The organism is Phocaeicola salanitronis DSM 18170 (assembly GCF_000190575.1).
GTDB lineage: Bacteria > Bacteroidota > Bacteroidia > Bacteroidales > Bacteroidaceae > Phocaeicola > Phocaeicola salanitronis.
On record NC_015164.1, the window covers coordinates 1 to 57,671 of the forward strand.

Sequence of the window (57,671 nt, forward strand, 5' to 3'; positions counted from 1 at the left end):
AAAAACAAGAGAAAAAGCATTTGTTTTTATAGAAATTGATTCCGAAATTTGCTTTCCGAAAAAAGTATTGCTTAAAAATAAAAACTGAAATATGATTGAAAACAATCAGGCTATTGTATTATGGAAGCGTTGTCTGGCTTTCATTAAGGATAACGTGAATACGACAGCCTTTACTACATGGTTCGAGCCTATTGTCCCTATTAAATACGAAGGGAAGGCATTGACTATAGGGGTTCCGAGTCCTTTCTTTTACGAATATCTGGAAGAAAAGTACGTGGATCTCTTGCGGACCGCCCTATATAAAGAAATAGGTGAGGGTACGGAGTTGATGTATTCTATCGTAACTGATAATACCAACCACATAGACATCGAGATGAAAGGGACGGAGCGGTCGGTTGCTTTGCCCGAGGCAAAACCCGTCTATAATGGGAACAAAGCGCCAACCTTGTTGCAGGCGCCGGTAGTGCAGGATTTAGACCCGCATTTGAACCCGAACTATAATTTCGAAAACTTTATTAAGGGGACCAGTAACGAATTTTCGTTGACTGTGGCTGAGACTGTAGCTCAAAATCCTGCCCGTACTTTCAATCCGTTGTTTTTGTACGGACCATCGGGGGTAGGGAAGACCCATTTGATTAATGCTATCGGCACACGCATTAAGGAGCTGTATCCTGAAAAACGGGTGCTTTACATTTCGGCGCATTTGTTTCAGGTTCAATATACAGATTCAATACGGACTAATCATTTCAATGACTTTATTACTTTTTATCAGCAGATTGATGTCTTGATTATTGATGATATTCAGGAGTTTGCCGGTGTGACAAAAACCCAGAATACTTTTTTCCATATCTTCAATCATTTGCATCAGAATGGTAAACAGCTGATTTTGACTTCTGACCGTGCTCCGGTGATGTTGCAAGGGATAGAAGACCGTTTGTTGACCCGTTTCAAATGGGGGCTGATTGCTGAGCTGGAACGGCCCGATATTGATTTGCGTAAGAATATTTTGCGTAGTAAGATACGCCGGGACGGCTTGAATATTCCGGATGCTGTTATTAATTACATTGCCGAGAATGTAAATGAGAGTGTGCGCGAGTTGGAGGGTATTGTCAACTCTTTGCTGGTTTATTCCATTCAGCTGAAGCGTGAAATTAATTTGGATTTGGCACAGCATATTGTTCAGAAGGCGGTCCGTTGCTCCGAAATCAAACCGCTTACTGTTAATGATATCATTGAAAAGGTATGTAGCCATTACCAGCTCGATGTCTCGGTTATTCATACCAAGACTCGGAAACGCGAAGTGGTTCAGGTGCGTCAGATAGCCATGTATCTGGCTAAAAAACATACCGATGTGTCTTCCGGGAAAATTGGTCAGCTGATTGGCAATAAAGACCATGCCACGGTCTTGCATGCATGTAAAATTGTCAAGGACCAAGTGGAAGTGGACAAGGCTTTCAGGCAGGAATTGGAAAAGATTGAAGCTAGTTTGCACCAAGGATGAGTTTTTTACGAATATTTTAGTCTGAAAAAATTGCATATTTCCAAAGAAAAGCTTACTTTTGCACTCGCAATTGAGAAAAGGGGTTCCGTAGCTCAGCTGGATAGAGCAACGCCCTTCTAAGGCGTGGGTCGAGCGTTCGAATCGCTCCGGAATCACGAAGAGGGATACTTAGATACTGATATTACAGTATAAAGTATTCCTCTTTTGTTTTTGAGGATTTGAAGCTTGTTTTAAATTTTCCAATAAAGTAAGAGCCTGTTTAAATTTTCCAATAAAGTAATATTCTATCAGGTTCTTTTTCGTTTGTTTCCGGTCTGTTTTCCCGATTTTATTCGTCAGATAGCCCGCTATTCTCCTCATAAAATCAGAAAAACATCCTTGAAAGCAATTCGCAAAATAAGTTTGGGTAAAATTTAAACAGGCTCTTAAGGAAGTTAAAAGATTCTCTATGCTATATGCGCGGGCATCGGTCAGGAGGGTGTCGTATGAAATATAATAATGGTTAATGCTACATAAAAGACGGTTTATTTATGGGTTTTCGGAGGGTTTGATTTGTAAGAAACGGGAAAATGGTGTAATTTCGCTTCCGTTTTCGGTTTAGAATAAAGCGTATAAGATTTTGAAGATGGTGAAACAATTACTCCTTATTATATTAATAGGGTTTTCCAGTATCTTGAAGATGTCTGCCCAAATTTATGGGGTAGTCGTTGATGCGGGTACGGGTGAGCCTATTCCTTATTTGAATGTGTATTATGACGGGAAAGGAGTAGGTACCGTTACCAATATGGACGGGAAATACAAGATTTCTTATCATGCGGGATGGACAAAGCTGACTTTCTCTATGGTAGGGTATGAAACACAAGAGATTATCGTTTCGGCAAAGACGGGCGAACTGAATGTAAGCATGAGGGAGGTGGATCAAGTGCTGGACGAGGTAATCATACGCCCCAAGAAGGAAAAATATTCGCGCAAGAACAATCCGGCGGTGGAGATGATACGGAAAGTCATCGCATCAAAACGGAGGACAGACCTGAAACAGAAAGATTTTTATAGTTATAATAAATACCAGAAAATTACATTTGCCAAGAATAATATTACAGCCGATACTTTAGAGCAATCATGGCTGTTTAAGAAGTATCCTTTTTTCCGTGACCAGGTAGAAGAGTGCGATGTGACCGGAAAGCATATTCTTCCGCTTTCGGTAGATGAAACGGTATCCGAGCAAGTTTACCGGAAAGAGCCGCATTCGGAGAAAACGTATATCCGCGGAATGAACTCTTCGGGCGTGAATGAGCTGTTCAGCACAGGAGAGATGCTTTCTACGGTGTTGAAGGATGTGTTTCAGGATATCGATATTTATCAGGACCGCTTTCGCTTTTTGCAATATCCGTTTGACAGTCCTATATCGGAGGCTGGAATCCGTTTCTATAAATTCTATATCATGGATACCATTTATGTGGAACGGGACAAGTGTTTCCGCTTGTCGTTCGTGCCTAATAATTCGCAGGATTTCGGCTTTACGGGAAGTTTGTATATTCTGGCGGACTCTACCTATCGGGTAAAGCAGTGCCGGCTGAATCTTCCGAAGAAAACGGATATCAATTTTGTCGATAACATGATTATTGACCAAAAGTTCGGGGAGTTGTCTACAGGTGAATGGACATTGATGGAAGACGATATGCTGTGCGAGATGTCATACCTGCAGAAATTGCTAGGCTCTTTTCTGGTAAGGCGCACAACCCGGTATTTTGATTTTAACTTTGAGCCTTTGCCCGATGCCTTGTTTGATAAGAAAGGAAAGGAAATAAAGGATGTAAACGCAATGATGCGTGATAAGGAATTCTGGAGCAAGTACCGGCAAGAAGACTTAACCCAGTCGGAGAGCCGTATGGGGAATTTTGTGGATGATTTGGCAAAGATTAAGGGATTCAAGTACATCATGTTTGTGCTGAAGGCTTTTATCGAGAACTTTGTGGAGACCAGTACGCCGGACAGTAAGGTAGACATCGGGCCGATTAACACCATGATATCTTCGAATTATATTGACGGGTTGCGCTTGCGCGCTTCGGCGCAAACGACCGCCAATTTGCATCCGAACCTGTTCCTGAAAGGTTATTATGCTTATGGCTTCAAAGACCATCGGTCGAAATACATGGGTGAGGTGGAATATTCGTTTGACAAGAAAGAGTATCTGCCTCGTGAATTTCCGAAACATTCGTTGACATTCACTTATCAGTATGACAACATGCTGCCTTCGGATAAGTTTGTAAATACAGATAAAGACAATGTGTTTACCTCATTCAAAGTATGTACGGTAGACCAGTACAACTACGAGCGCAAGGCAACCATTAAGTATGAGCGTGAACGGGAATTCGGGTTCAAGACTACGGCTACTTTGCGGTATGCCAATTATGAGCCTTGCGGGAAGTTGTTTTACCGGACCATGGCAGGCGAATCCCAGTTGCAGTCTGCCTTGGAAAGCGGTGCCTTGTCGGGTATCGATTGGGTGCGTTCTCCGTTTAATACGCATGACATTACGGTGGCAGAAGCTTCGTTGGCATTCCGTTATGCTCCCGGTGAGACTTTTGTCAATACCAAGCAGCGCCGTATCCCTGTCAACTTGGATGCTCCGGTGTTTACCCTTCAGCATACGCTGGCATTGAAAGGGGTGTTGGGAGGAGATTATACATACAATGTGACCGAGGTCAGCGCGTACAAGCGTTTTTGGTTAAGCTCTTGGGGGAATATTGATGCGCATTTAAAAGGAGGCATCCAATGGAATAAAGTTCCTTTCCCTTTGCTGATTATGCCGGCCGCCAACTTATCGTATATCCTCGAAGACGAAACTTTCAACTTGATTAATAATATGGAGTTCCTGAACGACCGCTATGCTTCTCTTGAGTTGTCGTGGAATATGCAGGGCAAGTTGTTCAACCGGATTCCTTTGTTGAAGGAACTGAAATGGCGTGAGTTCTTCGGGGTAAAATGCCTGTGGGGGAAATTGACGGACAAGAACAATCCGTTTTTGGAACAGAATCGGAATGACGATGTACTGATGATGTTTCCGGGGCATTATAATGCGAACGGAGGCTATGATTATTCCAGCTATGTAATGGATCCTCATAAGCCGTACGTAGAGATTACGGTCGGCATCCATAACATCTTCAAGTTATTTCATGTGGAATACGTACGCCGGTTGACTTATAATGATTTGCCTACTGCGAACGAGTGGGGCATCCGCTTTATGATACGGACAGGATTCTAATAAAAAACGGGCAAAGTTGTTTGGATTCTAAGTTTTTTGTATTTTTGTCCTATCAGAATATTTCGAAATATGAATAAGACAGAGATTCAGAATGTGAAGTTGCGGTTTGGCATTATCGGAAATACCGAGGGGCTGAACCGTGCCATTGATATAGCCATGCAGGTCGCGCCTACAGACTTGTCGGTTTTGGTGACAGGCGAGAGCGGTGTGGGAAAAGAAAGTTTTCCTCAGATTATCCATCAGTTCAGCCGGCGGAAGCATGGACCGTATATTGCAGTGAATTGCGGTGCTATACCGGAAGGGACGATTGATTCCGAATTGTTCGGGCACGAAAAAGGAGCCTTTACCGGAGCCATCAGTGACCGGAACGGTTATTTTGCCGAAGCGGACGGAGGAACCATTTTCTTGGACGAAGTAGGAGAATTGCCTTTATCTACGCAAGCGCGTCTGTTGCGTGTATTGGAATCCGGAGAATATATAAAGGTAGGTTCATCGAAAGTGCAAAAGACCAATGTCCGTATTGTGGCTGCTACCAATGTGGACTTTTCGACGGCTATTGCTGACGGGCGTTTCCGCGAGGATTTGTATTACCGTCTGAATACGGTCCCTATCAAAGTATTGCCATTGCGCGAACGTCCGGATGATATTGTGCTGCTGTTCCGGAAATTCGCGTCAGATTTCGGCGAGAAATACCACATGCCGGCAATTCAATTGACCGAAGAGGCAAAACAGATGTTGGTGCATTATCCGTGGCCCGGAAATATCCGTCAGTTGAAAAACATTACGGAGCAGATTTCCATTTTGGAGACAAACCGTGACATTACTCCAGATATATTGCAGAACTATCTGCCTCCTCAGCCTGAATCCCGTTTGCCGGCACTGTTCGGCATGCGTCCGTCGGGCGACAAGAAAAGCTTTGAAAGCGAAAGGGAGATTTTATATCAGGTCTTGTTTGATATGCGCCGGGATGTGACGGAATTGAAGAAACTGGTTCATGATATTATGGCAGAGCGGTCGGGAACTCCGGTCAGTCATCCTTCGGATACAACGGTGCATTACTTGCAAAATATGGTGAATGTAGTTCCGGAATCTCCGGTAGTGGTTAATCCGGTGTCTGCGGTTAGTGCTCCTCCGGTACATGCCGCTTCTGTTGAAGAACCGGAAGTGCAGGAACCGGAAGAATATGTAGAAGAAAACTTGTCTTTGGACGAAGTGGAGAGGAATATGATTCGCAAAGCATTGGAACGTCATCATGGAAAGCGGAAAAATGCGGCTATTGATTTAAAGATATCTGAGCGTACGCTTTATCGAAAAATAAAAGAATATGGGCTTGAATAAGAAGTATTGTAAATTTATCAGTTTGTGTGCAGGTTTTGCGTGTGTGTTGGCGGCGTGTTCTATTTCATATAAATTTAATGGAGCGTCTATTAACTATGATAAGGTAAAGACCATTTCATTTGAGAATTTCCCGAACCGTTCGGCTGCTTTCGTGTGGGGCCCGATGGAGTCGATGTTCAATACTGCGTTGCAGGATATTTATATGCGGCAGACCCGTTTGAAACAAACTCGTCAGGGAGGAGACTTGGAACTGTCGGGTGAAATTACGAACTATGACGCATATAATAAAGGTGTAGGATCGGACGGTTATTCTACCATGGCAGAATTAAGAATGACGGTCAATGTGCGTTTTGTAAACAATACGAACCATGCGGAAGATTTCGAGCAGCAGTTTTCCGCGAGCCGTGAGTATGACGCCAGCCAGCAGCTTTCTTCGGTGCAGGAAGGGTTGGTCGATGAAATGATTGATGAAATCGTGGACCAAATTTTTAACGCGACCGTTGCAAATTGGTAATTGGGAATATGCAATGATAAAGTGTGTGTGCGGAATTAATTGATATTTCACCACAGAGGAAGCAGGGCATCACAGAGGAAAATTAAAAACTTTGTGTCCCTCTGTGCCCTCCGTGGTGAATCTTTGTTAGATAGATTAATTATGAGCAGTTACTTACAACAACGTTTACAACAATGGATTCAGTATCCTGAAGAATTATCGGCAGACAGCTTGTGCGACTTGCGGGAGTTGTTGGCGCGTTATCCTTATTTTCAGACTGCTCGTTTGCTTTACCTGAAGAATTTGTATGTGCTGGGTGATGCGTCTTTTAAATCGGAACTGCAGAAAAGTGCGCTTTACATCGCCGATTTGAGTGTGCTTTTTTATTTCATTGAAAGTGGACGCTTGGCAGTCGGCAAGCATCGTGAAGAGCAGCGGGAAGAAGCGGAGAAGGCAGGCGGTCCGGACAGGACGTTGGATTTGATAGACCGTTTCTTGTCGGAGCTGCCGGAACAATTGGGAGACGATTTGCCTTTACCTCTTGAAACGAATGTGGATTATGTATCTGTTTTGATGCGCGAAGAAGCAGAACTGGAAAAAACGGCTCCATTGAAAGGGCAGGAACTGATAGACCGGTTTATCGAACATTCGCACGAAGGGGGAGAAGAATGTTTGCAGGGCGGAGAGGAAAATACAGAAGATGTGGAGGAACAATCGGAAGCGTTAGAAGAACCGGACTCTGATGAGCAGTATTTCACTGAAACTTTGGCTAAAATTTATGTCAAGCAGCACCGTTATGAGAAGGCTCTTGAAATTATTAAAAAATTAAATTTGAAATATCCAAAAAAAAATGCTTACTTTGCAGACCAAATAAGATTTTTGGAAAAACTGATTATTAACGCTAAATCAAAATAAGGAAAAATGTTTTATTATTTATTAGTTGGATTGATTGTGTTGGCATCTGTATTGATGTGTTTTGTTGTATTGATACAGAATTCAAAAGGAGGCGGGCTTGCTTCCAGTTTTGCCGCTTCAAATCAGATTATGGGTGTGCGTAAGACTACCGATTTCATAGAGAAACTTACATGGGGATTGGCTGTGTTCATGGTAGTAGTCAGTATCGCTGCAGCTTACGTGATTCCGAGTGCAGTAGAAGGTTCTTCAGTGATTATGGATCAGGCTGTAGAAGAACAGAAGACGAATCCGCTGAATGCTCCGGAAGGCTTTGCCGCTCCCCAGCAGAATGCGGCTGAACAGGAAACGGTTCCTGCGGCAAGTGATTCGGCTGCCCGCTAAGAGTTATTTCTAAAGTCTTTAAGAGAGGCTTTTTGATAGAATGCATAAGAGGATGTGTCAGTTTTGGCATATCCTCTTATTTTTTCAGTTGCTTTCCAAGGTACACGCAACTATCAGCATCGGGCTACGCATATATGTCCGGGGGGGGAAATGCACATAAATGAGTATGCCCTCGGAAAGAGTTACGGCGTTACAATTGTAACGGGTAGCTGTCTTTTCCTGATGGCACAGGCACCTGTACTGAAAAGGTACTCTCTATCTTAATTTTTCTTAATGCATGCAGTATTCGGCTTTTTTCTTTCTTTATTAATTGAAACGATAAAAAGAAACGCTTATGAAAAAGATAATGAAATGCGGATTATGGGTCTGTGCTTTGGTATTGGGTCTGTTTCAGGCTTCGTGTGATGACGGAGACGGGTATTCAATCGGTGATATAGCATACGATTGGGTGACGGTGCATGTACAGAGCGACGGTGTGTATACATTTACAGGAGATACTTGGGGAACGATGTTTCCTGCGGCATCGGTTGTTTGGGGATACCGTTTGTCCGAAGGTACCCGTGGCTTATTGGTCTTCAATCCGTTGTATGATAACTATTATGGATACGATGTGGGCATCAAGCCGCAGCAGCTTCGTCCCTTCCTGACCAAGACCGTTGAAGAGCTGACTGACGCCAATGAAGCGGAGTTTGCCAACCATCCGGCGTATGTGCTTGATGCATGGGTAGCCGGAGGCTATATGAATATGCTGTTTAAAATGAAGTTGCCTATAGACAAAAAGCACCGTGTCAGTTTGGTGAAACGGGCGGATGAACCGGCAATCGGAGAGGACGGTTATATTCATTTGGAGTACCGGTATAATACCTATGGTGATACGACTGATGTATTCAATCCGTATGAAGAGGTGGTTTGTTATAACTTGAATACATTGCCTTTGGATGAAGCTGACGGCATCAAGATGAAAGTCAATTCAGCTATTTACGGAGAACAGACATGGGTGTTCGAAAATATGGAACAGCCAGTGCCTGAAGAGGCGAAAGACATAAGTATGTCATCAGAAGAAAGCGATATCGAATAAGGGCGAGGTTGTTGTTTGTTTTGCGCAGATAAATGTGTTTTGCACATTTGTCTGCGTTTTTATTTGTCGTTTTCTGCAGAAAGTCTATTTTTGTAAAAAAGAAGATGGCTTATGAAAATACTGATAGTAGAAGATGATCAAGACTTGCGGGAAATAACGACCCGTTCATTAGAGAAGGAGCGTTATGTGGTTTCGCAAGCTCCCGATTACCGGACCGCTTTGTTGAAAATAGAAGATTATGATTACGATTGCATACTGTTGGACATTATGCTTCCTGACGGAAACGGGCTGGACTTGTTGAAAGAACTTCAAGCCTTGGGCAAGCGTACCAATGTGATTATCTTGTCGGCGAAAGATTCTATAGAAGATAAGGTCGTTGGATTGGATTTGGGCGCGGATGACTATTTGCCGAAACCGTTTCATCTGGCAGAGCTGCATGCACGGCTGAAAAGCTTGTTCCGGCGGAGCCAGCGGGAGGGCGAGCACAAGATGCAAGTGGGTAACATTGAGGTCTATCCCGATCAGTTCCGTGTGATGATAAACGGGAAGCAGGTAGAGCTGAACCGGAAAGAATATGATATCCTGTATTATTTCATGTCGCGTCCGGGGAGGCTGGTTAATAAAAACACGCTTGCTGAATCGGTGTGGGGTGACCATATCGACCAGGTGGATAATTTTGACTTCATATATGCGCAAATCAAGAATTTAAGGAAGCGCCTGAAAGATGCGGGAGCTACGCCTGAGTTGAAATCGGTGTACGGTTTCGGATATAAATTTGTGGTCGAATGAAACTGTTTCATCTGGTATTATGGCGTTTGTCATTGGCTTTGGTTGTTGTCTTTACTGTGTGGGCAGGGCTTTTCTATATGGCTATTATAGAAGAAGTGAACGATGAAGTCGATGATTCGCTCGAAGATTACTCCGAGCAGCTCATTGTGCGTTCCTTGCTGGGAGAGAAAATGCCTGATACGAGTAATGGCTCGAATAACCAGTATTACTTGTATGAGGTGAGCAAGGAGTATGCGGCGGCGTATCCCCAAATTACTTACCGGGATGAGATGGTGTATATTACCGAGAAAAGAGAGGAAGAGCCTGCACGGGTGCTGATTACGATTTTCCGTGCGTCCAACGACCGTTATATGGAGTTGGTTGTATATACTCCGACGATAGAGAAAATGGATTTGCAACGTGCCATATTGGGTTGGATTGTATTTTTGTATGTCTTGCTTTTATTGGTCATATTATTGATTACGGCATGGGTGTACCGGCGTAACATGAAGCCTTTATACCGTTTGTTGGGGTGGCTGGACCGTTATCAGTTGGGACATCCGAACGAGCCGTTGGATAATCAGACTAAAATTACGGAATTCCACCATCTGAACGAGACGGTTTCGGAATTTGCGGAGCGGAATGAAAAGCTTTTCGAGCAGCAAAAGCAGTTTATCGGAAATGCCTCGCACGAAATGCAGACACCGTTGGCGATATGCCGCAACCGGCTGGAGATGTTGATGGAGGATGAAAGCTTGTCCGAACGGCAGTTGGGAGAATTGATAAAAACCCATCGTACACTTGAAAACCTGACTCGCATGAACCGTTCGTTGTTGCTCTTGTGCAAGATAGAGAACGGACAATACATGGACAGGCATCAGGTTTGCCTGAATGAATTGCTGAAGCATTACGTGGATGATTATCGGGAAGTATATGCCTATCGGAAGATTCGGGTGGAAATGGAACTGAAGGAATCGTTTTGTGTGGAAATGAACGATTCGCTGGCTACGGTTCTGGTCACAAACCTGCTGAAAAACGCTTTTGTGCATAATGTGGACGGAGGGGTTATCCGAATTGAAACCAGCAGGCAGGCTTTTGTAATCCGGAATACGGGTAGTGAGGCATTGGACGGCAAACGCATTTTCGAACGTTTCTATCAAGGAAAGAAGAAAGAAGGTTCTACCGGACTGGGGTTGGCTTTGGCGGACACCATTTGTAAGATGAGCCAATTGCAAATCCGTTATTTTTATGAAAAAGACTTGCATTGCTTCGAAATTTCAAAATCTTTTCAGAATCCCTCTTCATCTTTGTGATAGGCTCAGAGAAAAATAGTATTAACTTGTAAAAACGGATGGTATATGAAAAAATGGATTTTGATGTTGATTTGTGTGTTGGGAGTGCAGTCAATGGCGTGGGCGGATAATGACAAGCCGATTCAAATCGGACAGTTGCCTACGAAAGCGCAGACCTTTATTACAACGTATTTCAAGGAGCATAAAGTGGCATTGGCAAAGATGGAGTCCGGATTGTTCTATAAATCGTATGATGTGATTTTTACGAATGGCGAGAAATTGGAGTTCGATAAGTCGGGCGATTGGACGGAAATCCAATGTAAGGCTTCCGAAGTGCCTGTGCAGGCGATACCGGCGGAGATTCGTTCGTATGTGACTTCTACGTATCCCGATGCCAAAATCTTGCAAATCGAACGTGACGGGAAGGAGTATGAAATCAAACTTTCCAATCATTGGGAGATTACGTTTGATTATAAGTTCCGGGTAATTGACATTGATGATTGAAAACACGGCAGCCCGTGTAAACTTAAATGACCGCACGTTTTTATTAATTCGTGCGGTCATTTAAGTTTACACGGGCTGCCGTGTTTTATGAGTTCATGCTCATCAGGAATTCATCGTTGTCTTTCGTTTTTTCCAGATGTTCTTTTACCGAATTCATGGCTTCTATCGGATTCATGTCTGCCAAAAACTTGCGTAAAATCCACATGCGGTCGAGTGTGGTTTTATCAAGCAGCAGGTCGTCGCGGCGCGTGCTGGAAGCCGTAAGGTTTACTGCAGGGAAGATGCGTTTGTTGCTCAGGTTCCGGTCGAGCTGCAATTCCATATTACCTGTACCCTTGAATTCTTCAAAGATTACTTCATCCATTTTTGAGCCGGTATCTATCAATGCTGTAGCGATAATGGTCAGTGAACCTCCTCCTTCTATATTACGTGCGGCACCGAAGAAACGTTTGGGCTTGTGCAGTGCATTGGCGTCTACACCACCCGACAATACTTTGCCCGATGCAGGTGAAACCGTGTTGTATGCACGGGCCAAACGGGTGATGGAGTCAAGGAAGATGACGACATCGTGTCCGCATTCTACCATGCGTTTGGCTTTTTCCAATACAATTCCCGCAATCTTTACGTGACGTTCTGCCGGTTCATCGAAAGTAGAGGCTATGACTTCTGCGTTGACACTGCGTGACATGTCGGTTACTTCTTCCGGACGTTCATCGATAAGCAACATAATCATGTACACTTCCGGATGGTTGGCAGCTATGGCATTGGCAATGTCTTTCATCAAGATTGTTTTACCGGTTTTGGGTTGTGCTACAATTAATGCACGCTGTCCCTTGCCTATAGGAGCGAACAAGTCTACGATGCGTACGGAGAGGTTGTCGTCATATCCTTTGCAAAGTTTGAATTTCTCGTCAGGGAAGAGGGGTGTCAGATGATCGAACGGAACACGGTCGCGTACCAATTCAGGCGGCAGGCCGTTTATCTTTGACACCTTTACCAATGGGAAATATTTTTCGCCTTCTTTAGGCGGTCGGATTGTTCCGTCTACCACGTCTCCGGTTTTTAGTCCGAATAACTTGATTTGTGACTGGGAAACATAAATGTCATCGGGAGATGAAAGATAATTGTAGTCTGAAGAGCGGAGGAATCCGTATCCGTCCGGCATGATTTCCAACACGCCCGAGCCTTTAAGAATGTCATCAAATTCGTAAAGTTTTTCTGCTGGTTTGGCTGTTGCGGCTTCTGGTGCCGCTGCTGTTGCTTGCGGGGTGTCGGCAGACGCTTGTGCGGGTTGGTTGGGTCGTCCGTTAGCTTGGCGGTTATTGTGACGTTGCTGGCGTGATTGATAACGGTTGTTGTTGGATTTGTTGTCTTTGTCAGGAACAATCGGTTGCTCCATTTTTGTCGCTTCAAATTTGCCCAGCAATTCGGTTGGCAATTCAATTTTTTCAGAAGGAAGGTCTTCGATAGCGATAAAGTCATCGCCTTCGTCCATGTTCAATTCTGGTAGTTCAGCATTGTCAGGCATGGCAGGGGAAGCTTCCGTCTGTTCGGGTATTGTGTTCTCTATATCGTTGGAGACTTGCGGTTGTTCTTTTTCTACCGAACTTTTGTTCTTGCTTCCCGGCTTCCTTCCGCGTTTTGGTTTCGGTTTCTCTTCATTTTCTGGAGCAGGAACTGTTTCAGGTTGGTTTTCTGACGTCCCGGTTGCGGCAATCACATTTTCTGTTTTAAATAAAGGTGCCGGTGCGGGTAATGGGGGGGTGCTTGCTTCCAGTTTTTGTGCTTTGTCTTTAGTGGCGGTATATACCTTGTCGCCTTCTTTTTTTACACTGATGCGTGAACGTTTGCGGGGTTGTCCTTCTTTACGTTCTTCATTTGTTTTTCCGGTAGTTGCTTTTTTAGTCGCTCCTACAATAGCTTGTTCGTCTAGAATACGATATACCAGTTCTTCTTTTTGTAAGGTACTGGTTTTTTTCAGACCCAACTCTTTGGCAATCTGTTGCAATTCTGACAAATCTTTGTCGTTCAATTGAATAATGTTATACATAAGTATAGGTTGTAATGAATTGTGTAATATTTGTAAGTGTAAGAGCTTGAATCGTTTATACACACAAACGTTCTTCGGTGCGTATTACACTTGTCAATAATTACGGATTTAAAGATTATTGTTTGATTAGTTTTTGAAGTGAGGTTTACAAAACGTATTGCCTTTTCTCACATATTTGACAGGACAAAAGTACGCATTTTTTTTATATCTTCTATGAATCTCGTTAATTTTTTTTCAAAATGTCCCGCTGATTGCTGGAAAAATGCTAATTTAGCGGTGGATTTTCAAAGTGGGAATTCGATTTATTAATTTAACAGTTGAATACAATGAAGAAAGTGATTTTTACAGAGGAGGCACCTGCTGCTATCGGTCCGTATAGCCAGGCTATTGAAGCGAACGGAATGGTTTTTGTATCGGGACAATTGCCCGTTGATCCTGCTACGGGCGAATTTGCTCCCGGAGGAGTAGCAGAGCAGACCACTCAGTCATTCGAAAATATCAAGAATATTTTGGCAGAGGCTGGCTTGACCACTGCCCATATTGTAAAGACAACGGTTTTCTTGGCTGATATGGCTTTGTTTGCCGATATGAATGCGGTATATGCCAAGTATTTCGACGGAGATTATCCGGCTCGTTCGGCTGTAGCTGTAAAGGCTTTGCCGAAAGGTGCGCTGGTAGAAGTAGAATGCATTGCGGTCCGGTAATTTAAACGATTGTTTATGAACTTTCAACTATCAACGAATAGAACTTATATTTCGCCCGGTTCGTGGTTTGCGTTGACATATCCGTTCGGATGGTGTGAGTCAGAAGACGCTGAAGATAGTTTCTTGTTTTATAATCCGGACAAGTGGGCTGGGAATTTCCGTATTTCTGCTTATCGGGGTGAAAGCCGTGGCTATGCGAAAGAATGCATGGAGGATGAATTGGCACATACCCGTGGAGCAAAGCCGGTTCAGGTAGGAAATTGGAAGTGTGTGTATTGGGCTGAGAGTTTTCAAGAAAACGGGAACTGGTACACGACTCATTTCTGGATTACGGGGCAGGGCGCCGTGTCGGTGGAATGTTCTTTTACAGTGGTTAAAGGAGAAAATATCAAGGTTGCGGAAGAAATTATCGCTTCGCTTCGTGTACGGAGAGATGACGAAAAATCGTGGAAAGCGGTCATACCGGTACGAATACTTGAAATCAATGGAATCAATGAAGCATACGATTGGGCGGTATTAACCATCAAAAAGCAATTGACGAAAGATTTTACCGGATGTGAGGCGGACATCGACCGTATTCAGCAGGTGATGGATAGCGGACGCTTTAAGTCTGAACAGCGTCAGGCATGGGAAAGTTTCGGTATCGCGTTCGGTACGATATTGGTAAATGAAATGGACGGGATGGACTGGGTGACGGTCATTGACGGAAAACAAGAATATCCTGCTTTGCGTTTCGCTGATACCGAAGTAATGGTTTATCCTACAAAGCTTGTGTGGGATGCCGTGCGGAACGGAAAAACCTGTAATTTGAAAGACGAATACTTGCGTATCCGCACTGAAGTAGAGAAAGCGCTTTCTAAATGAAAAATGAAGAATTAAGAATGAAGAATCAACTGACGCATTACACGATTCTTCATTCTTCATTTTTCATTCCTCATTCTTCATTCTTAATTAAAAGTTCTATGGTCTCTTATTTGCAAGTAGAGAATTTGACGAAGTCATTTGGTGACTTGCTTCTGTTTCAGAATATCTCGTTTGGAGTTGCCCAAGGGCAGCGCATCGGGCTGGTAGCGAAAAACGGAAGCGGAAAGACTACCTTATTGAATATATTGGCAGGCAAGGAAGGATATGACGGAGGTCAAATCACTTACCGGCGCGATTTGCGTGTAGGTTATTTGGAACAAAGCCCTGTTTACCCTGAAGAATTGACCGTATTGGAAGCTTGCTTTTCGCATGGAAATGCTGTAGCGGAAGTCATTAAAGAATACGAGCGTTGCATGGCTACGCCGGGCAATCCGGGACTGGACGTGTTACTGGAACAGATGGAACATGAAAAAGCATGGGATTACGAACGTCAGGTGAAACAAATCCTTTCGCAATTGAAAATCCGTGACTTCAACCAGCAAGTCAAACACCTTTCCGGAGGGCAGTTGAAACGTGTCGCTCTTGCCAATGTGTTGATTACCGAGCCGGATTTGCTTATCTTGGACGAGCCGACCAACCATTTGGATTTGGATATGACCGAGTGGCTGGAAGGATACCTGAGCCGTTCTAAGCTCAGTTTGCTGATGGTGACGCACGACCGTTATTTCCTTGACCGTGTATGCGATGAAATCATGGAAATAGATAATTGCCGGCTTTATTCTTATAAAGGCAATTACAGTTATTATTTGGAGAAACGGCAAGAACGCATGGATGCGACCAATGCCGAAATAGCCCGTGCCAATAACTTGTATCGTACCGAATTGGAATGGATGCGCCGGATGCCTCAAGCGCGGGGGCATAAAGCCCGTTATCGGGAAGAAGCGTTCTACGAATTGGAAAAGGTTGCCAAGCAGCGCATGTATGATGCCAACGTGAAGTTGGATGTAAAAGCTTCTTATATCGGCTCGAAGATTTTCGAGGCAGACCATTTGTGCAAGCGTTTCGGCGACCTTACGATATTGGATGATTTTTCGTATATCTTTTCCCGTTACGAAAAAATGGGCATTATCGGCAATAATGGTACCGGTAAGTCCACTTTTATCAAGATTCTGATGGGGTTGGAAAAACCGGATAGCGGAACGCTCGATATCGGCGAAACCGTACGCTTTGGCTATTATTCGCAAGAAGGGCTGAAGTTCGATGAGCAGATGAAGGTGATTGACGTCATCACATCGGTGGCAGAGGTCATTGAAATGGGAAACGGAAAGCGGCTTACTGCTTCTCAGTTTCTGCAACATTTTCTTTTCTCGCCCGAAAAGCAACATAATTATGTGTATAAGTTGAGTGGGGGAGAGCGTCGCCGGCTATATCTGTGTATGGTTCTGATGAAGAACCCTAATTTTCTGGTATTGGACGAGCCGACAAACGACCTTGATATTGTAACCCTGCAAGTGCTGGAAGAATACTTGCAGCATTTTAAGGGGTGTGTAATTGTGGTAAGCCACGACCGCTATTTTATGGATAAGGTGGTCAACCACTTGCTGGTATTCAACGGGCAAGGCGACATTCGTGACTTTCCCGGGAACTATACCGATTACCGTGAATGGAAAGCAGCTAAAGCTGTTCATGAGAAAGAAGCTTCTCCGCAGCCGAAGAGGGAAAAGAAACCTCAGCGTGAGCGTCCCGAAGGCAAACGCCGCATGACATTCAAAGAACGCAAGGAGTTCGAGCAATTGGAGCAAGAGATAGCTGCGCTCGAAGAAGAGAAGAAGTCGATAGAAACAGCGCTTTGCAGTGGTGCGTTAGGGGTTGAAGAATTGACCGAAAAATCGAAACGCCTGCCGGTCTTGAATGAGGAACTCGACGAGAAAACCATGCGTTGGTTGGAATTGAGCGAGATAGAAGGCTGATTGATGAGGTTAAGAGGCATTCAATTTTAACTCCTATTTGGCAGAGAGGATGATCTGATATTGAGTATCGGATTATCCTTTTTTAATTATAGGAGCATTCTCTTCAAATACGTTTGCCAACAGATTAGGGGGGCTGCCTTTAATCTATGTATGGTTGTGGATATAGAAAATCCCCGTAACATCCAAGTGTTACAGGGATTTCCTTATAATATAGTAACTGAAATTACTTGTTCAGAGCCAAAGCCACATTAACGGCGCAAGCTACAGTACATCCTACCATCGGGTTGTTACCGATACCGAGGAAGCCCATCATTTCTACGTGAGCGGGAACTGATGAAGAACCTGCGAACTGAGCGTCTGAGTGCATACGGCCCAATGTGTCGGTCATACCGTAAGAAGCAGGACCTGCAGCCATGTTATCCGGGTGCAGTGTACGACCTGTACCGCCACCTGATGCTACTGAGAAGTAAGGCTTACCGGCAAGCACGCGTTCTTTCTTGTAAGTACCAGCTACCGGGTGTTGGAAGCGGGTCGGGTTGGTAGAGTTACCTGTGATGGATACGTCTACGTTTTCGTGCCACATGATAGCTACACCTTCACGTACGTCGTCAGCACCGTAGCATTTTACTTTTGCACGAGGACCGTCTGAATACGGAGTTTCGTTTACGATGTGCAATTCGCCTGTGAAGTAATCGAACTTAGTCTGAACGTATGTAAAGCCGTTGATACGAGAGATAATCATGGCGGCATCTTTACCCAAACCGTTCAAGATGCAACGCAACGGGTTAGTACGTACTTTGTTTGCCATTTCGGCGATTTTGATAGCACCTTCGGCAGCAGCGAATGATTCGTGACCTGCCAAGAAGGCAAAGCACTGAGTTTCTTCGCGGAGCAGACGGGCTGCCAAGTTTCCGTGGCCCAAACCTACCTTACGGTCATCGGCTACAGAACCCGGAATACAGAACGATTGCAAACCGATACCGATAGCTTCGGCAGCGTCTGCGGCGTTCTTGCAACCTTTCTTCAGTGCGATGGCGCAACCTACAACGTAAGCCCACTTAGCGTTTTCGAAGCAGATACCTTGCGTTTCCTGACAAGTCAGGTATGGGTCGAGGCCTGCTTCTTCACAGATCTTGTTAGCTTCTTCAATGTCTTTGATGCCGTTTTCGTTCAATGCAGCCAAAATCTGCTTCATACGACGGTCTTGACTTTCAAACTGTACTGGTCTAATCATAATCTGTGTCCTCCTATTATTCTTTACGTGGGTCAATATATTTAACTGCGCCTTGTTCGGGTTTGAAGCGTCCGTAAGTGCCTGTAACGGCTTTCAATGCTTCGTTTGCGTCAACACCCTTCTTCACTTGTTCCATGAATTTGCCCATGTGAACGTATTCATAACCGATAACTTGGTTGTCTTTATCCAAAGCCATGCGGGTGATGTAACCTTCGGTCAGTTCGAGGTAACGGGTACCTTTCGCTTTTGTTCCGTACAGTGTACCTACCTGGCTGCGGAGGCCTTTGCCTAAGTCTTCCAAACCTGCACCAATCATCAAACCGCCTTCTGAGAAAGCTGACTGGGTACGGCCGTAAACGATTTGCAGGAACAGTTCACGCATGGCTGTATTGATAGCGTCGCAAACCAAGTCGGTGTTCAAAGCTTCCAGAATAGTCTTGCCCGGCAGGATTTCAGATGCCATAGCAGCTGAGTGAGTCATACCCGAGCAACCGATAGTTTCTACCAGACATTCTTCGATAACGCCTTCCTTAACGTTCAGCGTCAGTTTGCAAGTACCCTGTTGAGGAGCACACCATCCCACACCGTGGGTCAAACCTGAAATGTCTTTGATTTCTTTTGCCTGAATCCATTTCCCTTCTTCAGGAATTGGAGCCGGACCGTGATTGGGTCCTTTTGCGACACAACACATGTGTTCAACTTCGTGTGAATAAGTCATATTCGTTACGTTTTTATTGAGTAATAAAAAATAAGTAGTTTCAATACTTCAGGTTTAAGGGCATTCCCTTAAATCCGCATGCAAAGTTAGTCGTTTTCTTGATTTGTGCAACGGCACACGGCGAACTTTTTGTTACATTTTAATGATATTTTTTACCCTGTCCGCCATTTTGCAATGTCAGCTTGGCAAAATCTTTTTCGTATGTGAAGGGAAAGCTGTATCTTTGCGGCGTGATTTCTATTTATATGTAAATCGAACGCAGAGACGCAAAGACGTGGAGGTTTATTTTTAGAGAAGGCAAAGAACCAGAGGATATTTCTATTGTAAATGAAAAAAAACTTTGCGCTTTTGCGTCTCTGCGTTTAAATGAATAATCAATGGAAGAAGAAAAAAAGATTACAGTAAGCGATGAGGCCTTGCGCCGGGCGGCGGGCGAAGGCATGGACGAGTTCTTGCGGGTATTTACCGACCGCTATCTGGAAGTGACGGGCGGACAGGTCGATGCCGATGCGATGCCTCTGCTTAACGGATGGCAGCATACGCTTTTGGGCTACCGCCTGTTTTGCGAGGAAGTGAACGAAGGCGGCTTCGTGCAGCTCATCCAGAACGGATACGGCCCGTATATTTTCCTCAACCCTTTTGCCAAGGCGATGCGCCTGATGGGGGCAAAGGAATTTTCGAAGCTGGTGTACGAGGCGAAGAAGATATACGACGCGCACCGGGAGGACTTGGAGCAGGAACGCGATGAGGACGAGTTTATGGCGATGTACGAACGGTATGAGGAGTTCGACGACCTCGAAGAGCAGTTCATGGATATGGAAGAGGAGGTGACCGGACAGGTGGCGCGTTATGTAGACGGGCATCTCGAAGATTTCGCCTTGATTGTAAAAGAAGGGGAATAAGCCTCTCCGAAGGTATCTGTTATGCATTTGCAGACACAGATATAATAAAGGAGATGCAGGCATGCGGACACGGGTAAAAACGCATGCGGTTGCGTAAGCCGATGCAACCGCTTGCGTGGGCGGATGCAGCCGCCTGCGTAAGCCAACGCAGGCAGATGCGTTTTCCGTAGTTTCCCAAGTGCGGGCGGAATGCAGGGAATAAGATTTTGTTTGCAAAAGAATGTTAAACCCGATATCCCCGTGCAGTATTTTCAGCATCTTTGCATTCTAACTAAAAATATTAATCAAATTCATTGTAAAATCAATAAAGGAAGAACATGAAAAAATTTAAATTGGGTGTGCTTGCGATGGCACTGGTATCGATGTTAGGGTTTACGTCTTGCTTGGATAGTGGAGAAGTGAGTAATGTGACTGGCATTAATTCTTTTGCAAGAGTTACAAACTATCTGGGACTTTATTCGTTTTCGTTGCCTACAGGGCTTACTTTGACTCCCCTTAATCAGACAGGGCTGGAAAATATAAATAAATATTCTAATTATACGTGGCTGACTGCTACAGCGGATGGAGATACACAAGACTTGGAGAATAGTAAGAATTGGGATATAACGGTATTAGGATATTATTCTGTAAAAGACGGACAAATGGTGGCTCAGTCTCCGGTGGAAGAAAATGCGAATGCACCCGTAAGCGATGTGAATTATAGCTATTTTGGAAATGAAGTTCGTATAATGTTTTTTAACTTGAACGAAATGTTCCTTCCAGTATTTTATCGGATAAGAACTGTTGATAGAGATGATGATGATGAAGTTAATGCTGAATTGGAAGCACATAGTTTTACATTGTATTATAATGCTACAGAAGATTTCCAAAACGGGGCAATGACATTGCATTTGCGTCATTATATTGCAGATTTGCAAGCGGATGATGAATTTATGAGTGATCCGACAATGGGTATTGAGCATTTTGATATATCAGCTCCATTGCAGGCTTATGCTTCAACTATTGGTGGTACTCCTGACCGTATCGTGATTGCATTTGAGCAAAATTCGATTGATGGAAGTTATGATAGCAATAGAGTTTCAGACAATACATTTGAAATTAATTATCAAACGTATGTAGACTATTACAACCAGTATATGGCTAATAACGGATCTGGTTCATCTGAAGAATAATTTATTCTATTTTATTCTAAGTGCATATTATTAAAGCCGGACATCTTTTGTCCGGCTTTATTTTTATATATGTGCGTTTATTCCAATCTTTTTTGTACATTTGCAGTTCGAGTATGAAACAAAAATAAGAGAGTTTTGAATTATAAAGGATTATTTCATCAGATATGGACCCTCTTGTCGGCTCCGGGCAAGGCATGGGACGAGATACGGGAGCGTGGAGGAGCGCACGACATCCAGGCAGGGTTTGTTTACCCGTTGATAGGTCTTTGCGGATTGTCCGAGTTCATCGGCGTGTTTATCGGCAGGGAATTTTCTTCGCTGATGTTTCAAGTGGCATTGACGCGGTGTTGTGCGGTGGCTGTAGCCTTGTTCGGCGGCTTCTTTCTTTCGGCATACGTGCTGGATAAGCTTGCCGTCCATTGGCTGAAAGCGGGAAGCATGCGTGGAAAGATGCAGGTCTTCACGGGCTATTCGATGGTGGTGACTTTTGTGTTGACTATTGTAAGCGGCTTGTTCTCTATCGCCTTGCTTCATTGGATATTGCAGGTGTACACCGTCTTTGTGGTGTTCGAGGGCGCGCGCCGCTGGCTTATGCTTTCGCAAGCCTGGCAGATACCGTTTACGCTTGTGGCTACATTGGTTATCCTGTTTTGCCCGATGCTGATAGAATATGTGTTTAATCAATTGTCTGTAATTTTGAATTGAAGATGAAAACAAACGCAAGCAACATAAATATCAAAAACAAACGTGCCTCGTTCGATTACGAGTTTATCGACACTTATACGGCAGGCATCGTGCTGACGGGTACCGAAATCAAGTCTATCCGTCAGGGCAAGGCGAGCCTGGTCGATACGTTCTGTTTCTTTTCGCGCGGCGAGTTGTGGGTGAAGAACATGCACATCGCCGAATACTTTTACGGTTCGTACAACAATCATGCGGCACGGCGTGACCGCAAGCTCCTGCTTACGAAGAAAGAGCTTCGCAAGCTGGAACGCACTTCGGCAGAGCCGGGATTCACTATCGTGCCTACCCGTATGTATATCAACGAGAAGGGGCTGGCAAAGGTGGTCATTGCCCTTGCCAAAGGAAAGAAGCAATACGACAAGCGCCAGAGCCTGAAGGAGAAAGAAGACAAGCGGATGATGGACCGGATGTTTAAACGGTGAGTGTAGAAATGATTTTGAACACAGAGGCACGGAGGCACAGAGTTTGATACTTGGAGCTTTTTTATTAAGAAAAAACTCTGTGGCTTCGTGTCTCTGTGTTCAATCTTATAATAAGAAGCAATGAAAACAATACAAGAACAGATAAACGAACGTATCTTGGTGCTGGACGGGGCGATGGGAACCATGATTCAGCAATACGGACTGACGGAAGAGGATTTCCGTGGAGAACGGTTCCGCGAGGTGCCCGGCATGTTGAAAGGATGCAACGATGTGTTGTGTCTGACCCGTCCGGATGTGATAGCAGATATACATCGCAAGTATTTGGATGCCGGTGCCGATATTATCGAGACCAATACCTTCAATGCCACCCGTGTGTCGATGGCAGATTATCATTTGGAAGGGTATTGTGCGGAAATCAACCGTGAGGCGGCACGTCTGGCACGCCGGCTTGCCGATGAATATACGGCAAAGAATCCGGAGAAGCCGCGTTGGGTGGCAGGGTCGGTAGGCCCTACCAACAAGACCTGCTCGATGAGTCCCGATGTGAACAATCCTGCTTACCGTGCCCTGACCTTCGACGGGCTTGCCGGGGCTTATCTGGAACAGATGACGGCATTGCTGGAAGGTGGGGTAGACACGATTCTGATAGAAACCATTTTTGATACCTTGAATGCGAAGGCGGCTATCTGTGCCGCAGAACAGGCGATGGAGCGATGCGGCCGCAAGGTGCCTCTGATGCTTTCGGTCACGGTCTCGGATACGGGCGGACGTACCCTTTCGGGACAAACGCTTGACGCATTCCTGGCTTCGGTACAGCATGCCGATATCTTCTCTATCGGGTTGAACTGTTCGTTCGGTGCCCGTCAATTGAAACCATTTCTGGAGCAACTTGCCCGCCGCGCGCCTTATTATATCAGTGCATATCCCAATGCCGGGCTTCCCAATACGCTGGGACAATACGACCAGACTCCCGAAGAAATGGAGGGGGAAGTAAAAGAGTACATCGATGAGGGCTTGGTGAACATCATCGGTGGATGCTGCGGAACGACCGAAGCCTATATCCGGCGGTTTGCTTCGCTGGTGGAAGGCAGAAAACCGCATCAACGGGTCGATGCTTCGAAGTATTTATGGCTTTCGGGCTTGGAATTGCTGGAAGTTACGCCCGAAATCAATTTCGTCAACGTAGGCGAGCGGTGTAATGTGGCAGGTTCGCGTAAGTTCCTTCGGCTGATTAATGAAAAAAAATACGAGGAAGCTTTGTCCATCGCCCGCAAGCAGGTGGAGGACGGAGCGTTGGTGATTGACATCAATATGGACGACGGTCTGCTGGATGCCGCTCAGGAGATGACCACCTTCCTGAACCTCATCGCATCGGAACCCGATATCGCGCGCGTACCTATTATGATAGACTCGTCCAAGTGGGATGTGATACTTGCCGGACTGAAATGCGTGCAGGGCAAAGGCATTGTCAATTCCATTTCGTTGAAAGAAGGCGAAGCGGTCTTTATCGAACGTGCCCGTACCATCAAGCGTTATGGAGCGGCGGTTATTGTCATGGCTTTTGATGAGAAAGGGCAGGCGGATACCTACGAGCGGAAGATAGAAGTGTGTAGCCGCGCGTACCGGATTTTGACGGAGCAAGTAGGCTTCCGGCCGCAAGACATCATCTTCGACCCCAACGTGCTGGCGGTAGCTACGGGGATGGAAGAACATAACAATTATGCCGTCGACTTTATCCGTGCTACGGGCTGGATTCGGAAGAACTTGCCGGGAGCGCATATCAGCGGCGGGGTCAGCAACCTGTCTTTCGCTTTCCGGGGAAATAATTACATCCGCGAGGCAATGCATGCCGTGTTCCTTTATCATGCGATTGCGCAAGGCATGGATATGGGCATCGTCAATCCGGCATCTTCGGTGCTTTATACCGATATTCCTGCCGATATTTTGGAACGTATCGAAGACGTGGTGCTGAACCGCCGTGCCGATGCAGCCGAACGGTTGATAGAAATGGCGGAGAAGCTGAAGACGGAGAAAGAGAATGCCGGAGCCGTGCAAGGAGCAGAGACACATCTGGCGTGGAGAAACGGCACGGATGTAGATTCGCGTTTGCAATACGCATTGGTGAAAGGCATCGGCGATTATCTGGAAGAAGACTTGCAAGAGGCTTTGCATACATACCCCGATGCGGTGAGTATCATCGAAGGCCCGTTGATGGAAGGCATGAACCGGGTAGGGGAGCTGTTTGGTTCGGGCAAGATGTTTTTGCCTCAGGTCGTGAAAACGGCACGCACGATGAAGAAGGCGGTATCCATCTTGCAGCCTTACATCGAAGCGCAGAAGAAAGAAGGGGCGAAGAAGGCGGGCAAGGTACTGGTAGCTACGGTAAAAGGTGATGTGCACGACATCGGGAAGAATATCGTGTCGGTCGTGATGGCGTGCAACAATTACGAAATCATTGACCTGGGTGTGATGGTTCCCGCCGAGAAGATTGTAGAAACGGCGATACGTGAGAAAGTCGACATCGTAGGATTAAGCGGATTGATAACCCCTTCGTTGGAGGAAATGGTGCATGTGGTGCGCGAGCTCGACCGTGCCGGCGTGCATATTCCGGTGATGATTGGAGGGGCCACGACTTCAAAGCTTCATACGGCACTGAAGATAGCTCCGGTCTATCACGGGCCGGTAATTTATATGAAAGATGCATCGCTGAATGCTCCCGTTGCCGCCCGCTTGCTGAATCCGGCAACGCATGATGCTTTTGTAAAAGAATTGGCAGGTGAATATGAGGCATTGCGCGAAGGCAACAAAGAGAAACAAGTAAGACTTACCTCTCTGGAAGAAGCCCGGAAAAACAAGCTGGAGCTTTTTTAAATGAAGAATTAAGAATGAAGAATGAAGAATGCCATTCGGCTGAAGACAATTCTTCATTCTTCATTCAAAAAGTTTTTCCGCTTGCGCCAATGTTTCCGGTTTTCCGATATCTATCAGGTGAAGATTTTGTGCTATGTATCCACCGATGCGTGCTTCTTTGCAGGTTTGAAGATAGAAGTCGGTAATGGAAAATTTCCCGGTCCAATGCCCGTCCATGTAACGGAAGAGGGAAGGGGAGATAACGTGGATGCCGCTGAAGGCATACGCTTCGTGTTGTTCGGGATGATAGGTAAAACCGTTGGGCTTGGTTTGCAGGGTCTGTTTGTTTATCCAGCCGCAAAGGCGGGCATTGTCTTTATCGAACAACAAGTAGCGTGAGGTTTCCCGTTGGCTGACCAATAAGGTTGCATCGTTTGTGCTTTGCCGGTGATAATCGTATAAGGCTTTCAGGTCGGTGTCTGACAATATATCCACATTATGTACCAAAAAAGGCTCATTGCCGCTAAAGAAAGGAATGGCTTTCTTGATGCCTCCGCCCGTATCCAGCAATTCTTCTCTTTCATCGCTGATACGAACCGTAATGCCGAAGTTCTGGTGGGCTTGCAGGAAGCTGATGATTTGTTCGCCAAAGTGGTGGATATTGATGACGATTTCAGTAAATCCGGCTTGCTTTAGCTTTAGGATGACATGTTGCAGCATGGGAATTCCGTTTACAGGAACCAATGCTTTGGGTATCCGGTCGGTCAAGGGCTTGAGCCGGGTTCCCAGCCCGGCGGCAAATATCATGGCTTTCATGTTTAAGTAGATGTTGAGAATTAGTTATATCATCTGTCAGTTCAGAAACGCGGATTAACACGGATTTTCGCAGATGATTATTCTATTTATCTGTCCTTAATCTGCGTTAATCCGCGAAAATCTGTGTTTCGAATAGTATCATTTATTTTGTATACTTACTTAGTATTTGTAAGTGATATTTTGTTCGCGGTGGTTCACTTCTACGTTTGCTCCGAATTTTTCGTGGATATGCTGTGCCACATGTTCGGCTGCATAAACCGAGCGGTGTTGTCCGCCTGTACATCCGAAACAGATGCTCAGGTGGGTAAAACCTCTTTCCAGAAAGCGTTGCACATGGGCGTCGGCCAGTGCGTATACGTGTTCTAAGAAGGTCAGTATCTCTCCGTCTTCTTCCAGGAACCGGATAACCGGCTCATCGCGTCCGGTCAGTTGCTTGTAGGCATCGTATTTGCCCGGATTGTGGATGGCACGGCAATCGAATACATATCCGCCTCCGTTTCCGGACGGGTCTTCCGGAATCCCTTTCTTATAGGAAAAGCTCATGACCCGCACCGTAAGCTTGCGCTTGTTCAGTTCGGTGGCATATACGGGAAGCCTGGTTAATTGTTTCAGCACTTTGCATAGGTAAGGATATGCCGGAAAATCCTCTTCCAATAATTGGTCCAGGTTTCCGATGGCATACGGGATGCTTTGCAGGAAGTGTGGCTTCTGTTCGAAGTAACCACGGAATCCGTAGGCACCCAATACTTGTAAGGTGCGGAAGAGGACGAATTGCCTTAATTGTTCTTTGAAATGAGATTCGGATAGAGGGCAATAAGCTTGAAGTACCTCCAGATATTCATGTATCAGTTCATTTCGTAGTTCTTGCGGAAATCGGGCTTTGGCTTGCCATAGGAAAGAAGCCACATCGTAATAAACGGGTCCTTTCCGTCCGCCCTGAAAGTCGATGAAGTAAGGTTTCCCTTCCCTTATCATCACATTACGGCTTTGGAAGTCGCGGTACATGAAGGTGGAGAACGTATCGGCAAGCAATACTTGCGTCATGTTTTCGAAATCGTCTTCCAGTAAATTTTCCTGAAAGTCAATGCCCGTGGCTTTTAGGAAGCAATATTTGAAATAATTCAAGTCCCACAGGATGCTGCGCCGGTTGAATTCAGCTTGCGGGTAGCAGACGGAGAAATCCATGTCTTCCGCTCCTTCGAATTGTATGCGTGGAAGTAGGCGGATGGTTTGTTTCAATAAAGTTTTTTCAGTTTCGTTGAATATGCCTGTATTCCTTCCTTGCTTAATGGCTTGAAACAATGAGGTGTCTCCCAAGTCTTCTTGCAGGTAAGCCATAGCGTCATCGGTTTGGGCATAAACGTGCGGAACGGGCAACCCTTTTGCCTCGAAGTGTTGTGCCATGTACAAGAAAGCACGGTTCTCAGCTTCCGATGTGCCGTATACGCCTATCAGTTGCGGGTTTCCTTTCAGGCGGTAATAATTGCGGTTAGAGCCTGCGCCAGCCAATGGTTCGATGTCTTCGGGGAGATGTCCGGTATATGTTTGGTACAGTGTTTGTATGTTTTCTTGATGCATAAGTCGTATAGGTGTTTCAGAGTCCGTTTTGTGCAAGGATGGCTTTCAATTCGGCATCGGTCAGGTTTTCACATTCGGATTTGTCGTATAATGTGAGCAGCAATATATCTGCTTTATCTGATGTAACAAGTAAGGTCAGTGTAATGACTCTTGCCCCACCGCTTTTACCTTTCCCTTTCGAAGTAATAGACATTCTGATTTTGTGTAGTCCTTTACCTAGATCAGTTCCTTGAAATGGATTCTCATGTAATGAAGCAACAAGCAGATTTACGTCTTCTTTTAAAGACCGGTAACGTTTGCTGAGGCGTTTGAGTTCTTTTAGGAAATAGGGAGTCGGTTTTACATTATAGTTCATGATATACTTCTTCCCATGTTTGTAGTTGCAATTTTCCATCTTTATATTGCTTTGCTTCTTGGCAAGCTTGATTGAATCCTTCTTTCAGTTCTTCTTTCGTGCGATAGGGCACAATGTCTTCTGCCAATGTATCAGTAGCGGTAAGGGGCTGTGCTTTCTCCTTTTGGATAGCAAGTTTCCTGATATAGTCCAATGCTTTCTTCATGCAGTTTTCATCATCGGCGATGTAACTCAACTGGCGGAACAGTTCCGCATTGATGCTTTTGGTACTCATGTGGGTATCTCCTTCTCCTTATTTATATATGCTTTCCGGCAAAGGTAGTGAAATTTTTCCTGAATAAAAAAAGAGTTACCCGATTTCTCAGATAACCCTTCTTAGGTAGCCCGTGGGAGAATCGAACTCCCCTTTCAAGAATGAAAATCTTGCGTCCTAACCGATAGACGAACGGGCCATCTTTCTTTTCTGCCTTGGCAGATGTCGTTTTTGGAAGTAGCCCGTGGGAGAATCGAACTCCCCTTTCAAGAATGAAAATCTTGCGTCCTAACCGATAGACGAACGGGCCATCCTTTGTCGTGTTGAGAAGGTGTTTCTCGAACACGGGTGCAAAGGTACGCATTATTTTTGAATTTGCAAGCGTTTGCGGTGTTTTTTTTGATAAAAGCCCACATTTTGCCATTAAGTACCTATGTTTGCAGAACGAAGATATGCTTCATGGGCAATATCAGATAACTGCTATGGCTTGAGGAGATAACTGAAACGGCAAGGTAATATATCTTCGGTTAGCGCATCATGGTTTCAGAAGCTGTTTTGAATTTATCGTGCGCTGATTTGGGATGAGTTTTTGAGGCATTTTCGCTTCTGTGATGAGGAAGATAGCGGGCTATCTGACGAAGAACAGAAGCGGAAAGAACCAAAAAATCGCCCAAAGCACACACGAAAACGAACACATCAAGCCAAGAAAAACTTTTTGGAGAAATTCAAAACAGCTTCTCAGTTGGTTGAAGGCATTCATTTATATGCGCGGATAAAAAAATGTGCTAATGCATAGGAGGTTTATTCCCGCATTAGCACATTCCTATATTCCCACATTATTTATTCAGTTCATTCACTTCTGCCAGGCTCTTGTTTATTTCCTCATCGCTCAGGCTATAATTGGTGAGATTGCCTGCCAAGTATTGGTCGTAAGCGCTCATGTCGATCAAGCCGTGTCCGGAGAGGTTGAAAAGAAGCACTTTCTCTTCGCCGCTTTCTTTGCATTTCAATGCTTCATTAATGGTGGCAGCGATGGCGTGGCATGATTCCGGTGCCGGGATGATGCCTTCTACTTTGGCGAAAAGGCAGCCGGCTTTGAACGAATCCAATTGTTGGATGTCGACGGCTTCCATGAGGTTGTCTTTTATCAGCTGCGATACGATGACACCAGCTCCGTGATAACGCAAGCCTCCGGCATGGATGTTGGCAGGGGTAAAATTGTGTCCCAATGTGTACATCGGAAGCAGCGGGGTATATCCGGCTTCGTCTCCATAGTCGTATTCGAATTTGCCTCGTGTCAGTTTTGGGCATGATGCCGGTTCGGCTGCAATGTATCGGGTTTTCTTTCCTTCCAGGATGGTGTGCCGCATGAACGGGAAAGCGATGCCGCCGAAGTTGGAACCTCCGCCGAAGCAGGCGATGATGGCATCGGGATATTCGCCTGCCATTTCCATTTGCTTTTCGGCCTCCAGTCCGATGATGGTCTGATGGAGGGTGACATGGCTTAATACAGAGCCTAAAGTATATTTGCAGTTAGGTGTCGTGCGTGCCAGTTCTACTGCTTCAGAAATAGCTGTACCCAGTGAACCTTGGTGGTTAGGGTATTTGGTCAGGATGTCTTTTCCTGCGCGGGTTGACATGGAAGGTGAAGGAGTCACCTGTGCGCCGAAAGTCTGCATGATGCTGCGCCGGTATGGTTTCTGCTCGTAGCTGATTTTTACTTGATATACGGCAGCTTCCAGTCCGAATACGTTGGCTGCATACGACAGGGCTGCTCCCCATTGTCCGGCTCCTGTTTCGGTTGTGATATTGCTTACTCCTTCTTTTTTGCAATAATAGGCTTGTGCCAGTGCCGAATTCAGCTTGTGCGAGCCGATTGGGCTGACACTTTCATTCTTGAAATAAATGTGGGCAGGGGTGTCTAATGCTTTTTCCAGTCCGTATGCACGTACCAGCGGGGTGCTCCGGTAGTATTTGTACATGTCGCGCACTTCATCGGGTATCTCGATCCATGTATCTGTTTGGTTCAATTCCTGCTGGCAAAGTTCTTTGGCGAAGATAGGGTAAAGGTCTTCGGGTTTGAGCGGTTCTTTGGTAGCAGGGTTTAAGGGAGGCAGCGGTTTGTTTATCATATCTGCCTGAATGTTATACCAGAAGCGTGGTATTTCGTCTTCGGGTAAGATGAATCTTTTCTGTTTATTGCTCATAATGACTTACATTTTTAAACGTTTTGCCAAAAATAGGTAAAAAAGTGAAACTATGCAACCTCTTTTACGAAAATTTCTTCCAGAGGGGGCTAATCTTGTTCAATCGTCCACCCAAAGCAGGTCGCTCATGATGCTGTCGGATATGAAAATACCTTGTTCGGTAAGCTTCAGGAAATCGCCGGTCTGTTGTAAAGTATGTTGTTGTATACTATATGCGGTATAGATTTGTGCATTTTCTCACCACAGAGGTACACAGAGTCTTTTGTTTTTTCTGTGGTACTCTGTGGTGAATAGTTATGTTTCATTAAAATGCACAATTTCATACCGCGCAAAGTATTAATACTTCAAGTCCACAAATGGAATTCCAAATAGGATAGGTACATAAAATCGGTTTTTTAATCCTGTTTCTGTTTTGATTACTTTGGCTTTTGAAATGTCATACTTAACACCTTTATATTGTTTATAAATAGCATACATTTCTTCATCTGTTAGCAAGGTCTTTTTCCCTTTAGGAAGCCAAAAACATACGTATTTTACAATTCCAGTTTCATCAAAATATGATTTGATACGGATATTCTCTCCTTTTTCCAATTCTTGCATTCGTTGTTTTGTAAAAGTCCTGTTGTTTATTAATTCTTGAAATGGTTTTACTTCGTTGTCTTGGTGCCAATTCAGATTTCCATGATAGGCACTTAAGTCTAATAGCCCTTCACCTTTTTTTAATATTTCGTTAGTTTCTTGTTTGGGAAAGAAATAAGTGCTTCCTGTTTCTGAAATTTGGCAAGTAAAATGCTTTGTATCTGTTTGAGCTGTTAAACTGGTGGTACATCCTATTAGCAGGAGCAATGTCGTGAATAAGTTTTTCATTGTTTTGCTTTTTATGTAATTTGATAATCCTTTGGGTGTTATAATCGTTTTTGTTTTCCGGCGGTAAATGAACGGAGCAAGGAGGCTGGTTAATACTTCAAATCTTCAAATGGAATCTCAAAGAAATCAGAACAATAAAATTGAGTTACAATTCCTTTATCGTTATATGCTTTGCAAAAGGATATGTCATATTTTATCCCCATATATGCTTGATAGATAGCATATAGTTCTTTGTCGGTTAATGAAGTGGTGACATTAGTAGGAAGCCAAAATTCGACATATTTGATTATTCCACTTTCATCAAAGTAGGGACATATACGTATGTTGGCATTCTTTTCCAATTCTTTCATTCGTGTTGAGGAGAATATGTGTTGATTAATCATTTCTTGAAAAGGTTTGACATAAACATCTTTATGCCATGGTATTTCTTTATCGTAGCCTAACCAATCTAAAGTAGCTTCTCCTTTTTTCAAAATTTCATTCGTTTTTTCTTTAGGTGTAATAAGAGTTCCTCCTCCTTTTGCCGGTTGGAAGATAAAATGTTCAGTTTCAGTTTGAGCAAATAAGATGCTGTTTAATGCGATAAATAATATGAATAATTGCAATTTCATAAGTCGTTTTTTATAATTAATCAGTGCTTTAGGGAGGAAACCGCTAATGTATTAATACTTCAAGTCTTCAAATGGGATTTCAAGTAGCATAGTCTTGTTTCAATCTTCTACCCAAAGCAGGTCGCTCATGATTCCGTCGGATATGAAAATACCTTGTCCGGTAAGTTTCAGGAAGCCATTGGTCTGTTGCAGGGTATGTTGTTGTAAATGGGGTGTGGCAAGGTGGATACAATAATCGTATAGTTTTTCTCCGAAACCGGTCTTGAGCCTGGTCAGGGACATGCCCCACATGGTGCGCAGGCTGGTAATGATAAAATCGTTGTAGCGGGTGTAGAGGTCGAGCTCTTCTTTTTCAAAATCAGGCTTATGGTTTTCGATGCCTGTTATGTATTTTTCAAGCGATGCGATGTTCCATTGGCGTGACGTGCCGTTATATGAATGGGCAGAAGCTCCGCATCCTAGGTATGTTTTGCCTGTCCAATAGCTGGAGTTATGGCGTGAATATTTGTCGGGCAGGCAGAAGTTGGATATCTCATAATGTTCGTATCCGGCGTTTTTCAGTGTATGAATCAGTTCGGAGAATAGGTTTACGCTCAAGTCTTCGTCTATTTCGTTTACCCGATGCTGTTCGCGGAGTTTCCAGAGGGGTGTTCCTTCTTCGTAAATCAGGTGGTAGGCAGAGATGTGTTCGGGATGCAGGGTGACGGCTTGCTTTAGGTCGGCTTGCCATGTGGCGAGTGTTTCTCCCGGCAATCCGTACATCAGGTCGATGCTGATATTTCCGAAACCAGCTTCCCGGCAGTTCCAGAATGCCTCCAAGGCTTGTCGGGCATTGTGCCGGCGTTGCAGGACAGACAGGGTGGCATCGTTGAATGTCTGTATTCCCATGCTCAGGCGGTTGAAGGGGAAGTGCCGGAGCATCCGGATATAGGTGGGGTGTAAATCGTCCGGATTGGCTTCGATGGTGATTTCGGCATCGGGGCGGATGCTGTAATGATGATATAGGGTGTCGAACAGTGCTTCGAAATGTTTCTCCTGCAATTGTGAAGGTGTTCCTCCGCCCATGTAGACGGTCTCGATTTCTTCATCTTCAAGATAATCTTTCCGTTGTTCCAGTTCAGCGCATAATGCTTCGATGTATCGGTCTGTCTGTCCGCTTTGGGTCGTCGAAAAGAAATCGCAATAGATGCACCGCCGTTTGCAGAAGGGGATGTGTAGATAGATGCCTGCCATGAAAAAAGTAAAAAATTGTCATTCTGAACGAAGTGAAGAATCTCGTGTACATCTGTGGATGTGAGATCCTTCGCTTTGCTCAGGATGACAATTCTATAATATAAGTGTTATTTTTATATTCTTACCATTATTCGCCACAGATAGCAGCTACACCCGGCAATACTTTGCCTTCGATGGCTTCCAGCAATGCACCGCCACCGGTAGAGATGTAAGATACCTGGTCTGCCATGCCGAACTTGTTGATGCAGGCTACAGAGTCGCCACCGCCAATCAATGAGAACGCGCCGTTCTTGGTAGCTTCTGCAATGGCTTCTGCAATGGCTTTCGAACCGCCTGTGAAGTTATCGAATTCGAATACGCCGGCAGGACCGTTCCACAGGATAGTCTTGGCATTTACGATAGCGTCTCTGAATGCCTTGCGGCTTTCGGGACCTGCATCCAAGCCTTCCCAACCTTCGGGGATATCGTTAGCCGGGCAAACTTGTGTGTTGGCATCGTTCTTGAAGTCATCAGCTGCGATACAGTCGGTACCCAATACCAGGTTTACACCTTTTTCTTTTGCTTTCTTGATGATGTCGAGAGCCAGGTCGAGCTTGTCATCTTCGCAGATAGACTTACCGATCTTGCCGCCTTGAGCCTTAGCGAAAGTAAATGTCATACCGCCGCACAGAATCAGGTTGTCTACCTTATCCATCAGGTTTTCGATGATACCGATTTTGGTAGAAACTTTCGAACCACCCATGATAGCGGTGAACGGGCGTTTGATGTCTTTCAATACGTTATCAACGGCTTTCACTTCTTTTTCCATCAGGTAGCCCAGCATCTTGTGGTCTGCATCGAAATAGTCGGCGATAACGGCTGTAGAAGCGTGTTTGCGGTGAGCCGTACCGAATGCGTCCATCACGTAGCAGTCTGCATACGAAGCCAATGTCTTGGCGAAGTCTTTCTGGCGTGCCTTCATTTCTTTCTTAGCGGCTTCGTAAGCAGGGTCTTCTTTTTCGATGCCTACGGGTTTGCCTTCTTCTTCGGGATAGAAGCGGAGGTTTTCCAGCAACAATACTTCGCCCGGTTTCAAGGCTGCGGCTGCATCCTGTGCTTTGGCGCAGTCGGGAGCGAACTGAACCGGAGTGCCCAGAGCTGCTGATACAGCATCAACAATCTGGCTCAACGAATATTTGGCGTTTACTTTGCCTTTGGGCTTGCCCATGTGCGACATGATAATCAAGGCACCGCCGTCAGCCAAGATTTTCTTCAAGGTAGGCAGAGCGCCACGGATACGAGTGTCATCGGTAATCTTACCATTTTCGTCCAAAGGTACATTGAAGTCCACGCGGACGATTGCCTTCTTTCCGGCAAAGTTGAATTTGTCAATAGTCATCATAGTCTCAATATTTTTTGTTTAAAGTGTTTGCTTTTTCAGATGCACCGCAAAGTTAAGAAAAAAAACTATCCGACATGTATTTCACCCGATTATTTTCTGCCTCTTTGTTATTTTGTTTTAAAAAAGGCAGGGTATGAGTTCGTAAGTAATGTCGTCTCCCGCTATTGCTCCGCCGGATTGTTGCGGCGTTCTGCGTCAGGTTGCGTGGAGGTTTCCTGCTGTAAGGATAAGCTTTTATCCTCAAAGTCGTACAAGTCATCGTAGGTATTTTCTCCCTTGATTCTTTCAAGCTCGTCTTGAAAGCGTTCCCATGCCATCAAATCCTCGTGCCAGCTTTCAAATTCTTCCAAATCGTCCATAATCCTTTATTCTATAATTTGCCAATATCCTTGTTTCCTGCCTCCTACACGTTTCAGTAAGCCAAGCTCTTGAAGGCGGGAAAGATTGTACTTTACACCATCCTCTGTAATGTTAGAAAGGCTTTCGCTTATCTCTTTTCGGGTCGCTTCCGGATGTCCTTTTAAGAATGACAGTATAGCTTGTTGTTGTTCCGTCATATTTTGTATGGCCTTTTGGGTAGTCTTTTGGGTAGTCTTTTGGGTAGTTTTCTGGCCGCTCTGTATAGTTGCCCTTTCCGGGTACTCAAACTTAAAAGTTGTCCATATACCTGAAGCGTCATAGCGGAACTCCGGCGTAGAGAAACCATCATTCTTACAAGCCATTATGATACGCTCAATGCCGCGTCCCCATGCCTCAATCTCACCTGCACGGAAGAATGTGTTGGCAATATCTGGGTTATAAGGCATACTCCGATGAGAAGACAATAAGGTTTCCACCGTCCATCCTTCAGGTAATACTCCACCATTTATTATCTCCAATTTGTTTTCATACACGCGGATTTGAATGGGAGAATGTTCTGCGTAGTCTTTGTTGATGCAGGCATTTAATAACGCCTCACGCAAAGCCTCACGAGGTATCGGCAATGTCTCTATCCGTTGGATGCCCTCGTAGGTAATGATTGCTTTCATATATTTGGTACACAGTAAGTCCATCAGCTTCACAATTTGCTGGAACAGATTACCATGCACTTCATCTTGATATACCAAATCCATGCCTTCACGGAAGAAGCCGACCTTTACAAACGCTCCGGTTACGTATTGTTCCGGGTCGGGATGGAACAACAAAGCGGCAGCGCGTTTTAGATAATTGCCTTCATAGAGCCGCAGTTTCTCCAACAATCCGTGATTGTCGTCCATCAAGTCCGCATCCTCCATGCGTCCACTCCGCTTGGCATACTTGCGGAACAAATCGAATGTGGCGTTATCCAAGTCTTTCGTTTTCAGATAAGGTACAGGCACACCGTCCCAAGTCTTGCCCTGCTTGCGAAGCATGAAACGGTCGAGTGCAGCCCCTTTCAGTTCCTGATTGGTTGCACCGCTTCGCTGGTAATACTTCCCACGAAAGCTAATAGGATAAGGATAAGCATCCGTCACAATCTCCAGATATTGCTTTTTGTCCTTTTCTCTCAGATTGACTTCCACCAAGATACCCATCATGTCGCGCACCTTGTTCGGGATGTCCTCCATCAACTTCTTGGCATCCTGTACACCGCACACTTCACCATTATCGCGCAGTCCTATATACAGCGTACCACCTTGTGCATTGGCAAAGCCACAAATCCATTTCTGGTATTCGTCACGCCAAGATTCTTTGAACTCTATGTTTTGGGATTCAAGAATCATAACATTTTCGTTTTATAAGATTTAGAGGTCATCTTTGATGAAACGACCATGATCTTTGAGTATATCCAAAAGATTTATTGTAGAATCTGCTCTGTATTTGTCACAGTATTGTGTATATGCATCATATATAGAATCATAAGATTCTTCTGGATTTACATTAATATGTTTACCTGCGTCTATTATTTTATAAACCACACATTTTGTATAATATGATATTCTCTTAATTCCATTATATTCAACTATATTAAGATTTCGGCTTCTCATATCTATACAGATTGTTATGGGACGTCCATCGTCTGCTATTAATTCTATACCCAATTCGCGATTAATTTTAATTGATTTCTTCCCATTTACTATTTGTTCCAGTTTTGACAATATCTTCATTATAGATAAAATTTCATTACCATATATTGGAGAAGATACATCGTAATGAGAAACTGAATTAAGTATATTGTCCTTATATAGTTTTAAATTATTAAATTCCTTAAAATCAATAGATTCTTTTTTGCAATAATCATTCAAGCTCATTATTCTATCATTTAAAGACGTATCCACAGTTTTACCAGTTCTAGTATCTTTCATCTTTAACAATGAATCTGGATATAATTTACTCAATATGCCTTCACACCATTTTCTTAGTCTCTGTCCACAAGCGGGATAATCATGCATTATATAATATTCTCTTGCTTCCAATTCTGCATCTTTCTCTTCTATGAAAACAGGATAAGGATTACATTTCTTAAAGTCTATAGAATTATCTCTATCATGCATATAAATGCCACCACAAACCCAGTTGTCTTGCAATTTATTCAAACAAATATATTTCTTAAACGAAGTAAACAAAAGCCTATCATGAGTAAACACATATAATCGATATTTCGGAGCAGCCACGCCAAATAGATATTTAATAACCTTCATGCGATTACTCATATCAAGACTAATAAGCATGTCATCTAGTGCCATAAATCTACCATTAGAAGCTGATATGATATCTAGCAGAGAAAAACGAACTGATAACGCTATAGCTGTTAGTTTAGCTTCATTAAAATACGTTTGTGGCTTTTTAATTGGCTTATATGTGCCCTCTATGTCTTCTTCAACTTTAAGAATAATTGACGGTTGTAGAATATCTAAACCGATATTTTTTTGTTCCCAAGCACCAGCGACATTAATATGTCTATACCGATAATCGCATCTTAACCAATATGATTTATCTGGTGATGGAACTTCATCAAGGTTATTATCAAATTCTAATGTTAGCCTTAGTTTACGCTCATCATTATTTCGGAAATTTTCATTATATATTACTGATGCATTTTTGTTTATTAAATTAACTACATACTGTGTTTCTATATTGAATTTATCTATTCTTTTTTTATATGAATCTTCTAACTGATTATTTCTGTAAAACCGAATGCCTTTCATTACATCATCATAAATATTTCCAATGTATTCAGCATTATCACGTGTTAATACAAATGGTAATATATCTTTGATGAACACAGGGAACAAATCAATGTATTCTGAATTACGAAAACTAAAAGTCCGAAACAGAAACTTGTGATTGATGAAAACACATTCTGCATTCATATCTCTTAATGGAGATATTGGTTGATGCGGAAATTCTTCATATCCTTTTTTTGACAAACGATATTTTGTCTCGCTTCCTTCGAGTTCAATCTCTATATATGGTTCCGCAGTTGTGGTATCTTTGTTTACTATACTTTCTGGAGAGTTTTTATCAAAGTAGATTGCTCCTTTATCATGATATTGACTTTGTAAAAGGGCATGTAACGCATAGTAAATAGAAGATTTTCCACTTCCATTTTCACCGTACATGAGTAGATTTTTCCCATTAAGAACTAATTCAAATTCTTTTGGAAAGGCTTTAAAGCCGTCTATTCTTATTTTTGATATTGCTGCCATATTAATGTTGTATTATCGGTTTCAAAATCTCAGGACTACGTGAAACAAAAAGTTTTAAGCGTGTTCTTATTGGATTATCTGTCATAAATATGCTACTGTGTACTGCTATGATTGTATTAATTACATCATCTTCCTTGAGATCTTTTATAGGTTTAAGAAATGAAGGGAGATAAGTCATAATATCTATGCCCCTTTCTTTCATGTGTTCTCTGAAAAATAATTCGTAGATGCATCCGTCTATAATTCTCTCAAAAAGATCTATAAATAGAACATTCATAGAGGAAATAGGCTGTGGCATATTATTTCCTTTAAGGACAGCCATATAATCATAAAGTATAGATAATATATTTTGTTCTTCTTGAGTCGCTTTAGGTATATACAATTTTCTTACGTTTGCAGGTTTCACTTCTGCAAATGTTCTCCCTTCTTCTTGCGTTAGCTTTTTGTATAGGTAATCAGTCAATGTTGAGTTTAGTACAGTTGAAAGATATTTGTAGGTATATTCGCTTGTATTCTTCTTAAAAACCAATATGCTATTTAGTACATAAAATCCTTTTTCGTCATACACACACCGTATTGAATCCGAAGTCTGGCGCATAATTATTTTAGGCTCTTCGAATAATAATGGATATCTATTACGACCAAGAGCATACCATGGTAGAATGCCTTTTCTTGATTCACTTCTTTGCATCAATTTGTCCTTGTAAGTTCCTAAATAGGTTTCAGCAAAAGGATAATCCTGTATATTGGTTTCACGGGTCGTATAAATCAAATATTCATATTTATAACTAATAGAATAGGAGTCAATATCACCTCCAACAAGAATGTTACGAATTATACTTTCTTCTATGTGAAATTTATCAATAACGGATCGATTAATTTTAAAAATTTTATCTCCTCCAGTTGATATACCACTTGCCATTTCTTCTGCGATAGAATCAATAGAAACTCCTTGTTCTCTTATTGTCCCTAATATTCTAATATCCTCATTAGATAAACCTACTACATAAGCTGGGACTGATTGGATTAAAGTGGATGACGTGCTTTCTATATTTTTATCCCATTCTATATCATGAATATTACACATCCTATAATCAGAATAGGCAATATCATATATTTCTTTATGTTGCACTTTCGATACGAAAATGCATGTAGGTACATCTGCATTTTCAAAAGTATTATCTCCTAAATTTATAGCACGAACCAACTGATGCCTGAATAACAGCAAAGAGCGTGTTTTTTCGTTTTCGTTTTGAAAGAACATGTTATTAGGAACGATATAAGACACTACCCCAGTATTTCTTGCCAATCTAAAAGCTAAGGAAATGAAATAACAATAGCTTTCGGGTGTACGCATGTGTACATCTGAATAACGGGCTTTCAGTACATTCTTTTCTGCAGTAGAGAATGATGCTCCGTAAGGAGGATTACCTATAATTATGTCAAAACCTATAAATTCTCCCTCTTTATTTAAAAGCTGCGGAAACTCGAATCTCCATTCAAATGAATCCTTATACAATTTATTACTTTCTATCGTTGTCTGTTCTTTTTCAAGCTCTTTCAGTTTAGCTTTAAGCTTTACAAGACCTTTTTTTTCTTGTTCGGTACGTTCGAAAAGTGAGGGGGAATCCAAATCAATGATTTTACTTTTCAGTTTTCTTAATTTAGAACGCTCTCTATCGGTTAATTCTGAACGAAACACCCTTTTTATGCAATCAATGGTTTCTTTCAAATGTTGTTTTGTGATATGGCTGGAAGTAGTAGCGTAATTTACTACTAATTGCTTATATCTTTCAAGTGATAATTGGTCTTTTGCATCACAAGTTTCATTATAGAAATCAAAGATTGCTTCTAAAGATTCATCTATATCATATCGGTTTAACAATGAGTTGCCACACATTATTTTATAATCTAAATTTGGCAGTGGCTGAGGTGAAACTTCATCTACTACCAGTGCTAGCCAAAAGCGCAATCGTGCAATATCTACAGCACCTTGCTCTATATCGACACCAAAGATGTTATTCTGGATAATATCTAGTTTAGTTTGTGTCGAATCAAAACTCTTATTAGGTTCTGCATGTGATTGCAAATGATGAATAGCATAATACAAAACGTAAAGAATACCCATAGGAAAAGCACCTGAACCAATTGCAGGATCACACACTTTCACATCTTTGAGTAATTGCATTAATCGAGAAGCCACAGTTTTTGTTTGAAGTATTGGCATTACAATTCCATCATTTATCAATCGCTCTATCGGTTCTGCATATTGCTCATTTAGTTCATGAGTTTTTAAATATTGAATGACACTTTGGCGGCACATATACTGCACAATTTCCTTCGGTGTATAAAACGCTCCTTTATCTTTGTTGTCTTCCAAAAGATTCTCAAAGATATGTCCCAACATCTCGGGGTCAATACCCACCTCGCTATCATCCGGATCGTTTTCATCTATAGTAAAATTATACATGGAAAAGAAATCCATTAGTTCCTTAAAATAAGAGTATGGAAAATCTATATCCAGTTTGTCTATGCTGTCTTTCTCGAACAGACCACCGTTGAGGTATGGGATTTTGATATTCTCACCCAAACGAGTATCAGCAATATCCCCTTCCCGTTTTTCATTCAACGTATTAAAAAACAAGACTTCGAGAACATCGCTTAATATGCGGTCATTCCCTTCATAATGTTCAATCAAACGACTGAGGTAGTTTTTATCTCCACCTTCCCAATCTGAACGAGAGGCGGGGACGCCCATCCAACCCTTCTTCTGGAGGAATTGTAAAAAGACCAAACGCCCAAGCAGCTTCTTGACATAATCCCGATTTTGTTTGGTGTCAGCAAGTAGCTTAAGAAAATTGGAATATTGTGCTTTATATCCTGCAAAGAAATCTTTATTAAGACGTTCTACAGAAAAAGCTTCCGTTACATCAGCCAAATAGACGGAACCTTTTTTCTTTTTTGTGATAAGTTCATACAGACGGTTGGAAGCTGTTCTGCACGGTTCGTTCTCTCCCAATAGGAAAGTATATCTTTTAGGGGCAGTCTCGGATTTTATTAATTCTCCGTTTTCGTTGAAAGAAGATTGTTTGGCTATATAAGTTAACCGGTAGTCCGCAACATCCTTCGAATGATAAAAAGCTAAAACTCCATGAATGATAGATTGGTCAATAGTTTGTGCTGCGATGTCGCGCAAGCCTTTGCGGTTGCGATTAATAAGCACCTTGTCCGAAACCTCAAATGTGTAAATAGCCAAAGAGCGTCCGTCATCTAAACGAATACTACCTACTTGTCCACCACTCTTAACCAACGTATGAGATACTTGGTTTATATGAGAAAAGATTTCAACTTTAGGAAACATTTCTCTTAAGATGCCAATCCACTGCTCGAAATCAAACTTGGCAGATAACTTATTTCTTAATTCAACTGATGTCATTCTTATACAGATTAAAGATTAAAACTTTCGGAGATAATAATTTCCGGTATTAATTCTTTCACATATCGTTCTTTGCTTATCGCTTGCGCCTCAAAGTTATTCAACTCGACATGTTCAAGCGGATAAGAAGTTATTATTTTCATTAGTCGTTCTAATAATACGACTGTTTTCACAGGTGCTTTCTTGGCTGCATTTTGTAATTTATTAATGTCTCGTTGCAACTGTTGGAATTTTCCTGTTGAAATGGCACGCTTAGCTTTTTCTATTAAATCGACCTCTTCATCGGTGATGTTAGGAACATGCACAAACCCGTCAAGATAAGACAACGCTTTTTTCTCATTGGGACCTTGATTGGTAACTACTTTCTTAGTAACAGCTTTTGCCTCTTCTTCTTTTTCTGAGAATACTTCTATCGCTTTTGCCACTTGCTCATGATGTTTGTCATGCAAGGGGATTGCCTTCTCTTCTATTCTTGCTTCAAATTCTTTTACCGCTTCTAAAAAAGTCAGTTCTTCGATGCTGCCGTCTTCACGAATAAAAGTAAATGCATCTCTTCTTTTATTACGAATGAAAACAATGGTACTCATCGGAATAAGTTTGCTCTTTCTGCCTACACGCGCTCTTAAAGGCATCTTGTTTATCCGCTTTATCAAATCGGGATTCTCTTCTTTCAGTTGTCTTAACCACATCAGATAGCGTAGCTTTTCATCCCTTTCCTCATCCACATTCTTGTCAAACAATCCAAAACTTTCAGGACTCTCATCTGTGGAATAAATTTGGCTGTCTTCGCCCAAGGCTGCATGGAAAGCAAACAGTTTCATCTTTGCTTTTTTCTCCAATTCAATATCATTATTGACTTTGGCTGTTGGGAAGAAGTTAAAGATATGCACTTCTTTTGCAGTACTTCCAATACGGTTTACACGACCGATACGCTGCATCAGCCTTGTAGAGTTCCAAGGTGTATCGTAATTGACAATGACATTAGCGCGATGCAAATTAACTCCTTCTGCCAAGACCTCAGTCGAGATGACTATATTATAATCATTCTTTTTCTCGCCTTTGTAGTTGGCATCGAAGTTAGCTTCAAGAGCAGGCATTTTATCGTTCCGGTTATCACTCTGAACGGTCAAGACGCGATTGAACCCGTTTGCTCTTAACGCATCAGACAAATATTGGGTAGTTTCTTTACTCTCTGAAAAGATGACAAGTTTTCCTTCTTGATTAATGGATTTATCAAACAGTTTACCTTTCATATATTCATTGATAAAGATATCCAGTTTGGGGTCGTAAGTTACCTTATCCCATGCCTCTACTAATTCTTTTAATATTTGTCCGTCTTGTTTCAATCCATCTATAAAGATTGTTTCAAAATCTTCAGGGGTACAGACCTCAATAGTCGGATCGGTGTATTGTGCCTCTTCTATCTGTCGGATGAGTTCATCTTCCCGTCCTTCGCTTAACAATTCATTGACTTTTAAGTTAGGAGCAATGTATATCACTCCTTTTTCAAACATATCAAGCATTACTTTATTAGCCTGATAGTATCTTTTTAGAGATTGTTTAAATGCATAGAAACTGCTGTCTATTCGCTTGACGAGTAATGTTTTCATGATACCTGCCAACTGAATAGAAATCAAGTCTGCTTTCTTATATTTATCTTTTTTAGGAGGAAGCAAATACTTTATGGCTTGATAGCGATAGTATTTCAACGTGCCTTTTTCTTTCCCTTTTAAATATCTGATAGTTTTATCATACAATTCCTCCAATTCTGTATCAAGCTGATAATAAATCTTATGCGGAGCTTTTACATCCGGAAAATGAACATTCTGCTTTTCCAAGTCTTTTCGGTAAGCCTCATTTTCCATTAAGTCTGTACGGGTGCGACGCACAGTCAATGGCTCCACTACCTTAACGCGAATCTTTTCGTAGATTGCTTTTACTTCCTTAGAGATTAATTCTATATCTTTCAGGTCTTTTGCTTTCCTGTATTTGTCGATTTGCTCACGGAAAAAGCGCTGTAGATTGCCTTCTTCCAACGTACTGTCTTTGGAATCCTGAAACAGGTAAACCAAGTTGGCAATATCTTCCGGTTTATTATTCAACGGAGTTGCAGATACAAGTATCACTTTCTTGTCATGCAGACTCCCGTCGGCATGCAATGTTTTGGTTTTGCATAATTTCTGTAACTCATTATACATGGAGGCTGTATCGCTTCTGAATTTATGGGCTTCATCAACGATAACCAAATCATAAAGTGACGGATTCTTTAACTTATGTAGGCTTCCGTTTGTGATAATCTTATAATTGTCCAGCTTAAACTCAGTCATTGTTCTTTCCCAGCCTTCTTTAAGAGCCGGCGGAACAATAATCAATGTATGAGAGCGATGCATTGGGAATCCGTTGGCAAAGAAAAATTTCTTGGCAATGAGAGCTGAAACAATGGTTTTCCCCAATCCGACTACATCGGAAAGAAAGAATCCATTGTGTTTCATCATTTTGGAATAGCCATCATTTACAGCATCAATCTGATAAGATAATTTCTTATATCCTTTAGGTAAGTCTGACACAGAGTTTGGGTCAAAATCTATACTTTTGCCAAAGTATTCCAATAGAAATTTCAAATAAACTTCGTATGGTGTAAAATCGGTGTTCAAATAGGATTCCGTCTTAATCTTTTCGATATGAGAAATATCAATCTCAACCGATTCAGCCCATAATCTTTCAAATGTTTCTGTAGCAAACTGAATATCATCATCATATCTTAGCTCTACATTAAACTCAAAGTTTTTTTCAAGACCTGCTTCTGTCAAGTTGCTTGATCCTGTGATAACCGATCCATAACCATGTGGATGATATACTTTTTCGCGGAAAATATAGATTTTAGCATGTATGTTTTGCTTAGGATGAATGCGCATTTCAATCCTGCCAGATACAATATCTTCTATAAATTGATACATCCCATCCTCTACTTCTTTATCATACTTAGCTTCTTGGATATTCTTTTTTATTTCATTAAAAAACTCCTCTTGCGATTGCTCTCTGTTAGGATTAAAAAGCAAACCCTGTTGATTAGCCTGATAAGTCAGCTTATCTACATTGATGCCAACCAATATACGAATGTGGGGAGTTTGTTGTATAAACTTCCTTATACGGAAATATCCTGATGCACGGAAATATCCGACCAATGCATCAAAGAAATGTACTTTTTTATATTTGAATACACCTTCTATTTTTTCAAGAAGGGTATTTTCTTTCTCATTTGTGAAGAAGTTTGTCCCCATTGTTATTTACGTAAAATAATAAAATCTATAGAATCAACATATTCAGTCATCTTCATCAACATCTCCAATGAGGGGTTAGCCGTATTGGAACGCCAACATGAAACGGCTTTTCCGTTCTTTCCTAACTGTCTGCCCCGTATTTCATTCATATTACAAAGTATGCGATGATAGATTAACGCTATCTGCAAAGATAATGATTTATCTTAAGAAGTCGTAAGGTAACTCAGATTTTATATCCAGTGAGTCCAAAATCTTCGGGAACAGTTTTATGATATATGTGCCGGATATTCCTTGGAACGAAGGGGTATGTTTCTTTTCTCAGCTTGTTTCATTTTATATTCCACGCCGTGGAATGTATGTTCCAGCCCATGGAATGTATGTTCCAGCCCATGGAATATACATTCCAGCCCATGGAATATAAAAGAAGTATAAGTGCGCAGGCGATTGCATATACTTGCGCGGACAAATGCAGATAGTTGGAAAGGCAATTGCAGGCAGATGTGGGGGAGGATTAGGAAGGTACACATAAAAGATGTATCTTTGTACGCTTTTTGAAAAGAATATATCATCAAACAACCTGTTATGTACTCGAACAAAGAAATATGGAACGTGACTTATCCCATTTTCTTGGGATTGCTGGCACAGAATGTCATCAACGTGACCGATACCGCTTTCTTAGGGCACGTGAGCGAAGTGGCTTTGGGGGCTTCGGCTATGGGCGGACTGCTGTATATCTGCATTTATACGGTAGCTTTCGGGTTCAGTGTGGGCTCGCAGATACTTATCGCGCGGCGTAACGGCGAGGGGAATTACCATGCTATCGGCCCGATTATGTGGCAAGGTTCCGCCTTCAGCTTCGCCATGGCGGTGGTGCTATTGGGGCTGATGTACGGGTTTGCCGAGCCGTTGATACGCCTGTTGATTACGTCCGATAATATCTATCATGCTACGTACGAGTTCTTTACGTGGCGCATTTGGGGCTTCCTCTTTGCTTTTGTCAACGTGATGTTCCGCGCGTTGTATATCGGCATCACGCAGACCAAGGTGCTTACGATGAGTGCCGTAGTGATGGCGGTCGTTAATGTCGTGCTCGATTATGTATTGGTGTTCGGCAAATGGGGATTCCCCGAAATGGGGGTGCGCGGAGCCGCGCTGGCATCTGTGATAGCCGAGGCGTCTTCGCTGGCCTTTTACCTTATATATACTTATGCGAAAGTGGATCTCCGTAAGTATGCCTTGCACCGTTTCGGGCGGTTCGATTGGAACATGGTGGTGCGCATTCTGCATATTTCCTGTTTCACGATGGTACAGTATTTCCTTTCCATGGCTATCTGGTTCGTGTTCTTCATGGCGTTGGAACGGTTGGGCGAGCGCCAGCTTGCCATTGCCAATATTGTGCGGAGCGTCTATATTGTGCTTTTTATTCCGGTGCAGTCGCTTTCTACTACGGCAAATACCTTGGTCAGCAACCTTATCGGTTCGGGTGGGGTATCGAAGGTGATGCATCTGCTTCACCGCATCGCCCGTATGTCGTTTTATATCATGGTGGTTTGTGCCGCGTTGTGCGTGATATTCCCTCATGCCATTCTTTCGGTATATACGAACGAGCCGGAGCTGGTGCGGGAATCCATCCGTGCCTTGTATGTGGTGTGTTTCGCCATGCTGATTTCGGCGCTTTCCAATGTGTATTTCAATGGCATTTCCGGTACGGGAAACACGCAGGCGGCATTGGTCCTCGAAATCGGCGTGCAGGTGTTTTATGCCCTCTATATCATTGTGGTCGGCATGATTATCCAGGCTCCGGTAGAGATTTGTTTCACGACAGAGGTGATTTACTATGCCCTGATGTTGGCGTTTAGCTTGCTTTATTTGAAAAAAGCGAAATGGCAGAACAAAAAGATTTGATGCTCTGCAAGTTTTTTACTACTTTTGCAACCGCGTTTTTGAATGGAACACAGAGACACAAAGACACAGAGTCTTTTTATAAGAATACTCTAAAAAATGAAAAAATAAAAACTCTGTGCCTCCGTGCCTCTGTGTTCCATGACATTATAGATAAACTATAACCAATAACATACTATGTTCGATAATTTAAGTGAAAGGCTTGAGCGTTCGTTCAAGATATTAAAAGGTGAAGGTAAAATCACCGAAATCAATGTAGCGGAAACGTTGAAGGACGTGCGTCGTGCTTTGCTCGATGCCGACGTAAACTATAAGGTGGCAAAGAACTTTACCGATACGGTGAAAGAGAAGGCCATGGGACAGAACGTGCTGACGGCGGTCAAGCCGAGCCAGTTGATGGTGAAGATTGTCCACGATGAGCTGGCGAAGCTGATGGGAGGCGATACCATCGAACTGGATTTGAAGGGCCGTCCGGCGGTTATCCTGATGTCGGGCCTGCAAGGTTCGGGTAAGACTACGTTCTCGGGCAAGTTGGCGCGGATGTTCAAGACGAAGAAGAACCGTAAGCCGTTGCTTGTGGCGTGCGACGTATATCGTCCGGCTGCGATTGAGCAGTTGAAGGTGTTGGGTACGCAAGTAGAGGTGCCTGTATATAGCGAGCCTGAAAGCAAGGATCCGGTACAGATTGCGAAGAACGCCATTCAGGAAGCTAAGGCAAAAGGGTATGATTTGGTCATTGTCGATACGGCGGGCCGTTTGGCGGTTGACGAGCAGATGATGAACGAAATCGAAACCATTAAGAATGCGATTACTCCGGATGCGACGCTCTTTGTGGTGGATGCGATGACCGGACAGGATGCGGTAAATACGGCGCGTGAATTTAACGAGCGTCTCGACTTTACCGGTGTTGTATTGACCAAGCTGGATGGCGATACCCGCGGCGGTGCGGCATTGTCTATCCGTACGGTGGTCAATAAGCCGATTCTGTTTGTAGGTACAGGCGAGAAACTGGATGCGGTTGATTTGTTCCATCCGGCACGTATGGCAGACCGTATTCTGGGTATGGGTGACATTGTCTCGTTGGTTGAGCGTGCGCAGGAACAATACGATGAGGAAGAAGCCAAACGCTTGCAGAAGAAAATCCAGAAGAACCAGTTCGACTTCAATGATTTCTTGAGTCAGATTCATCAAATCAAGAAAATGGGTAACTTGAAGGAACTGGCTTCGATGATACCGGGGGTAGGCAAGGCCATCAAGGATATCGACATCGATGACAATGCATTCAAGAGCATTGAGGCGATTATCTATTCGATGACTCCCGAAGAACGTACCCGTCCCGAGATATTGAACGGAAGCCGCCGCAATCGTATTGCCAAAGGTAGCGGTACCAGCATTCAGGAAGTGAACCGCCTCTTGAAGCAATTCGACCAGACCCGCAAGATGATGAAGATGGTGACAAGCAACAAGATGGCAGGGATGATGCAGAAGATGAAGCGGAAATAAGTCGTTCGCATACAGAGACACGGAGGCACAGAGATGTTATTCAAAAATGATATCTCTGTGCCTTTGTTGTTTGAAATGATTGATAAACAGAAACTAATAAAACATCTTTTTTATAAGCAAAGAAATGGTGCTTTTTAAGAACCTGATAGAATATTACTTTATTGGAAAATTTAAACAGGCTCTAATGATTTTATTAATTTATTAGCAGGTGAAATATAAAAATCGAAGAAAAGAGTGTTTTGAATAGATTTTTTGTTACTTTTGCATCGGACACTTCATTTGTCTCAGACATACAAGACACATTAAAAAAATAAGAGGCGTTATGCTTATCTCTTGCGAATGAAGATTTAGAAAATTTTCAATGCGAACAAGGGTAGCATAGTGGTTCTCATGCTATAGCGTGGGCTACTGCTATTACATCTGTTCGCATGGGTTTCTTAAGATTTTCATTCAAAGACGAGGTAGCATTGCAGTTCACGCTTCAGGGGTGATGGTGGTCTTTGTGAACTGGAGGACCTGATTTGTAGAGGTATGAAGTCTATAGGCAGTCTGATTAAAGAAGAATTAGAAAAACAAGAGCGTAGTGTCAGTTGGTTTGCACGTAAATTAGCTTGTGACCGTTCCAATGTCTACCGTTTATTTCAAAAAGAAAGTATTGATACGCATTTGCTTGCTCGAATTTCGCTTATTTTGAATCGTGATTTCTTTTCCGAATTGTCTGCGGATATACATTTGTCTGATTCAGAAGAAAATACAGATTGACCTTGAATTTTGTTGCAATATTTGCATCACAGCTGTGTCAATCCTGCATCGCTAGTTTACCGTTAATGTTTTATATTTACTTTACCTTTGTTGAAGTAATTTAAAAACATAAAAGAATATGAAAGCAATGAAGTATTTATCAATGGTGTTACTCATGTTAGTAACGAGTGTTTGTATGTTTAGCTGTAGTGATGACGATGATAGCCCTGTATCTGGCATTAATAATTTTTATATTGAATTTGATGTGTCCGGAGGGGGATTGACTGCTGCAGAGCTAAATAATATTAAATCTGGATTGGCATCTATTGACACAAATATGAGAGGCTATGAAACGGAAGAGGCAACTTATATTTTTAGAGAATTGCTTAAAGAATTAAGAGATGGTTTTGCAGAAGGGCTGCCATATTTAAGTGGTACTCTAGATATTAAATTGACTTTGAAATCAGAAGATGGAAGAACTGTGATGAGTGGAGTTATTCATGTAACACAAACTGGAGCTTCTTATGAATATTAGTAGTAAGAAGCTGTTTTGAATTTATCGTGCGATGATTTGGGATGAGTTTTTGAGGCATTTTCGCTTCTGTGATGGGGAAGATAGCGGGCTATCTGACGAAGAACAGTAGCGGAAAGGACCAAAAAATCGCCCAAAGCACACACGAAAACGGATACATCAAGCCAAGAAAAACTTTTTGGAGAAATTCAAAACAGCTTCTCAAAACAGCTTCTAAATTTTATAATTTTTTATTCTGCTGAATTTGTTATTCGGTAGTTATAAAAAGCGGATTTATAATCTGTCCATGCATCTGCAAAGTTCAAGGTTTTAGTAATTTTTGTGGGTAATGGGGAATAAATCCGTTTTTTTTGTTTTAACGGTGGAGTGAATGTTCGTTTGGCGTTCGGAAGAATAGTATGTAAAGCCACCGGTTTATCGTGGGGAGGCTTATGAAGTTGACTGGAGAAAATGTGTTTGGTGATTTTATTTAGTCAATTAGATATGCAATGCGAAAAATCATTTGTCATACGAATATGAAGGAGATCGAAAATATGTGGTATACGGGATCATTCGCTGCGTTCATTAGCCAAAATGGAAGCTGATTTTTATTTTGCACATTTTTTAATAGAGGCGTTATGCTTATCTTATATTTGAAGTTTGAGAAATTTTCAAATAAGCAAGGATAGCATAGTGGTTCTCACGCTATAGCGTGGGCTGCTATTACTACATCTGCTCATTTAGGTTTTCTCAGGACCTTCATCTAAGACGTGGTAGCATTGCAGTTCCACGTTTCGTGGTTTAATAATGGTCCTTGTGGGGCTGGGAGGACATCCATAATCCAATACTAGTATGAAAAAGTACTTTTTAATTGCAGTTGCTTTTTTGTCGCTTTTGACTTTTAATGCTTGTTCTTCGGATTCTCCAGAAGTAGAGTTGCCACCTAAAGAAGAACCTGAACAACCAGATACTCCGGTCGACCCAGACAATCCCAGTACGACTGATAATGTTGTTTTAGCAGAAAACACCATTCTGTTAACTGATAGTATAGACAAATATGTCACTAATCCAGTTACAGGTACTACTTTGAATTTGGAAACTTCAATAGATGAGACTGAATTACCGGAGGTTGGTCAGGTCTTGTTATATGGTAATGTCTCGGAAAAATTCCCTTTAGGATTCTTAGGTAAGGTAAAAGATGTAGTAAAGTCATCCAGCGGATATGAAGTGATTACAGAAACGGTATCCTTAGAGGAGGCTTTCGATAAATTGTATATCAATGAAACGATTGCTTTAACGTCTGATGAGGAAAGTCAACAAAATAGCAGGTCTACAGAGTTTGTATTTTCACCATGGCATCCTCAAGGATATACAGGACTAGAATGTCGTTGGCATACAGATTTCCCAATTGTGCCTAATATAGAAGGTGGATGGGAGGTCGGTTCAATATCTGGCAGTTTGTCTGGTAGTGTTGATGGAGGGCTTGCAATGGGGGCTAATCTGTTATGTTTAATAGATATAGATAAACAAGCCTTAAAAGAATCTTATATTAAAATTGCCATGGGGCTTAGGACATCTTTTGGTAATAAAATTAATCTAAAAGGAGAATTAACAGGAGAGTATACCAAAGAGTTAAAGAAATTTGAATTGGCAAAACCTTTTATGTTATCACTGCAAGGAGCGGCTATTCATATCATTTTACATCCTGCTATTGTTTTATCTGCTTTTATGAAATACGAGGGAAAAATGGAATTAGATTTTTCTCAATATGCAGATTATGAATGGGAAGCTGTTTATCTTTATGAACATGGTATAGGAGGGCTTAGCGTAAATAAGAAGGATGATAAAGACAATAAGACTACTGTGAATAAATTTTCTGTAGATGGATTAATTGATATGGGTCTTTCTGCTGATTTTAGTATGGCATTTTTTAATAATGAGAATGTGGCTTGTAATTTTAAAATAGCAGCAGGACCATCGCTTGCAGCAAAATTATCATATGATGGTACAGAGGAAAATTTGTATGAAAAATTGAAAGATAATGAAATATCTATCGCAGCTTGCAAAATTGCAGTAAACGCAGGAGTCCAAATTAGTATATTTAAGGAAGATAATATAGAGGTAGGTGTGGATGACGAAGAGCTTCCTTCATTTGAATATGAAGGATTTTTTGGTAAAAAGGAATATTATTTATTTCCTAAATTTAAAGAAAAGAATGCGTTATGGAAGAGTGGCAATCAAATTTTGGCAGAGTATGATGTCAGCAGGGATTTATTATTTCCTGTTCAGCTTGGCATGAGATTGATGGATAAAGATAAAAAGACACTAAAGGATGATGTGGATTTGTTTGAATATCAATATGAAAACGAATCGCAAACATTGTTGAGTACTACATTTGATAATGTTAATTCTAAGAAAGATTATTATGTTTGTCCTATTGTGGAATTGCCGTTGTTTGGGAAAGTGGAAGCCTCGCCTGTTACGAAAATTAATGCGAAACAAGATACTTGTCATATAGACTTTACTATCGAATATCCCAAGTATTCAGATTCGTATCGAATGAACGGAAGAGATGAGGCATCGTGTGAAGCCGCATTATATCCTATTTATGAAAACGAAAACCAACGGAAAGGCATAGTAGGAACAGAGGCTATTTTATATAAAGACGGTAAAGAAGTTGCAAGGTCTTCCTATCAGTGGTTGGGTAGAAATATCATTAGCAAGCTCTTTAAGCGTGAGGAGCTTTTAATAGATTATGAAAACTATATAGCCCGGCCCAAAGACGGACGATGGCAAGTATCAATGGCATTCAAGAAACTTGACGAGTACGGAGATACAATCACTTGTGTTACGGATGTTGTCAAAGATATAGATTTGAAGTATGATACCAAACCGGCAATGATTATATATAGATGTGATATTCGTGGTTGTGATTCGCATTCGATGGAAGACGAACATTCTTTTTTGATAGATATGAATTGTTTTGTAAGAGGAACATTTTGGTGTAAAACAACTATAGGCAATGGTTCTAATGAAGTTACAAATGGTGAAGTGATTGTGGTTAGGGATGATTTTTCTTTTGGCGGTTCTTGGGGAGTTAATTATACTAATTATGATGTACCTAACAGACTTGTAATGAAATATATAGATTATAGTGGAAGAATGGTTGAAAGTAATTCAGTTCCAATTCAAACCGATGTAAATGGTTGTGTTATAGATAGCCATTATGAAGATGATTCTGAACTTTCGCAATATGAAAGTCGCTGGAGTTTTGATTAATGATAGGTAGCTAAACAAAATAAGCGTCCGTAATAACCAATGTAGGGGAGAAGCTTGTTTCTCACATTGGTTATTACGGATATCGTATAATTTTAAAGCTATGAATTTTGCAATAAAATATATCTTAGCATTTAAGTGAATGAAGAAAAAAGTTTTATGTTACAGCAGATAGAACTATCAGATACCGAAATTCTTTTGGCTTTTGCCGCTTCGTGTGTGAAGGGGACAGCCCGGCGTTTAGATGTTTCTAATCGTATCATTTAATTTTGTACACTTACTTATTATGTATATGAGCGGACAGAATCAGTCGGATGACCCTGTGAAGTCGCCCGAAATACAAGAAATCATTATGAGCTACCGCATTGGGATCATTGCGGCGGAGTTTGCCAATCGTTTGGATATAAGTCCGGTACGGGCTTTGCATTTGTTTTATGAAAGCCAGACCTGTGCGGATTTGCATGACAAGCGTACCTGGCTGTATCTGTATAGCAATCTTTACATGGCCGATGAATTTATGAGGGAATGCGAATATGATTTTTGATGCGGATAAAGCAGGTATTTTTCTCGGATGTTTTTGTATTTTCGGAGTGCCGGTTCCCATTCTTCCCGTAATTCGGCTTCGCTCTTTCCTTTGATAATGCCTTGTCTTACCTGACTGGTGCCCATGAGCAGGTCGAACCAATGAGGGCGGGTGAAGAACTTTTTCCCGTTAGTCTGATAGAGTTGATAGAATTCCAGGACGTATGCTAATGAAAATCCTTTCGGGGGACATACATCACGTAAGTCTTTTCCATAGCAATAAGTGTTCTTGTGCAGGGGATTCATGTCCGAGCCTTTTAGGGGACGGGGCATGAAACGGAAACCGTATTCATTGGTATAGGGGCTTCCGATGACCTGAAAGGGAAATGATGTGCCTCGTCCTATGCTGACCGATGTGCCTTCGAAAGGACAAAGCGAAGCATAAAGGGCGATTGCCTGGTCATTGGGAAGGTTGGGAGAGGGTTTTACAGGAAGGGAGTACGGTTGTCCGTGTTTCCAGCCTGATACGGGGATTACTTTCAGCTTGCATTGCAATCCGTTTCCTAACCATCCTTCTCCATTTATCATGCGGGCTATCTCGCCTACGGTACATCCGTGCAATACCGGTATGGGAAGCATCCCTACGAAACTTTTATATTCCGGTTCCAATACCGGACCTTCCACATAGTCGCACGGATTCGGGCGGTCCAGCACAATCAGTTCGTTCCCGTTTTCGGCGCAAGCTTGCATGATATAATATAAGGTGCTGATGTAGGTGAAAAAACGTGCGCCCACATCCTGGATGTCGAATAGGACGATGTCTGTATCTGCCAATTGGTGAGGCGCAGGCTTTTTGTTTTTCCCATAGAGCGAAGCTATCTGAATGCCGGTACGTGTGTCTTTTCCGTCTTTGACGGTTGCACCTGCATCTGCTTCTCCCCGCAATCCGTGTTCGGGTGCAAAGATGCGGGTGATGTCTATACCTATATTATATAAGGAGTCAAGCAGATGTTTTTCTCCGATTAAAGAAGTCTGGTTGACCGTAAGTGCCACGCGTTTCCCTTCAATCAGCGGAAAATACTGCTCGGTTTGTTCGGCTCCCGTACGGATTTGTGCATATCCGTGCGTAAGGCTTGTCAGGATTAGCCAAGCGGCCAGAAGGTGGTATTTGATAGAATGTTTCATGTGCATACGTGTTGGATAAGAGTGAGGCAAAGATAAAGATATTTATGGAAAAAACTTCGGAGACCGGCGGATTATCGTAAAAATCTCTATATTTGTAATCGGATTGAGGAGACTCTATCCAAAACATACAGGAAAAGAAAAAGTGGTATGTTTATCTTGTCGGTTGAAAACATGAAAATTTCGGATTATAACCGCCTATGAAGGAACAGATAGGCATCGAATAGGATATATATGGAACAACAATTTTGTCAAAGTTGCGGCATGCCCTTGAACGATGAGAACAGAGGAATCCATGCCGATGGAAGCCGTAGCGAGGATTATTGCATGTATTGTTACAAGAACGGTGCGTTTACCCAGGATTTCACGATGGGGCAAATGATAGAGTTCTGCCTGCAATTCTTAGACCAATGGAATGCACAGGCTGGATGTAACTTAACTCCCATACAGGCCAAAGAACAGATGCTTCAATACTTTCCGCGCCTGAAACGGTGGAAAGAAAAAGATGAACGGACACTGGCGGAAAAAGCAACCCATTTGCTTGCCCAATGCGAAAACGTGACGGTCGCTTCCATTGACACCAACGGTTATCCCCGGCCTGTGCAGATGTCCAAGATTGAAGCAAAGGGTTTTCATGAGGTATGGATGGCGACAAGTGCCGACTCTGTAAAGGTCAATGATTTTAAGGCGAACAACAAGGCGGGTCTTTGCTATGACCATTACGGAGACGGGGTTGCCCTACGCGGAACAGTAGAGGTTATCACGGACGATGCCATCCGCAAGGAAATGTGGCAAGACTGGTTTGCTTATCATTTCCCCGGCGGACCGAACGACCCGAATTATGTGCTTCTTCATTTCATTGGCAAGGAAGCCACTTTCTGGATTAACGGCGAATTTTCTCACTTCAACATCTGATATTTATGAAACCTATCGTACCCGATACTCAAAGCATCGCCGCTTGCGGTCTTTATTGCGGAGCTTGCCGCAAGTTCTTGATTGGGAAATGCCCCGGATGCAAACGCAATGAAAAGGCGGCCTGGTGTAAAATCCGTTCGTGTTGTCAAGAAAACAAGTTCAATACCTGCGCCGAATGTCCGCATGATGTAAAGGAATGCAAGGTGTTTTCCAATTGGATAGGTAAGGTGTTCGCCTTTCTGTTCAACTCCGACCGTGCCGCCTGCATCCGTTACATCAAGGAACATGGCGAACAGGCTTTTGCCAAAGAAATGACCCAACGTAAATGTCAGACCATCAAAAGGAAATAAATATGGAACTATCAGATTGGTTCAAAGAATTTGAGAAAGGCATAGCCAGCCTCTCGCCGGAGCAGCGGAGTGCTTTCTTCTCGGAATGTGGCAAGAACTGTGTGGACGGCGGCACACTTTCCATTTACAGAAAACTCTATGAGGATGCTGAAGGGGACATGGATGTTTTCTTTCAGCTGGCGAATAGATTGCCGGGAGTAAAAGGCGAGGTCGTAGAGAAAGGGCGTATCTATTACCTTACCTTTTTGGAATGTACTTGCCATTTGTGCAAGAAAGGCAATGTCACAACGCCTTTACTCTGTGAATGTTCCCGTCAGAGTGTCCTCTACTCTCTGCAAAGCCTTTGGAAAGGGCGGGATTTTCAGGTGAAACTCTGCCATTCCATTTTACAAGGCGAACCGGATTGCAAGATGAGGATTGAAGTGGAATTCGTCAGATAGCCCGCTATCTTCCTCATCACAGAAGCGAAAATGCCTCAAAAACTCATCCCAAATCAGCGCACGATAAATTCAAAACAGCTTCTAAACAGGCTCTTATATAGAATTGCGGAATAATTCTGTTTCTTTTTGTTTGTCCGTTGCTTGGAAAAGCGTACTTTTGCACTTGCAAATTCAGTGGTAAAATGGTTAGGTATATTTTGAGTAAGCTAAAAGGTCACCCGCAAGTAGGGGAGGGTACCGCATACGCTATTTTGTTTTCAATGGGCTTTTGCCATTTGCTGAACGATATGATTCAGTCGGTAATCCCTGCCATGTATCCGTTGTTGAAAGATAGTTTCGGCTTTACTTTTGCGCAAATCGGTATTATTACATTGATTTTTCAGTTGACTTCTTCGGTTTTCCAGCCTTTTGTCGGACAATATGCCGACCGTCATCCTCAACCTTATTCGTTGGCTATGGGGATGGGTTTTACGTTGTGTGGTTTGCTGATGCTGGCTTTTGCTCCTAACTATTGGATTATCCTATTGTCGGTAGCGGTAATCGGTTGCGGTTCTTCGGTATTCCATCCGGAGGCTTCGCGTGTGGCTCAAATGGCTTCGGGCGGTAAGAAGAGCTTGGCTCAGTCTATTTTTCAAGTAGGAGGAAACGGCGGAAGTGCTATTGGCCCGTTGCTTGCCGCATTGATTATTATTCCTTATGGACAACATGCGGTGGGATGGTTTGCCACGGCTGCTCTGCTTGCTTCGATGATTCTGGTGCGAGTAGGCTATTGGTATAGCTTGCTGCTGGTTCGCATGAAACGCTTTCATTGTGTTGTGCGGACGGCTACACACGGTTTGTCCGAAGGGGCAATCCGTAAGGCTATGGGAATTTTGGTCATCATGCTTTTCTCGAAATACTTTTTCACTTCGTGTATGACGAGCTATTTTACTTTTTACTTGATAGAGAAATTTGGGGTTACGGTGCAACAGTCCCAATTCTGTCTTTTTGCTTTTCTGGCGGCATTAGCCATTGGAACGTTGTTGGGCGGGTATTTCGGTGACCGTTACGGGCGGAAGTATGTCATATTGTTCTCTATCCTTGGTGCCGCTCCGTTTACGTTGGCACTTCCTTATCTGAACTTGTTTTGGACGCTTGTGATGGCAGGAGTCAGCGGTTTGATTATCGCATCTGCTTTCTCGGCTATTCTGGTATATGCTACCGACTTGAAGCCGGATAAGGTAGGCATGGTATCAGGCATCTTCTTCGGATTAATGTTTGGTTTAGGAGGGATAGGTTCGGCATTCTTCGGCTGGCTTGCCGATATGACCAGCATTGAATTTATTTTCAGTGTCAGCACCTTATTGCCTTTGTTGGGGGTGATTGCAGTATTCCTTCCGGATATTAAACCGGTTAAAAATAATGATTAAGAGGTGTGAGGCTTATGGCAAGAAATCAGAAAATCCGGATACAACATTATCTCTCTCCGTGTGGCGAGC

General features: G+C 42.8%; 48 protein-coding genes and 3 tRNA genes (1 of these 51 running past the window's edge). 30 read left to right on the top strand and 21 right to left on the bottom strand.

What is annotated here, in order from left to right:
- Positions 1–91 precede the first annotated feature (91 nt).
- The 11 genes from dnaA (at position 92) to BACSA_RS00060 (ending at position 11,535) form a co-directional block, all read left to right on the top strand.
- Positions 92–1,501, top strand: a complete 1,410-nt coding sequence (gene dnaA / locus BACSA_RS00005; RefSeq protein ID WP_013616079.1) for a chromosomal replication initiator protein DnaA — start codon at positions 92–94, stop codon at positions 1,499–1,501.
- An 81-nt stretch (positions 1,502–1,582) separates the two neighbouring features.
- Positions 1,583–1,656: transfer RNA gene (locus BACSA_RS00010), tRNA-Arg, on the top strand.
- A 470-nt stretch (positions 1,657–2,126) separates the two neighbouring features.
- Entirely contained in the window at positions 2,127–4,766 is a 2,640-nt protein-coding gene (locus BACSA_RS00020; protein WP_013616080.1) for a DUF5686 and carboxypeptidase-like regulatory domain-containing protein, read from the top strand.
- Between the two features lie 69 nt (positions 4,767–4,835).
- Entirely contained in the window at positions 4,836–6,104 is a 1,269-nt protein-coding gene (locus BACSA_RS00025; protein WP_013616081.1) for a sigma-54 interaction domain-containing protein, read from the top strand.
- The gene (locus tag BACSA_RS00030) at positions 6,091–6,618 is read left to right on the top strand and encodes an LptE family protein (RefSeq protein WP_013616082.1); all 528 of its coding nucleotides are present in this window, start codon (positions 6,091–6,093) and stop codon (positions 6,616–6,618) included. Before BACSA_RS00025 ends, BACSA_RS00030 begins: the two co-directional genes overlap by 14 nt.
- Positions 6,619–6,759: 141 nt before the next feature.
- Complete coding sequence (locus tag BACSA_RS00035; protein WP_041583795.1) at positions 6,760–7,512, top strand: hypothetical protein; 753 nt, start codon at positions 6,760–6,762, stop codon at positions 7,510–7,512.
- A gap of 6 nt (positions 7,513–7,518) precedes the next feature.
- Entirely contained in the window at positions 7,519–7,893 is a 375-nt protein-coding gene (secG, locus tag BACSA_RS00040; RefSeq protein ID WP_013616084.1) for a preprotein translocase subunit SecG, read from the top strand.
- Positions 7,894–8,227: 334 nt separating this feature from the next.
- Positions 8,228–8,971: a NigD1/NigD2 family lipoprotein gene (locus BACSA_RS00045; RefSeq protein ID WP_013616085.1), complete on the top strand. Its 744-nt coding sequence runs from the start codon at positions 8,228–8,230 to the stop codon at positions 8,969–8,971.
- 111 nt (positions 8,972–9,082) lie between these two features.
- The gene (locus tag BACSA_RS00050) at positions 9,083–9,760 is read left to right on the top strand and encodes a response regulator transcription factor (protein ID WP_013616086.1); all 678 of its coding nucleotides are present in this window, start codon (positions 9,083–9,085) and stop codon (positions 9,758–9,760) included.
- Complete coding sequence (locus BACSA_RS00055; protein WP_013616087.1) at positions 9,757–11,052, top strand: sensor histidine kinase; 1,296 nt, start codon at positions 9,757–9,759, stop codon at positions 11,050–11,052. The genes BACSA_RS00050 and BACSA_RS00055 overlap by 4 nt, the downstream gene beginning before the upstream one ends.
- Before the next feature lie 45 nt (positions 11,053–11,097).
- Positions 11,098–11,535 (top strand): PepSY-like domain-containing protein, encoded by a 438-nt coding sequence (locus BACSA_RS00060; RefSeq protein WP_013616088.1) that lies wholly within the window; start codon positions 11,098–11,100, stop codon positions 11,533–11,535.
- 85 nt (positions 11,536–11,620) lie between these two features.
- Here the strand turns inward: BACSA_RS00060 and rho are convergent, their stop codons facing one another.
- The gene (gene rho, locus BACSA_RS00065) at positions 11,621–13,585 is read right to left on the bottom strand and encodes a transcription termination factor Rho (protein ID WP_013616089.1); all 1,965 of its coding nucleotides are present in this window, start codon (positions 13,583–13,585) and stop codon (positions 11,621–11,623) included.
- 326 nt (positions 13,586–13,911) lie between these two features.
- Here rho and BACSA_RS00070 point away from each other — a divergent pair, with 326 nt between their 5' ends.
- The 3 genes from BACSA_RS00070 (at position 13,912) to BACSA_RS00080 (ending at position 17,123) form a co-directional block, all read left to right on the top strand.
- A complete protein-coding gene (locus tag BACSA_RS00070; protein WP_013616090.1) occupies positions 13,912–14,289 on the top strand; it encodes a RidA family protein in 378 nt (125 codons plus the stop codon).
- Between the two features lie 15 nt (positions 14,290–14,304).
- Positions 14,305–15,153 carry a DUF3805 domain-containing protein gene (locus BACSA_RS00075; protein WP_013616091.1) on the top strand — a complete coding sequence of 283 codons (849 nt, stop codon included), beginning with the start codon at positions 14,305–14,307 and terminating at the stop codon, positions 15,151–15,153.
- 98 nt (positions 15,154–15,251) lie between these two features.
- Positions 15,252–17,123, top strand: coding sequence for an ABC-F family ATP-binding cassette domain-containing protein (locus tag BACSA_RS00080; RefSeq protein ID WP_013616092.1), 1,872 nt, complete (start codon positions 15,252–15,254; stop codon positions 17,121–17,123).
- 223 nt (positions 17,124–17,346) lie between these two features.
- On the opposite strand, the gene BACSA_RS00085 is transcribed toward BACSA_RS00080, so the two are convergent.
- Together BACSA_RS00085 and BACSA_RS00090 are read right to left on the bottom strand one after the other, a co-directional pair.
- Complete coding sequence (locus BACSA_RS00085) at positions 17,347–18,357, bottom strand: GGGtGRT protein (RefSeq protein ID WP_013616093.1); 1,011 nt, start codon at positions 18,355–18,357, stop codon at positions 17,347–17,349.
- Between the two features lie 16 nt (positions 18,358–18,373).
- Positions 18,374–19,075, bottom strand: coding sequence for an iron-sulfur cluster assembly scaffold protein (locus BACSA_RS00090; protein ID WP_013616094.1), 702 nt, complete (start codon positions 19,073–19,075; stop codon positions 18,374–18,376).
- Between the two features lie 377 nt (positions 19,076–19,452).
- Between BACSA_RS00090 and BACSA_RS00095 the strand changes: the two genes are divergently transcribed.
- The 5 genes from BACSA_RS00095 (at position 19,453) to metH (ending at position 25,186) form a co-directional block, all read left to right on the top strand.
- Entirely contained in the window at positions 19,453–19,977 is a 525-nt protein-coding gene (locus BACSA_RS00095) for a DMP19 family protein (protein ID WP_013616095.1), read from the top strand.
- A gap of 317 nt (positions 19,978–20,294) precedes the next feature.
- Positions 20,295–21,149: a hypothetical protein gene (locus tag BACSA_RS00100; RefSeq protein ID WP_013616096.1), complete on the top strand. Its 855-nt coding sequence runs from the start codon at positions 20,295–20,297 to the stop codon at positions 21,147–21,149.
- A 135-nt stretch (positions 21,150–21,284) separates the two neighbouring features.
- Positions 21,285–21,854, top strand: coding sequence for a YIP1 family protein (locus tag BACSA_RS00105; RefSeq protein WP_013616097.1), 570 nt, complete (start codon positions 21,285–21,287; stop codon positions 21,852–21,854).
- A 2-nt stretch (positions 21,855–21,856) separates the two neighbouring features.
- Positions 21,857–22,315 carry an SsrA-binding protein gene (gene smpB / locus BACSA_RS00110; RefSeq protein ID WP_013616098.1) on the top strand — a complete coding sequence of 153 codons (459 nt, stop codon included), beginning with the start codon at positions 21,857–21,859 and terminating at the stop codon, positions 22,313–22,315.
- Positions 22,316–22,435: 120 nt separating this feature from the next.
- A complete protein-coding gene (gene metH, locus BACSA_RS00115; RefSeq protein WP_013616099.1) occupies positions 22,436–25,186 on the top strand; it encodes a methionine synthase in 2,751 nt (916 codons plus the stop codon).
- A 60-nt stretch (positions 25,187–25,246) separates the two neighbouring features.
- Here metH and BACSA_RS00120 read toward each other — a convergent pair whose 3' ends face one another.
- From BACSA_RS00120 to BACSA_RS19690, 17 genes are all read right to left on the bottom strand, one after another.
- Positions 25,247–25,981 (bottom strand): nucleotidyltransferase family protein, encoded by a 735-nt coding sequence (locus tag BACSA_RS00120; RefSeq protein WP_041583796.1) that lies wholly within the window; start codon positions 25,979–25,981, stop codon positions 25,247–25,249.
- A 159-nt stretch (positions 25,982–26,140) separates the two neighbouring features.
- Entirely contained in the window at positions 26,141–27,559 is a 1,419-nt protein-coding gene (locus tag BACSA_RS00125) for a RapZ C-terminal domain-containing protein (RefSeq protein ID WP_013616101.1), read from the bottom strand.
- 16 nt (positions 27,560–27,575) lie between these two features.
- The gene (locus BACSA_RS00130; RefSeq protein ID WP_013616102.1) at positions 27,576–27,914 is read right to left on the bottom strand and encodes a type II toxin-antitoxin system RelE/ParE family toxin; all 339 of its coding nucleotides are present in this window, start codon (positions 27,912–27,914) and stop codon (positions 27,576–27,578) included.
- Positions 27,904–28,188, bottom strand: a complete 285-nt coding sequence (locus tag BACSA_RS00135) for a hypothetical protein (protein ID WP_013616103.1) — start codon at positions 28,186–28,188, stop codon at positions 27,904–27,906. The genes BACSA_RS00130 and BACSA_RS00135 overlap by 11 nt, the downstream gene beginning before the upstream one ends.
- Before the next feature lie 106 nt (positions 28,189–28,294).
- Positions 28,295–28,366: transfer RNA gene (locus tag BACSA_RS00140), tRNA-Glu, on the bottom strand.
- A gap of 39 nt (positions 28,367–28,405) precedes the next feature.
- Positions 28,406–28,477: transfer RNA gene (locus tag BACSA_RS00145), tRNA-Glu, on the bottom strand.
- Between the two features lie 526 nt (positions 28,478–29,003).
- Entirely contained in the window at positions 29,004–30,374 is a 1,371-nt protein-coding gene (locus BACSA_RS00150) for a TrpB-like pyridoxal phosphate-dependent enzyme (protein WP_013616104.1), read from the bottom strand.
- 336 nt (positions 30,375–30,710) lie between these two features.
- Positions 30,711–31,241, bottom strand: coding sequence for a hypothetical protein (locus BACSA_RS00155; protein ID WP_013616105.1), 531 nt, complete (start codon positions 31,239–31,241; stop codon positions 30,711–30,713).
- Between the two features lie 89 nt (positions 31,242–31,330).
- A complete protein-coding gene (locus BACSA_RS00160) occupies positions 31,331–31,852 on the bottom strand; it encodes a hypothetical protein (protein WP_013616106.1) in 522 nt (173 codons plus the stop codon).
- Between the two features lie 99 nt (positions 31,853–31,951).
- Positions 31,952–33,085 (bottom strand): radical SAM family heme chaperone HemW, encoded by a 1,134-nt coding sequence (hemW, locus tag BACSA_RS00165; protein ID WP_013616107.1) that lies wholly within the window; start codon positions 33,083–33,085, stop codon positions 31,952–31,954.
- A 127-nt stretch (positions 33,086–33,212) separates the two neighbouring features.
- Complete coding sequence (locus BACSA_RS00170) at positions 33,213–34,466, bottom strand: phosphoglycerate kinase (RefSeq protein WP_013616108.1); 1,254 nt, start codon at positions 34,464–34,466, stop codon at positions 33,213–33,215.
- 161 nt (positions 34,467–34,627) lie between these two features.
- The gene (locus BACSA_RS00175; RefSeq protein WP_013616109.1) at positions 34,628–34,825 is read right to left on the bottom strand and encodes a hypothetical protein; all 198 of its coding nucleotides are present in this window, start codon (positions 34,823–34,825) and stop codon (positions 34,628–34,630) included.
- 6 nt (positions 34,826–34,831) lie between these two features.
- Positions 34,832–36,208, bottom strand: coding sequence for an ATP-binding protein (locus BACSA_RS00180; RefSeq protein WP_013616110.1), 1,377 nt, complete (start codon positions 36,206–36,208; stop codon positions 34,832–34,834).
- A gap of 21 nt (positions 36,209–36,229) precedes the next feature.
- On the bottom strand, positions 36,230–38,134 hold the full coding sequence (locus BACSA_RS00185) for an AAA family ATPase (RefSeq protein ID WP_013616111.1): 1,905 nt from the start codon (positions 38,132–38,134) through the stop codon (positions 36,230–36,232).
- 1 nt (position 38,135) lies between these two features.
- Positions 38,136–41,570, bottom strand: coding sequence for an Eco57I restriction-modification methylase domain-containing protein (locus BACSA_RS00190; RefSeq protein ID WP_013616112.1), 3,435 nt, complete (start codon positions 41,568–41,570; stop codon positions 38,136–38,138).
- A gap of 11 nt (positions 41,571–41,581) precedes the next feature.
- The gene (locus BACSA_RS00195) at positions 41,582–44,851 is read right to left on the bottom strand and encodes a helicase-related protein (RefSeq protein ID WP_013616113.1); all 3,270 of its coding nucleotides are present in this window, start codon (positions 44,849–44,851) and stop codon (positions 41,582–41,584) included.
- A gap of 266 nt (positions 44,852–45,117) precedes the next feature.
- Positions 45,118–45,378, bottom strand: coding sequence for a hypothetical protein (locus BACSA_RS19690; protein ID WP_144005160.1), 261 nt, complete (start codon positions 45,376–45,378; stop codon positions 45,118–45,120).
- Positions 45,379–45,433: 55 nt separating this feature from the next.
- On the opposite strand from BACSA_RS19690, the gene BACSA_RS00205 reads away from it, so the two are divergent.
- The 6 genes from BACSA_RS00205 to BACSA_RS00230 all read left to right on the top strand — a co-directional run bounded on the left by BACSA_RS00205 (position 45,434) and on the right by BACSA_RS00230 (position 53,328).
- The gene (locus BACSA_RS00205) at positions 45,434–46,756 is read left to right on the top strand and encodes an MATE family efflux transporter (RefSeq protein ID WP_013616115.1); all 1,323 of its coding nucleotides are present in this window, start codon (positions 45,434–45,436) and stop codon (positions 46,754–46,756) included.
- 174 nt (positions 46,757–46,930) lie between these two features.
- Positions 46,931–48,256: a signal recognition particle protein gene (gene ffh, locus BACSA_RS00215; RefSeq protein ID WP_013616117.1), complete on the top strand. Its 1,326-nt coding sequence runs from the start codon at positions 46,931–46,933 to the stop codon at positions 48,254–48,256.
- 531 nt (positions 48,257–48,787) lie between these two features.
- Complete coding sequence (locus tag BACSA_RS19045) at positions 48,788–49,018, top strand: hypothetical protein (protein WP_013616118.1); 231 nt, start codon at positions 48,788–48,790, stop codon at positions 49,016–49,018.
- A gap of 118 nt (positions 49,019–49,136) precedes the next feature.
- Positions 49,137–49,532, top strand: a complete 396-nt coding sequence (locus tag BACSA_RS00220; protein ID WP_013616119.1) for a hypothetical protein — start codon at positions 49,137–49,139, stop codon at positions 49,530–49,532.
- A gap of 828 nt (positions 49,533–50,360) precedes the next feature.
- Complete coding sequence (locus BACSA_RS00225; protein WP_013616120.1) at positions 50,361–52,787, top strand: hypothetical protein; 2,427 nt, start codon at positions 50,361–50,363, stop codon at positions 52,785–52,787.
- Between the two features lie 283 nt (positions 52,788–53,070).
- Positions 53,071–53,328 carry a hypothetical protein gene (locus tag BACSA_RS00230; RefSeq protein ID WP_013616121.1) on the top strand — a complete coding sequence of 86 codons (258 nt, stop codon included), beginning with the start codon at positions 53,071–53,073 and terminating at the stop codon, positions 53,326–53,328.
- On the opposite strand, the gene BACSA_RS00235 is transcribed toward BACSA_RS00230, so the two are convergent.
- Positions 53,283–54,491 carry an exo-beta-N-acetylmuramidase NamZ family protein gene (locus BACSA_RS00235; RefSeq protein ID WP_052306010.1) on the bottom strand — a complete coding sequence of 403 codons (1,209 nt, stop codon included), beginning with the start codon at positions 54,489–54,491 and terminating at the stop codon, positions 53,283–53,285. The genes BACSA_RS00230 and BACSA_RS00235 overlap by 46 nt on opposite strands.
- Before the next feature lie 231 nt (positions 54,492–54,722).
- Between BACSA_RS00235 and BACSA_RS00240 the strand changes: the two genes are divergently transcribed.
- From BACSA_RS00240 to BACSA_RS00260, 5 genes are all read left to right on the top strand, one after another.
- The gene (locus BACSA_RS00240) at positions 54,723–55,403 is read left to right on the top strand and encodes a zinc ribbon domain-containing protein (RefSeq protein WP_041583798.1); all 681 of its coding nucleotides are present in this window, start codon (positions 54,723–54,725) and stop codon (positions 55,401–55,403) included.
- 5 nt (positions 55,404–55,408) lie between these two features.
- Positions 55,409–55,753, top strand: coding sequence for a DUF3795 domain-containing protein (locus tag BACSA_RS00245; RefSeq protein WP_013616124.1), 345 nt, complete (start codon positions 55,409–55,411; stop codon positions 55,751–55,753).
- 2 nt (positions 55,754–55,755) lie between these two features.
- On the top strand, positions 55,756–56,193 hold the full coding sequence (locus BACSA_RS00250; RefSeq protein ID WP_013616125.1) for a hypothetical protein: 438 nt from the start codon (positions 55,756–55,758) through the stop codon (positions 56,191–56,193).
- A 182-nt stretch (positions 56,194–56,375) separates the two neighbouring features.
- Positions 56,376–57,602, top strand: coding sequence for an MFS transporter (locus BACSA_RS00255; RefSeq protein ID WP_013616126.1), 1,227 nt, complete (start codon positions 56,376–56,378; stop codon positions 57,600–57,602).
- Between the two features lie 14 nt (positions 57,603–57,616).
- Positions 57,617–57,671: the 5' portion of a methylated-DNA--[protein]-cysteine S-methyltransferase gene (locus BACSA_RS00260; protein ID WP_013616127.1), read on the top strand. 461 nt of this gene lie beyond the right edge of the window; only the first 55 of its 516 coding nucleotides appear in the window; its start codon is at positions 57,617–57,619; its stop codon lies off the right edge, out of view.

Coding starts and splice junctions, on each gene's coding strand:
- BACSA_RS00240 (WP_041583798.1), top strand. CDS start 54,723: ATGGAACAACAATTTTGTCAAAGTTGCGGCATGCCCTTGAACGATGAG.
- BACSA_RS00155 (WP_013616105.1), bottom strand. CDS start 31,241: ATGAAAAACTTATTCACGACATTGCTCCTGCTAATAGGATGTACCACC.
- BACSA_RS00095 (WP_013616095.1), top strand. CDS start 19,453: ATGGAAGAAGAAAAAAAGATTACAGTAAGCGATGAGGCCTTGCGCCGG.
- BACSA_RS00070 (WP_013616090.1), top strand. CDS start 13,912: ATGAAGAAAGTGATTTTTACAGAGGAGGCACCTGCTGCTATCGGTCCG.
- BACSA_RS00225 (WP_013616120.1), top strand. CDS start 50,361: ATGAAAAAGTACTTTTTAATTGCAGTTGCTTTTTTGTCGCTTTTGACT.
- rho (WP_013616089.1), bottom strand. CDS start 13,585: ATGTATAACATTATTCAATTGAACGACAAAGATTTGTCAGAATTGCAA.
- BACSA_RS00220 (WP_013616119.1), top strand. CDS start 49,137: ATGAAAGCAATGAAGTATTTATCAATGGTGTTACTCATGTTAGTAACG.
- BACSA_RS00075 (WP_013616091.1), top strand. CDS start 14,305: ATGAACTTTCAACTATCAACGAATAGAACTTATATTTCGCCCGGTTCG.
- BACSA_RS00085 (WP_013616093.1), bottom strand. CDS start 18,357: ATGATTAGACCAGTACAGTTTGAAAGTCAAGACCGTCGTATGAAGCAG.
- BACSA_RS00060 (WP_013616088.1), top strand. CDS start 11,098: ATGAAAAAATGGATTTTGATGTTGATTTGTGTGTTGGGAGTGCAGTCA.
- BACSA_RS00205 (WP_013616115.1), top strand. CDS start 45,434: ATGTACTCGAACAAAGAAATATGGAACGTGACTTATCCCATTTTCTTG.
- BACSA_RS00180 (WP_013616110.1), bottom strand. CDS start 36,208: ATGATTCTTGAATCCCAAAACATAGAGTTCAAAGAATCTTGGCGTGAC.
- BACSA_RS00170 (WP_013616108.1), bottom strand. CDS start 34,466: ATGATGACTATTGACAAATTCAACTTTGCCGGAAAGAAGGCAATCGTC.
- BACSA_RS00185 (WP_013616111.1), bottom strand. CDS start 38,134: ATGGCAGCAATATCAAAAATAAGAATAGACGGCTTTAAAGCCTTTCCA.
- BACSA_RS00255 (WP_013616126.1), top strand. CDS start 56,376: ATGGTTAGGTATATTTTGAGTAAGCTAAAAGGTCACCCGCAAGTAGGG.
- BACSA_RS00090 (WP_013616094.1), bottom strand. CDS start 19,075: ATGACTTATTCACACGAAGTTGAACACATGTGTTGTGTCGCAAAAGGA.
- BACSA_RS00130 (WP_013616102.1), bottom strand. CDS start 27,914: ATGAACTATAATGTAAAACCGACTCCCTATTTCCTAAAAGAACTCAAA.
- BACSA_RS00080 (WP_013616092.1), top strand. CDS start 15,252: ATGGTCTCTTATTTGCAAGTAGAGAATTTGACGAAGTCATTTGGTGAC.
- smpB (WP_013616098.1), top strand. CDS start 21,857: ATGAAAACAAACGCAAGCAACATAAATATCAAAAACAAACGTGCCTCG.
- metH (WP_013616099.1), top strand. CDS start 22,436: ATGAAAACAATACAAGAACAGATAAACGAACGTATCTTGGTGCTGGAC.
- BACSA_RS00150 (WP_013616104.1), bottom strand. CDS start 30,374: ATGAGCAATAAACAGAAAAGATTCATCTTACCCGAAGACGAAATACCA.
- BACSA_RS00045 (WP_013616085.1), top strand. CDS start 8,228: ATGAAAAAGATAATGAAATGCGGATTATGGGTCTGTGCTTTGGTATTG.
- BACSA_RS00175 (WP_013616109.1), bottom strand. CDS start 34,825: ATGGACGATTTGGAAGAATTTGAAAGCTGGCACGAGGATTTGATGGCA.
- BACSA_RS00050 (WP_013616086.1), top strand. CDS start 9,083: ATGAAAATACTGATAGTAGAAGATGATCAAGACTTGCGGGAAATAACG.
- BACSA_RS00135 (WP_013616103.1), bottom strand. CDS start 28,188: ATGAGTACCAAAAGCATCAATGCGGAACTGTTCCGCCAGTTGAGTTAC.
- BACSA_RS19690 (WP_144005160.1), bottom strand. CDS start 45,378: ATGTGTACCTTCCTAATCCTCCCCCACATCTGCCTGCAATTGCCTTTC.
- BACSA_RS00125 (WP_013616101.1), bottom strand. CDS start 27,559: ATGCATCAAGAAAACATACAAACACTGTACCAAACATATACCGGACAT.
- BACSA_RS00120 (WP_041583796.1), bottom strand. CDS start 25,981: ATGAAAGCCATGATATTTGCCGCCGGGCTGGGAACCCGGCTCAAGCCC.
- secG (WP_013616084.1), top strand. CDS start 7,519: ATGTTTTATTATTTATTAGTTGGATTGATTGTGTTGGCATCTGTATTG.
- BACSA_RS00025 (WP_013616081.1), top strand. CDS start 4,836: ATGAATAAGACAGAGATTCAGAATGTGAAGTTGCGGTTTGGCATTATC.
- BACSA_RS00020 (WP_013616080.1), top strand. CDS start 2,127: ATGGTGAAACAATTACTCCTTATTATATTAATAGGGTTTTCCAGTATC.
- BACSA_RS00190 (WP_013616112.1), bottom strand. CDS start 41,570: ATGACATCAGTTGAATTAAGAAATAAGTTATCTGCCAAGTTTGATTTC.
- ffh (WP_013616117.1), top strand. CDS start 46,931: ATGTTCGATAATTTAAGTGAAAGGCTTGAGCGTTCGTTCAAGATATTA.
- BACSA_RS19045 (WP_013616118.1), top strand. CDS start 48,788: ATGAAGTCTATAGGCAGTCTGATTAAAGAAGAATTAGAAAAACAAGAG.
- BACSA_RS00030 (WP_013616082.1), top strand. CDS start 6,091: ATGGGCTTGAATAAGAAGTATTGTAAATTTATCAGTTTGTGTGCAGGT.
- BACSA_RS00245 (WP_013616124.1), top strand. CDS start 55,409: ATGAAACCTATCGTACCCGATACTCAAAGCATCGCCGCTTGCGGTCTT.
- BACSA_RS00230 (WP_013616121.1), top strand. CDS start 53,071: ATGTATATGAGCGGACAGAATCAGTCGGATGACCCTGTGAAGTCGCCC.
- BACSA_RS00100 (WP_013616096.1), top strand. CDS start 20,295: ATGAAAAAATTTAAATTGGGTGTGCTTGCGATGGCACTGGTATCGATG.
- hemW (WP_013616107.1), bottom strand. CDS start 33,085: ATGGCAGGCATCTATCTACACATCCCCTTCTGCAAACGGCGGTGCATC.
- BACSA_RS00160 (WP_013616106.1), bottom strand. CDS start 31,852: ATGAAATTGCAATTATTCATATTATTTATCGCATTAAACAGCATCTTA.
- BACSA_RS00055 (WP_013616087.1), top strand. CDS start 9,757: ATGAAACTGTTTCATCTGGTATTATGGCGTTTGTCATTGGCTTTGGTT.
- BACSA_RS00035 (WP_041583795.1), top strand. CDS start 6,760: ATGAGCAGTTACTTACAACAACGTTTACAACAATGGATTCAGTATCCT.
- BACSA_RS00195 (WP_013616113.1), bottom strand. CDS start 44,851: ATGGGGACAAACTTCTTCACAAATGAGAAAGAAAATACCCTTCTTGAA.
- BACSA_RS00250 (WP_013616125.1), top strand. CDS start 55,756: ATGGAACTATCAGATTGGTTCAAAGAATTTGAGAAAGGCATAGCCAGC.
- BACSA_RS00235 (WP_052306010.1), bottom strand. CDS start 54,491: ATGAAACATTCTATCAAATACCACCTTCTGGCCGCTTGGCTAATCCTG.
- dnaA (WP_013616079.1), top strand. CDS start 92: ATGATTGAAAACAATCAGGCTATTGTATTATGGAAGCGTTGTCTGGCT.